The organism is Mesorhizobium sp. BAC0120 (assembly GCF_033542235.1).
Classification (GTDB): domain Bacteria; phylum Pseudomonadota; class Alphaproteobacteria; order Rhizobiales; family Rhizobiaceae; genus JAWRCU01.
This window is the reverse complement of record NZ_JAWRCU010000002.1, coordinates 54,695-110,225: the sequence shown is the minus strand read 5'-3', so window position 1 is coordinate 110,225 and position 55,531 is coordinate 54,695. Positions and strand designations below refer to the sequence as shown.

56 protein-coding genes, 1 tRNA gene and 2 pseudogenes (1 of these 59 only partly in view) are annotated in these 55,531 nt (G+C 62.4%); 25 read left to right on the top strand and 34 right to left on the bottom strand.

Annotated elements, in window-relative coordinates; translation table 11 throughout:
- The 4 genes from SAZ10_RS04095 to galE form a co-directional block, all read left to right on the top strand.
- A protein-coding gene (locus tag SAZ10_RS04095) for a VOC family protein (protein ID WP_318608454.1) crosses the window boundary here: on the top strand, positions 1-145 show its final stretch. 200 nt of this gene lie to the left of the window's left edge; 145 of the gene's 345 nt are visible here — the last part of the coding sequence; its start codon lies beyond the left edge, outside the window; its stop codon occupies positions 143-145.
- A gap of 175 nt (positions 146-320) precedes the next feature.
- A tRNA-Gln gene (locus SAZ10_RS04090) sits at positions 321-395 on the top strand.
- A 359-nt stretch (positions 396-754) separates the two neighbouring features.
- Entirely contained in the window at positions 755-2,041 is a 1,287-nt protein-coding gene (locus SAZ10_RS04085; protein WP_318607901.1) for an O-antigen ligase family protein, read from the top strand.
- An 84-nt stretch (positions 2,042-2,125) separates the two neighbouring features.
- Positions 2,126-3,118 (top strand): UDP-glucose 4-epimerase GalE, encoded by a 993-nt coding sequence (gene galE, locus SAZ10_RS04080; RefSeq protein WP_318607900.1) that lies wholly within the window; start codon positions 2,126-2,128, stop codon positions 3,116-3,118.
- A gap of 7 nt (positions 3,119-3,125) precedes the next feature.
- Here the strand turns inward: galE and smc are convergent, their stop codons facing one another.
- The 3 genes from smc to SAZ10_RS04065 all read right to left on the bottom strand — a co-directional run bounded on the left by smc (position 3,126) and on the right by SAZ10_RS04065 (position 8,161).
- Complete coding sequence (gene smc, locus SAZ10_RS04075) at positions 3,126-6,584, bottom strand: chromosome segregation protein SMC (protein ID WP_318607899.1); 3,459 nt, start codon at positions 6,582-6,584, stop codon at positions 3,126-3,128.
- Positions 6,585-6,635: 51 nt separating this feature from the next.
- A complete protein-coding gene (locus tag SAZ10_RS04070; protein ID WP_318607898.1) occupies positions 6,636-7,367 on the bottom strand; it encodes a DsbA family protein in 732 nt (243 codons plus the stop codon).
- 296 nt (positions 7,368-7,663) lie between these two features.
- Positions 7,664-8,161, bottom strand: coding sequence for a DUF721 domain-containing protein (locus tag SAZ10_RS04065; protein ID WP_318607897.1), 498 nt, complete (start codon positions 8,159-8,161; stop codon positions 7,664-7,666).
- Between the two features lie 52 nt (positions 8,162-8,213).
- Between SAZ10_RS04065 and mutY the strand changes: the two genes are divergently transcribed.
- Both mutY and SAZ10_RS04055 read left to right on the top strand, forming a co-directional pair.
- Positions 8,214-9,329, top strand: a complete 1,116-nt coding sequence (mutY, locus tag SAZ10_RS04060) for an A/G-specific adenine glycosylase (RefSeq protein WP_318607896.1) — start codon at positions 8,214-8,216, stop codon at positions 9,327-9,329.
- A 12-nt stretch (positions 9,330-9,341) separates the two neighbouring features.
- Entirely contained in the window at positions 9,342-9,974 is a 633-nt protein-coding gene (locus SAZ10_RS04055) for an HAD family phosphatase (RefSeq protein WP_318607895.1), read from the top strand.
- Positions 9,975-9,993: 19 nt separating this feature from the next.
- Here SAZ10_RS04055 and SAZ10_RS04050 read toward each other — a convergent pair whose 3' ends face one another.
- Positions 9,994-11,127 carry a site-specific DNA-methyltransferase gene (locus SAZ10_RS04050; protein ID WP_318607894.1) on the bottom strand — a complete coding sequence of 378 codons (1,134 nt, stop codon included), beginning with the start codon at positions 11,125-11,127 and terminating at the stop codon, positions 9,994-9,996.
- 161 nt (positions 11,128-11,288) lie between these two features.
- On the opposite strand from SAZ10_RS04050, the gene SAZ10_RS04045 reads away from it, so the two are divergent.
- A complete protein-coding gene (locus SAZ10_RS04045) occupies positions 11,289-11,978 on the top strand; it encodes an HAD family hydrolase (protein ID WP_318607893.1) in 690 nt (229 codons plus the stop codon).
- A gap of 105 nt (positions 11,979-12,083) precedes the next feature.
- Here SAZ10_RS04045 and SAZ10_RS04040 read toward each other — a convergent pair whose 3' ends face one another.
- On the bottom strand, positions 12,084-12,725 hold the full coding sequence (locus tag SAZ10_RS04040) for a hypothetical protein (RefSeq protein WP_318607892.1): 642 nt from the start codon (positions 12,723-12,725) through the stop codon (positions 12,084-12,086).
- Positions 12,726-12,868: 143 nt separating this feature from the next.
- Between SAZ10_RS04040 and thrC the strand changes: the two genes are divergently transcribed.
- Genes thrC through SAZ10_RS04020 form a run of 4 tightly spaced genes read left to right on the top strand, consistent with a single transcriptional unit; the run spans position 12,869 to position 19,082 of the window.
- Positions 12,869-14,266 (top strand): threonine synthase, encoded by a 1,398-nt coding sequence (gene thrC, locus SAZ10_RS04035; protein WP_318608453.1) that lies wholly within the window; start codon positions 12,869-12,871, stop codon positions 14,264-14,266.
- Positions 14,267-14,280: 14 nt separating this feature from the next.
- Positions 14,281-15,573, top strand: a complete 1,293-nt coding sequence (locus tag SAZ10_RS04030) for a pitrilysin family protein (RefSeq protein WP_318607891.1) — start codon at positions 14,281-14,283, stop codon at positions 15,571-15,573.
- Between the two features lie 18 nt (positions 15,574-15,591).
- On the top strand, positions 15,592-16,188 hold the full coding sequence (locus tag SAZ10_RS04025; protein ID WP_318607890.1) for a GNAT family protein: 597 nt from the start codon (positions 15,592-15,594) through the stop codon (positions 16,186-16,188).
- 5 nt (positions 16,189-16,193) lie between these two features.
- Positions 16,194-19,082: an EAL domain-containing protein gene (locus SAZ10_RS04020; RefSeq protein WP_318607889.1), complete on the top strand. Its 2,889-nt coding sequence runs from the start codon at positions 16,194-16,196 to the stop codon at positions 19,080-19,082.
- On the opposite strand, the gene SAZ10_RS04015 is transcribed toward SAZ10_RS04020, so the two are convergent.
- On the bottom strand, positions 19,073-19,681 hold the full coding sequence (locus tag SAZ10_RS04015) for a YqgE/AlgH family protein (RefSeq protein ID WP_318607888.1): 609 nt from the start codon (positions 19,679-19,681) through the stop codon (positions 19,073-19,075). The two genes, SAZ10_RS04020 and SAZ10_RS04015, sit on opposite strands and share 10 nt — an antisense overlap.
- 149 nt (positions 19,682-19,830) lie before the next feature.
- Between SAZ10_RS04015 and SAZ10_RS04010 the strand changes: the two genes are divergently transcribed.
- Entirely contained in the window at positions 19,831-20,646 is an 816-nt protein-coding gene (locus SAZ10_RS04010) for a protein-disulfide reductase DsbD domain-containing protein (protein WP_318607887.1), read from the top strand.
- 100 nt (positions 20,647-20,746) lie between these two features.
- Positions 20,747-21,226 carry a peroxiredoxin gene (locus SAZ10_RS04005; protein ID WP_318607886.1) on the top strand — a complete coding sequence of 160 codons (480 nt, stop codon included), beginning with the start codon at positions 20,747-20,749 and terminating at the stop codon, positions 21,224-21,226.
- Positions 21,227-21,319: 93 nt separating this feature from the next.
- On the opposite strand, the gene rnhA is transcribed toward SAZ10_RS04005, so the two are convergent.
- From rnhA to coxB, 11 genes are all read right to left on the bottom strand, one after another.
- On the bottom strand, positions 21,320-21,784 hold the full coding sequence (gene rnhA, locus SAZ10_RS04000; RefSeq protein WP_318607885.1) for a ribonuclease HI: 465 nt from the start codon (positions 21,782-21,784) through the stop codon (positions 21,320-21,322).
- Entirely contained in the window at positions 21,781-22,746 is a 966-nt protein-coding gene (locus tag SAZ10_RS03995) for a homoserine kinase (protein WP_318607883.1), read from the bottom strand. Before SAZ10_RS03995 ends, rnhA begins: the two co-directional genes overlap by 4 nt.
- Before the next feature lie 3 nt (positions 22,747-22,749).
- Positions 22,750-23,760: a 4-hydroxy-3-methylbut-2-enyl diphosphate reductase gene (ispH, locus tag SAZ10_RS03990; RefSeq protein WP_318607882.1), complete on the bottom strand. Its 1,011-nt coding sequence runs from the start codon at positions 23,758-23,760 to the stop codon at positions 22,750-22,752.
- 52 nt (positions 23,761-23,812) lie between these two features.
- Complete coding sequence (locus SAZ10_RS03985; protein WP_318607881.1) at positions 23,813-24,565, bottom strand: SURF1 family protein; 753 nt, start codon at positions 24,563-24,565, stop codon at positions 23,813-23,815.
- On the bottom strand, positions 24,562-24,948 hold the full coding sequence (locus SAZ10_RS03980; protein ID WP_318607880.1) for a DUF983 domain-containing protein: 387 nt from the start codon (positions 24,946-24,948) through the stop codon (positions 24,562-24,564). Before SAZ10_RS03980 ends, SAZ10_RS03985 begins: the two co-directional genes overlap by 4 nt.
- Positions 24,949-25,082: 134 nt before the next feature.
- Positions 25,083-25,967 carry a cytochrome c oxidase subunit 3 gene (locus SAZ10_RS03975; RefSeq protein WP_318607879.1) on the bottom strand — a complete coding sequence of 295 codons (885 nt, stop codon included), beginning with the start codon at positions 25,965-25,967 and terminating at the stop codon, positions 25,083-25,085.
- Position 25,968: 1 nt separating this feature from the next.
- The gene (locus tag SAZ10_RS03970; protein WP_318607877.1) at positions 25,969-26,601 is read right to left on the bottom strand and encodes a cytochrome c oxidase assembly protein; all 633 of its coding nucleotides are present in this window, start codon (positions 26,599-26,601) and stop codon (positions 25,969-25,971) included.
- A complete protein-coding gene (locus SAZ10_RS03965; RefSeq protein WP_318607876.1) occupies positions 26,598-26,732 on the bottom strand; it encodes a hypothetical protein in 135 nt (44 codons plus the stop codon). Before SAZ10_RS03965 ends, SAZ10_RS03970 begins: the two co-directional genes overlap by 4 nt.
- A gap of 2 nt (positions 26,733-26,734) precedes the next feature.
- Positions 26,735-27,679, bottom strand: a complete 945-nt coding sequence (gene cyoE, locus SAZ10_RS03960; protein ID WP_318607875.1) for a heme o synthase — start codon at positions 27,677-27,679, stop codon at positions 26,735-26,737.
- Between the two features lie 76 nt (positions 27,680-27,755).
- Positions 27,756-29,414, bottom strand: a complete 1,659-nt coding sequence (gene ctaD, locus SAZ10_RS03955; protein WP_318607874.1) for a cytochrome c oxidase subunit I — start codon at positions 29,412-29,414, stop codon at positions 27,756-27,758.
- Between the two features lie 38 nt (positions 29,415-29,452).
- The gene (coxB, locus tag SAZ10_RS03950; protein WP_318607873.1) at positions 29,453-30,319 is read right to left on the bottom strand and encodes a cytochrome c oxidase subunit II; all 867 of its coding nucleotides are present in this window, start codon (positions 30,317-30,319) and stop codon (positions 29,453-29,455) included.
- Between the two features lie 329 nt (positions 30,320-30,648).
- Between coxB and SAZ10_RS03945 the strand changes: the two genes are divergently transcribed.
- On the top strand, positions 30,649-31,161 hold the full coding sequence (locus SAZ10_RS03945; RefSeq protein WP_318607872.1) for an invasion associated locus B family protein: 513 nt from the start codon (positions 30,649-30,651) through the stop codon (positions 31,159-31,161).
- 238 nt (positions 31,162-31,399) lie between these two features.
- On the top strand, positions 31,400-32,812 hold the full coding sequence (gene tldD, locus SAZ10_RS03940; protein ID WP_318607871.1) for a metalloprotease TldD: 1,413 nt from the start codon (positions 31,400-31,402) through the stop codon (positions 32,810-32,812).
- A 138-nt stretch (positions 32,813-32,950) separates the two neighbouring features.
- On the opposite strand, the pseudogene SAZ10_RS03935 reads toward tldD, so the two are convergent.
- Positions 32,951-33,105: pseudogene (locus SAZ10_RS03935) on the bottom strand (DUF2384 domain-containing protein); the annotation flags it as partial.
- A 146-nt stretch (positions 33,106-33,251) separates the two neighbouring features.
- Here SAZ10_RS03935 and SAZ10_RS03930 point away from each other — a divergent pair.
- Positions 33,252-33,740 (top strand): YybH family protein, encoded by a 489-nt coding sequence (locus SAZ10_RS03930; protein WP_318607870.1) that lies wholly within the window; start codon positions 33,252-33,254, stop codon positions 33,738-33,740.
- Positions 33,741-33,785: 45 nt separating this feature from the next.
- Positions 33,786-34,496 (top strand): NAD-dependent deacylase, encoded by a 711-nt coding sequence (locus tag SAZ10_RS03925; protein ID WP_318607869.1) that lies wholly within the window; start codon positions 33,786-33,788, stop codon positions 34,494-34,496.
- Positions 34,497-34,557: 61 nt separating this feature from the next.
- Here SAZ10_RS03925 and SAZ10_RS03920 read toward each other — a convergent pair whose 3' ends face one another.
- From SAZ10_RS03920 to SAZ10_RS03880, 9 genes and pseudogenes are all read right to left on the bottom strand, one after another.
- Positions 34,558-35,799: a class I SAM-dependent RNA methyltransferase gene (locus SAZ10_RS03920; protein ID WP_318607868.1), complete on the bottom strand. Its 1,242-nt coding sequence runs from the start codon at positions 35,797-35,799 to the stop codon at positions 34,558-34,560.
- Positions 35,796-36,560, bottom strand: a complete 765-nt coding sequence (locus tag SAZ10_RS03915) for a TlyA family RNA methyltransferase (protein WP_318607867.1) — start codon at positions 36,558-36,560, stop codon at positions 35,796-35,798. Before SAZ10_RS03915 ends, SAZ10_RS03920 begins: the two co-directional genes overlap by 4 nt.
- 46 nt (positions 36,561-36,606) lie before the next feature.
- Positions 36,607-36,888, bottom strand: coding sequence for a hypothetical protein (locus SAZ10_RS03910; protein WP_318607866.1), 282 nt, complete (start codon positions 36,886-36,888; stop codon positions 36,607-36,609).
- A gap of 266 nt (positions 36,889-37,154) precedes the next feature.
- Positions 37,155-39,068 carry a 1-deoxy-D-xylulose-5-phosphate synthase gene (gene dxs, locus SAZ10_RS03905; protein ID WP_318607865.1) on the bottom strand — a complete coding sequence of 638 codons (1,914 nt, stop codon included), beginning with the start codon at positions 39,066-39,068 and terminating at the stop codon, positions 37,155-37,157.
- 80 nt (positions 39,069-39,148) lie between these two features.
- Positions 39,149-40,069: a pirin family protein gene (locus tag SAZ10_RS03900; protein WP_318607864.1), complete on the bottom strand. Its 921-nt coding sequence runs from the start codon at positions 40,067-40,069 to the stop codon at positions 39,149-39,151.
- A 6-nt stretch (positions 40,070-40,075) separates the two neighbouring features.
- Positions 40,076-40,342 (bottom strand): DUF2277 domain-containing protein, encoded by a 267-nt coding sequence (locus tag SAZ10_RS03895; RefSeq protein WP_318607863.1) that lies wholly within the window; start codon positions 40,340-40,342, stop codon positions 40,076-40,078.
- Positions 40,343-40,369: 27 nt separating this feature from the next.
- Positions 40,370-40,624, bottom strand: coding sequence for an exodeoxyribonuclease VII small subunit (locus SAZ10_RS03890; RefSeq protein ID WP_318607862.1), 255 nt, complete (start codon positions 40,622-40,624; stop codon positions 40,370-40,372).
- Between the two features lie 3 nt (positions 40,625-40,627).
- On the bottom strand, positions 40,628-41,554 hold the full coding sequence (locus SAZ10_RS03885; RefSeq protein WP_318607861.1) for a histone deacetylase family protein: 927 nt from the start codon (positions 41,552-41,554) through the stop codon (positions 40,628-40,630).
- A gap of 81 nt (positions 41,555-41,635) precedes the next feature.
- Positions 41,636-42,623: pseudogene (locus SAZ10_RS03880) on the bottom strand (hypothetical protein).
- A 299-nt stretch (positions 42,624-42,922) separates the two neighbouring features.
- Between SAZ10_RS03880 and SAZ10_RS03875 the strand changes: the two are divergent.
- Complete coding sequence (locus SAZ10_RS03875) at positions 42,923-44,191, top strand: S41 family peptidase (RefSeq protein ID WP_318607860.1); 1,269 nt, start codon at positions 42,923-42,925, stop codon at positions 44,189-44,191.
- Here SAZ10_RS03875 and SAZ10_RS03870 read toward each other — a convergent pair.
- Positions 44,179-44,778, bottom strand: a complete 600-nt coding sequence (locus SAZ10_RS03870) for a TetR/AcrR family transcriptional regulator (RefSeq protein WP_318607859.1) — start codon at positions 44,776-44,778, stop codon at positions 44,179-44,181. The genes SAZ10_RS03875 and SAZ10_RS03870 overlap by 13 nt on opposite strands.
- A gap of 134 nt (positions 44,779-44,912) precedes the next feature.
- Between SAZ10_RS03870 and SAZ10_RS03865 the strand changes: the two genes are divergently transcribed.
- On the top strand, positions 44,913-46,133 hold the full coding sequence (locus tag SAZ10_RS03865; protein WP_318607858.1) for an MFS transporter: 1,221 nt from the start codon (positions 44,913-44,915) through the stop codon (positions 46,131-46,133).
- Positions 46,134-46,329: 196 nt separating this feature from the next.
- Here SAZ10_RS03865 and ribB read toward each other — a convergent pair whose 3' ends face one another.
- Entirely contained in the window at positions 46,330-47,424 is a 1,095-nt protein-coding gene (ribB, locus tag SAZ10_RS03860) for a 3,4-dihydroxy-2-butanone-4-phosphate synthase (RefSeq protein ID WP_318607857.1), read from the bottom strand.
- A gap of 140 nt (positions 47,425-47,564) precedes the next feature.
- Positions 47,565-48,668, bottom strand: a complete 1,104-nt coding sequence (gene aroC / locus SAZ10_RS03855; RefSeq protein WP_318607856.1) for a chorismate synthase — start codon at positions 48,666-48,668, stop codon at positions 47,565-47,567.
- Positions 48,669-48,791: 123 nt separating this feature from the next.
- On the opposite strand from aroC, the gene SAZ10_RS03850 reads away from it, so the two are divergent.
- The 4 genes from SAZ10_RS03850 (at position 48,792) to SAZ10_RS03835 (ending at position 50,909) form a co-directional block, all read left to right on the top strand.
- Positions 48,792-49,121 (top strand): MoaF-related domain-containing protein, encoded by a 330-nt coding sequence (locus tag SAZ10_RS03850; RefSeq protein WP_318607855.1) that lies wholly within the window; start codon positions 48,792-48,794, stop codon positions 49,119-49,121.
- A gap of 221 nt (positions 49,122-49,342) precedes the next feature.
- On the top strand, positions 49,343-49,834 hold the full coding sequence (locus SAZ10_RS03845; RefSeq protein WP_318607854.1) for a MarR family winged helix-turn-helix transcriptional regulator: 492 nt from the start codon (positions 49,343-49,345) through the stop codon (positions 49,832-49,834).
- Positions 49,831-50,526 carry a GNAT family N-acetyltransferase gene (locus tag SAZ10_RS03840; RefSeq protein ID WP_318607853.1) on the top strand — a complete coding sequence of 232 codons (696 nt, stop codon included), beginning with the start codon at positions 49,831-49,833 and terminating at the stop codon, positions 50,524-50,526. The genes SAZ10_RS03845 and SAZ10_RS03840 overlap by 4 nt, the downstream gene beginning before the upstream one ends.
- A gap of 134 nt (positions 50,527-50,660) precedes the next feature.
- On the top strand, positions 50,661-50,909 hold the full coding sequence (locus tag SAZ10_RS03835) for a DUF1344 domain-containing protein (RefSeq protein WP_318607852.1): 249 nt from the start codon (positions 50,661-50,663) through the stop codon (positions 50,907-50,909).
- A 137-nt stretch (positions 50,910-51,046) separates the two neighbouring features.
- Here SAZ10_RS03835 and SAZ10_RS03830 read toward each other — a convergent pair whose 3' ends face one another.
- The 4 genes from SAZ10_RS03830 to SAZ10_RS03815 form a co-directional block, all read right to left on the bottom strand.
- The gene (locus tag SAZ10_RS03830) at positions 51,047-51,634 is read right to left on the bottom strand and encodes a histidine phosphatase family protein (protein WP_318607851.1); all 588 of its coding nucleotides are present in this window, start codon (positions 51,632-51,634) and stop codon (positions 51,047-51,049) included.
- Positions 51,635-51,669: 35 nt separating this feature from the next.
- Positions 51,670-52,488, bottom strand: coding sequence for an enoyl-ACP reductase FabI (fabI, locus tag SAZ10_RS03825; protein WP_318607850.1), 819 nt, complete (start codon positions 52,486-52,488; stop codon positions 51,670-51,672).
- Between the two features lie 241 nt (positions 52,489-52,729).
- On the bottom strand, positions 52,730-53,653 hold the full coding sequence (locus SAZ10_RS03820; protein ID WP_318607849.1) for a J domain-containing protein: 924 nt from the start codon (positions 53,651-53,653) through the stop codon (positions 52,730-52,732).
- 111 nt (positions 53,654-53,764) lie between these two features.
- On the bottom strand, positions 53,765-54,220 hold the full coding sequence (locus tag SAZ10_RS03815; protein ID WP_318607848.1) for an RT0821/Lpp0805 family surface protein: 456 nt from the start codon (positions 54,218-54,220) through the stop codon (positions 53,765-53,767).
- A gap of 42 nt (positions 54,221-54,262) precedes the next feature.
- Between SAZ10_RS03815 and pdxH the strand changes: the two genes are divergently transcribed.
- Together pdxH and SAZ10_RS03805 are read left to right on the top strand one after the other, a co-directional pair.
- The gene (gene pdxH, locus SAZ10_RS03810; RefSeq protein ID WP_318607847.1) at positions 54,263-54,877 is read left to right on the top strand and encodes a pyridoxamine 5'-phosphate oxidase; all 615 of its coding nucleotides are present in this window, start codon (positions 54,263-54,265) and stop codon (positions 54,875-54,877) included.
- A gap of 150 nt (positions 54,878-55,027) precedes the next feature.
- Entirely contained in the window at positions 55,028-55,501 is a 474-nt protein-coding gene (locus tag SAZ10_RS03805; protein ID WP_318607846.1) for a VOC family protein, read from the top strand.
- Positions 55,502-55,531 lie beyond the last annotated feature (30 nt).

The window sequence follows — 55,531 nt, the reverse complement described above, 5'->3', positions numbered from 1 at the left end:
TTTTTCCGAGGAGCTGGAAGCGACGTTTGCTGCCGTTGAGGCTGCCGGCGGTGTGATCCTGAAGCCGATCTTCACCTTTCCGGGCGGTCGCCGCTTTCATTTCCGCGATCCCGCCGGCAATGAGCTCGCGGTGTGGGGAGCCTAGGAAGTCGACAGGCTGGCCGCCGGCCGCTCCGGAGGAAGCGAGAGGCGGTTCGCGACCTCACAAACCGGTGGGAGCATAGAAGCGAATTTTTCATTGCTCCACGCCCAATTGCCCCGATTGCCCTTCCCGCCAAGTCTGAATATAAGTCCGCTCGCTTCCGGCCACGCCGGATTGCTGGGGCGTCGCCAAGCGGTAAGGCAGCGGTTTTTGGTACCGCCATTCGCAGGTTCGAATCCTGCCGCCCCAGCCATAGCGAACCAGCGCGGAATCTCAGGGCAAGTAAGCGGGCGGGTTGTCCTCCGGAGCTTCAGCTAAGGCGACCGGTGCCAAAAGGACGCAGTTTGCCGCTCACCCAGAAACCCCTTTGCAGATGGAAACTCCTCTCGGTGAAGTTCATCGCTTCCCTCCCAAGCTATTTTTGAATTTGCTAATGCAATACAGTCTCCCTTGATTGGGAAGGGGAATCTGCCGTTCAACTCCAGAGTGAGCAGGGCACGAGATGACATCTAGAGCGATGCCGTGCGCCCGATGTGAACGACAGGCTGTAGAAGCCGCGGCTGCGCGGCTGGACCTTGCAAATTCCGATCGTGTATCGGAGAGGCGATGCCAATGAACACTGCCTACCGCGAGCTGCGAGCCAACGGCGATATCTTTGTCGCTCTGGGTTTGGTAGGATGTCTAATTTTCTCCAGCTGGCCGCTGACGGCGCTGTCACTCTTTCTGTTTCTGATACTGGTCACTTCCAACTGCAGTTCAATCCTAGACTCCATAAATAGTTACAATTTTTCATTATTCAAAACTAATCGCGGCATCTATTACAATGCTAAAATACTTTGTACTGTTCTTCTTATGATACCTATTTATGTTCATAATGATGGTCTTTCCGGTCTTGAGACGCCAGCAAAAACTCTTCTCGTCGCTTATATCATCGTGATGAATATTGACAGATTTCGCTGGAAGGTCCTGTTATGCGGAACTTCGGCCGGAGCACTCCTTGCGCTTACCTTCGGCCTGTTTCAGGTCGGACTTTATGTGGCTGACAGGTCGGGCGGCGCTACCAATCCGATCCGATTCGGGATGATCGCACTTGCCCTGGGTTCGATCTGCGCGGTCGGACTGCTCTACTCGCACAACGACCGCAGGATGGCTGCTCTTTCGTTCGCTGGTTTTTGCGCAGGGATCGGCGGTGCTTTCCTGTCGGGCTCGCGCGGCGCCATGCTGGCATTGCCGTTCATGCTCCTGCTGTTGGCGCCGGTTCTCTGGCGGCGGTCGTCGCGGGCATTGCTCATGATCCCGGTGTTCATGTTGATCTTGGCCGGCGCGCTGCTCGTGGGCAATGTCGGCAAGATGTCGACACGCATTGCGACCGCCTATACCAATATTTCAATGGGCCTGACGGGCGGCGAAGCGGCGATGGACGATCGCTCCGTCGGCGACAGGACGAAGCTGCTTTTCATGGCCTTCAGGCTTTTCGAGCAACATCCGGCCTTCGGCGTTGGCGCAAACGGCTGGAACGACGAGTCGGCCAGGCTGGCCGCAGCCCCGGACCCGAATGACCGAATAACGTACTCCTACAACCAGGCTCACAACCAGTATGCGGATGATCTCGCCAAAGGTGGAATCTTCCGCTTTCTGCTTGGTTTCATAAACCTGTTCCTGCCGCTTTATCTGTTCCTCAAATGCGAGCCGTTTGCAGACAAGAAGGGCAGTGAGTTCGCGCTGGCGGGGGTCATCGTCTCGTTGAGTTTCATGATCTTCTCTCTCAGCGAATCATTGATGATTCTGAGCCTGCCGGCGATGGTGCATGCCATGCTCACTTTCTACCTGCTTGCCGCATGCGACGAGGCACGCCGAAAATCGGATCTCGATAAGGCAAGGGCTGTCGCAGCGACGTAGCGGCTTTCCACGGGCTTGTGGCAGGCGAGCCAGGCTGGCACAAAGCCGGCCGGGGCAACGGGATCGCAAGCTGAAAGGAACAAGATGACGGTTCTGGTCACCGGAGGAGCCGGCTACATCGGTAGTCACATGGTCTGGAAGCTGCTCGACGAAGGCGAAGAGGTTGTCGTCGTCGACCGTTTGAGCACCGGTTTCGACTGGGCGGTCCCCGCAGAAGCCGAACTGGTCGTGGCGGACATAGGCGACCAGAACCTCGTGGAAGAGACCATCCGCAGGCGCGGGGTCGATGCGATCATCCATTTCGCAGGCTCTATCATCGTCCCGGAATCAGTCGCGGACCCGCTTGCCTACTATCTCAATAACACGGCCAAATCGCGCGCCCTCATCGAAAGCGCAGTGCGGACGGGCGTAAAGCATTTCATCTTTTCCTCGACAGCGGCCGTCTACGGCACTCCGGAGAACAGCCCGGTGGCTGAAGATGCGAGGACGCTTCCGGAATCGCCCTATGGAACCTCGAAACTGATGACAGAGCTGATGTTGCGGGACGCAGCGGCGGCCCACGACATCCGGTACACTGCATTGCGGTATTTCAACGTCGCCGGCGCGGACCCGAAGAAGCGCACCGGCCAGTCGACGAAAGGAGCAACTCACCTCATCAAGGTCGCCTCGGAAACAGCGACCGGGAAACGTGATTTCATGGAGGTTTTCGGCACTGACTATTCAACGCCTGACGGCACTTGCGTGCGCGACTACATCCATGTGTCGGACCTCGCAGAGGCACATTATCTCGCCTTGCAGCGACTGCGGGCAGGCGGGGAAAGCATCGTTGCCAACTGCGGCTATGGCCGAGGCTATTCGGTCCTAGAGGTCATCGATGCGGTAAAGCGTGTCGTCGGCCATGATTTCGAGGTGCGCCGGCGCGGGCGCCGCCCCGGCGATGCCGTTGCGGTCGTGGCCGATTCCAGCCGCGCCCGGCGCGAGTTCGGCTGGTCGCCACGCTACGACGACCTCGAGCTGATTGTCACGCATGCCGTAGAGTGGGAAGAAGCCCTGAAGCGCCGGAACAGCGGAGCGTAACGCGAAATCAGCTCGCCTCGCGAAGCCGCTCGGCGGTCTGCAGGTCAACCGAGACGAGCTGGCTCACGCCCTGCTCGGCCATGGTGACGCCGAACAGCCGGTTCATACGCGCCATGGTGATCGGGTTGTGAGTGATGACGACGAAGCGGGTCTCGGTCGACGTCGCCATCTCATCCATCAGGTTGCAATAGCGTTCCACGTTGTGATCATCGAGCGGCGCGTCGACTTCGTCGAGCACGCAGATCGGCGCCGGATTCGTGAGGAAGACCGCAAAGATGAGCGCCATCGCGGTCAGCGCCTGCTCGCCGCCCGAAAGCAGCGTCATGGTCTGCGGTTTCTTGCCGGGCGGACGGGCGAGAATTTCAAGGCCTGCTTCCAGCGGGTCATCAGCCTCGATCAATTGCAGCTCCGCCGTGCCGCCGCCGAACAGATGCGCGAACAACCGCTGGAACTGGCTGTTCACCACGTCGAAGGCGGCAAGCAGCCGTTCGCGCCCTTCTCGGTTGAGGCTCTGGATCGCTTGTCTCAGCTTGCGGATGGCCTCGATGACATCTTCGCGCTCGGTGACGATGGTCTCGTGCCGCTCGGAAAGCTCCCTCTGCTCCTCCTCAGCCCGAAGGTTGACTGCGCCGAGCCGCTCGCGTTCGACCTTCAGCCGTTCCAGCCGGCGTTCCACGTCGGCAACATCGGGCAGCGGATCGTCCGGTCGCAGACCCGTATGGCTGATAACCAGATGCGGCGGAGAGTTCAGCGCCTCCTGAATGCGCGCTTCGACCTCGCGGCGACGCTCGTCGGCAGCGGCAAGCCGCTCCTCGGCACGGGCGCGGCCTTCCCTGGCTTCCGAAAGCGCCTGTATCGCAGCGACGGCAGCCTTGTCCAGCTCGGCCTGGCTGTTCTCTGCCTGCTGCAGCCGATCGGCCGCCGCCTTGCGCAGCGCCTCGGCTTCCGACAGTTGAGACATCAACGCCCGCCGGCGCGCCTCGATTTCCTCGGGCGCGCCTTCGAGCGCGTTGCGCTCGTTAAATGACTGACCGCGCCGCTCATTCAGGGCGGCGATCTGCCGCTCGGCATTCTCCGCGCGAGAGATCCAGTTGGCGCGGTCGGCAGCAATCCCCGAGAGGCGGCGGGAGCGCTGCTCGGTCTCGCGCCTCAGGCCATCATACCGCGAGCGGGCATCGGTCAACGCATTCCGGTCGCGCTGGGCTTCGGCCGCGGCGCGCTCGAACGATGCCTGCAATTCGGAAAGTTCCGGGGCTTCGGCAAGGCTCTGCTCGGCCTCGATCACAGCGGCGGCAGCTTCGGCATGCGCATCGTTCAGGCGCGCCTGGGATTCGGCAAGTGCGGCGCCGCGCGTCGAGAGCTCGCCCGCCGCCTTCTCGGCCTTCTGCAAGGCATCGCGCGCGGCATCCAGACGGTGCTGAGCATCGCGCCAACCCTGGCGCGCGTTCCGCTCGGCTTCAACACCCTCGCGCAGGGCACGTTCGGCCTCGCCAAGAGCCTGTTCGGCGGCGCGCAATTTCTTAGTCGCCTCGATAGCTTCGGCATCGAGCTCGGCGAGCCGGTTCTTCTGTGCCAGGCGCTGCGCCGCGGCCGTCGGTGCGTCGGCGCTTGCGACAAATCCGTCCCAGCGCCAGAGCGCCCCGTCACGGCTCACCAGCCGCTGGCCAGGCGCAAGCAGGCCTTGCAGCATTTCGCCGTCGGCACCGTCGACGATGCCGATCTGGGCAAGGCGACGCGCAAGCTCAGCAGGTGCCTGCACCACCGAAGACAAGGGCATGATGCCCGAAGGCAAGGTCGGATCGCCAGTCTGAGGCGCCGCGCCGCCCCAATAAGCGGGCGCGCTGCGGTCGAGCGGCGCGTCGAGATCCTCGCCAAGAGCTGCTCCGAGCGCCGTCTCGAAACCGCGGTCGACCTTTATCCCCTCGAGGACGGCGGGGAAAAGCCCTCCACCCGCTGCGTTGAGGATCTTTGCCAGCGTACGCGCCTCGGTCTCAACCTGGGCCAGCTCGGACTTGGCTTCCTGGACCGGGGCACGGAGCTGCACTTCCTGCTGACGCAGCGTGACGAGCGCTTTTTCAGCGGCGACAGCGGCCTGTTCTGCTGCCGTCACGGCGGCAGCGGCCTCCTCGACCAGCTCGCGCTTCTCAGCCGGGTCGGCGAGCCCGGCGATCTGGCGCGCGATGTCGTCTGCCTGCCGGCTGACATCCGCAACCTGCCGCGCCAAGCGGTCGCGGCGCTCCGCGCTTTCGCGCAGCAACCGCTCGAACTGATGACGGGCAGCGGTTGCCTCGGCTCGTTCTGCGGTCATCCTGGCCAGGGCAGCCTCACTGAGCTCGAGCTTGGCGGCTGCCTCCGCTACCGCCGCGGCGAGCTCGTCCTCGCTGCCCTGGGCTGCCGCATTTTCAGCCGCAAGCGTCGCCTCTTCGTCCCCGAGGCGCTGCAGCACGTCCGCATTATCGCGCAGCATCTGTTCTTCACGCGCGATATCGGCATCGAGCTCGGCGATGCGCTTGTCGAGGTCGGCCTGGCGTGTGCGGATGCGGCCCGCTTCCTCCTCGAGCTGCCCGCGGGCGATCGACAGGCGCTGATAGGCCGCTGCGGCGGAGGCTTCGGCATCACGCAGCTCCGGCAGACGATGCGCGCTGACGGCCTGGTCCTTGGCCGCATTCATCTGGGCCGAAGCGCGCTCGGCAACGAGTGCGGTGGATGTGGCAAGCGCAGACTTGGCCTCGGCTTCGTGCTCCTTAGCCTGGGTCCAGCGCAGGTGGAGCAAGGTGGCCTCGGCCTTGCGAATATCGGCGGAGAGGTTCTTGAAGCGGGAGGCCTGGCGGGCCTGGCGCTTCAGGTTGTCGATCTGGCTCTCCAACTCGCCGACGACATCGTCGAGCCTTTCCAGATTCTGCTCGGCCGCCCGCAACCTCAGTTCGGCCTCGTGGCGGCGGGTATGCAGCCCCGAGATGCCCGCCGCCTCCTCGAGCAATGCCCGACGTGCCTGCGGCTTCGCCTGGATCAGCTCGCCGATGCGGCCTTGCCCCACCATCGAAGGCGAGCGCGCGCCTGTCGACTGGTCGGCGAAGAGAAGCTGCACATCCTTGGCCCGCGCTTCCTTGCCGTTGATGCGATAGACCGAGCCGGCCTCACGCTCGATGCGCCTGGAAACCTGCAGTTCGTCCGAGTCATTGAAGGCGGGGGGCGCGGTTCGGTCGGTGTTGTCCAGGAACAGAGTTACTTCCGCGGTGTTGCGCGACGGCCGGGTCGCAGATCCCGAGAAGATCACGTCATCCATGCCGGAGGCGCGCATGTTCTTGTATGAGCTTTCGCCCATCACCCAGCGCAGGGCTTCGACGAGATTGGACTTGCCACAGCCATTCGGGCCGACGACACCCGTCAACCCGCGCTCTATCACGAACTCGGACGGTTCGACGAAAGATTTGAACCCGAGGAGGCGGAGGCGATTGAATTTCATCCGGGCGTGCGCGGGCGCACGAAAGTGCCCCCTCCCGTTGCCGGGCGGGTATCAGACCAGCGGGTCGAGGATCGCCGAGAATTCCTCAATCGACATCGCTCCAGGATACCGGCCGCCATTGATGAAGAAGGTCGGAGTGGAATCCACGCCGAACTCCTTGGCGCCACGGTCGCGTACAGCCCTGACATCGTCCAGAAGCTTCTGGTCCGTCAAGCAAGCCTCGAACTTCTCTTGTGTAAAACCGGCAAGCCTGGCGATCTGAAGCAGCGCGTCCTTGGCGTTCTCCACAGCGGCCCACTGCTCTTGCTGCTTGAATAACACCTCGACCATCGGAAAATAGTTGTCGCCGGAGCAGCGTGCCAGCATGAAGCCGGCCTCCGCACGCGGATCGAATGGGAACTCGCGGAGGATCAACCGCACCTTGCCGGTGTCGATATATTTTGCCTTCAGCTGAGGCAGCGTCGTCACCGCGAAATGCGCGCAGTGCGGGCAGGTCATCGAGGCATATTCGACAATGGTGACCTTGGCGTCGGCCTTGCCGAGGAACTTGTCCGGGAGCGCCCCGGGCTCCAGCAGCTTCGCCATGTCGACTGTGCCCGCCGGCTTCGGCGCTTCGCCCGGCTTGGCGGCCGCCATCGAATTGGCAGGTGCCGCCGGGTCCGCGGGAGTCGCGTTTTGGGCGTTGGCCTGGCCACCGGAATCGCTGCAGGCGGCGAGCCAGGCTGCGGACGGCAAGGCAACAAATGCTGCCAGGAGCTGTCTGCGCGGAATTGGACGATGCATGCGAATCACCTGATTTGCCTGATTGTGCCGCACCAAGGCACGCAAAAGCGAGAGTTGGCGCGAATTAAGGCATCCTCGCCCTTCTGCCAACGGCAAATTGCAGTTCTTCACGAAACTGTCAGGCGATTTCTTTGTCTGCCGCAGTTTCTTGCCGCAAGAATGCGGAAAGATTTTTGCGGAACCTGTTGATTTTGCCCCAGGTTCTTGCCGCAAAACCCGGATCACTTTTGCGGAACCTGCTCCTGTTTGCCCCAGGTTCTCGCCGCAAAACCGCGGGACACTTTTGCGGAACCTGCTTAGCGTCTGGAGCCAAGAATGGTTCGTCCGAGCTTCTCGAGCGAAGCCCGAAGGCCCTCGTCCTCAACGCCGCCGACGGTCGTGGCGATCTTTGCCTCCTCGGCTGCCGAAATCGGCTTCAGGCGCGGCTTTGGCCGTTCGGCGGCCTTGGGCATAGGTTTCTGGACGATCTTGATGCGGCCAATGGCGTTGAAACCGAGAAAAGCATTGACGCGCCCGATGATCTCGCCGGTCTCGTGCTGTACACCCAGGGCGGCGAAGCCTTCGCAGGCAATGATGAGTGTCGCCGGCTCGAAGGGATCGTCCTCCCGCATTCGGCGCGGCCAGGCAATCCTTTCCGGCCGCGTGTGGGCGGCAAGTCGCGGACCGGCGATTTCCTCCCAGCATTGGACGAGGCCGATCGAGATGCCGCTGCGCTTGCGCAGCACCGGGTCGAGAATGCCGCTCGTCAGGTCGCTGACGGGCATGGGGTTGCTGAAGGCGTTTTTGCCTGCCATGAGCCTTCACCAAAACGCCGTCGGATCAGCCGGACGGCACTTCCTGGGATCAATGTCACTTCGACAGCAAAGCCGCAAGACCATAGCAGGAGAGCAGAGCCCCGTCGCCGCCAAGCTGCTCACCTGGTACGATCGCCATCATCGCGAGCTGCCATGGCGCACAGGACCGGCAGCCCTGGCGAGGGGCGAGCGTCCGGACCCTTATCGCGTCTGGTTGTCGGAAATCATGCTTCAACAGACCACCGTCGAGGCGGTGAAGCCCTATTTCCGGGTTTTCGTCGAGCGCTGGCCCGACATTGCCGCGCTCGCCGCCGCGGACGCGGACGAGATCATGAAAGCGTGGGCGGGACTCGGCTACTATTCGCGAGCGCGAAACCTGAAGAAATGCGCCCAAATCGTTGTTAGCGAACACAGCGCTCGCTTCCCGGACACCATCGAAGACTTGTCGAAGCTCCCAGGCGTAGGGCCCTACACGGCAGCGGCGATCGCCGCGATCGCTTTCGACCGGCCTGCTGCCGTGGTCGACGGTAATGTCGAGCGGGTGATCTCGCGGCTTGATGCTGTGGAGACGCCGCTGCCCGCAGCCAAGCCTCTCATACGCGCAGCCGTCGAGAATCTGACGCCATCGGAGCGTCCGGGCGATTTCGCGCAGGCAATGATGGATCTCGGCGCAACGATCTGCACGCCCAAGCGGCCGTCCTGCATGATCTGCCCGCTCAACGACGACTGCATGGCATTGAGCCAAAGCGATCCCGAGCGGTTTCCCGCTCGGGAGGCGAAAGCGGCAAGGCCGCAACGTGTCGGCGCGGCATTCGTCGCGGTGCGAAACGACGGTGCGGTTCTGCTCAGGAAGCGGGTCGAAAATGGGCTGCTCGGCGGTATGGCCGAAGTTCCGGGCACGGACTGGACGGCACGCCGCGATGGGCAGACCGACGCCGCAGCCGCGCCCTTCCTTGCCGAATGGCGCTTCTCAGGGCGGATCCAGCATGTCTTCACGCATTTCGCCCTCGATCTCGCGGTTTTTCGCGCAGATGTGGGCGACTACAAGGCTCCGGCCGACTATTGGTGGGCTCCCTTGGATGCAATCCACAACGAAGCGTTGCCGACTGTCATGAAGAAGGCAATCGAAGCTGCCATACCCGGCATTACCAAACGCAGAAAGTTCTGAACGGGAATCCGCATGACCGAAATCCGTCACATCGTCTTCGACATCGGCAAGGTGCTGATCCACTACGATCCGCACATTCCTTTCAGCCGCCTGATCCCGGACGAAGAGGAGCGGCGCTGGTTTTTCCAGAACGTCTGCACGCATGACTGGAATGTTGAGCAGGACCGGGGCCGCACCTGGCAAGAGGCTGAAGCGAAGCTGATCGCGGAATACCCCGAGCATGAGGAGAATATCCGCGGCTTCCGCCGCCATTGGCACGAGATGGTGCCGCATGCTTACGAAGAGAGCGTCGCGCTGATGAGCGGTCTGATCGACAACGGACGCGATGTGACAATGCTCACCAATTTCGCCGCTGACACGTTCGCCGAGGCCAGGCAGCGTTTTGCGTTCCTCCAGCGCCCGCGCGGTGTGACGGTCTCCGGCGAGGTGGGTCTCATCAAGCCGCAGCGTGAGATCTACGAGCTGCACGCCTCGACTTTCGGGCTTGAACCGAAGGCGACGATCTTCATCGACGACAGCCCGGCCAATGTTGAAGGCGCCAGGCAAGCCGGCTGGCAAGCGGTGCTGTTCACGGATGCCAAAACGCTCGAGGCGGACCTCGAGCGTTTCGGGGTCACGCCGCGACTGGAAGAACGGCGGACCTAGTTCCGGATTTTCGGTGGCTTCAGGCGCCGGCGCGCTGCATGCCGACGCGCACGATGCGGCGCAGCTCGTCGATCGGGGTGAGCCCGCCATTGCGCTCGTAATGCCAGAACGTCCAGCCATTGCAGGCGTCGAGTCCCTGGACCTCAGCGCCAAGGCGATGGATCGAGCCGGCACTCTCGTTGTTGGCAAGCGTGCCGTCCGCGCGAACGACGGCAGACCAGCGCTTGCGCGCATCATAGAGCACGGTGCCGGGCTTCATGAGGCCCGCATCGATCAGATTTACGAATGCAACGCGCGGCTCGGCACGTTTCCCCGTAAGCAGCGCAAGCGCATCATCTGCAAGCGGTCGCACTGCGTCGATGCGCTGCTCGGCCGCGTCGATATAGCTCTGCTCGCGCTCTACACCCACGAAATGGCGGCCAAGCCGCTTGGCGACCGCGCCAGTCGTACCTGAGCCGAAGAACGGGTCGAGCACCACGTCGCCCGGCTTGGTCGAGGCGAGCATCACGCGGGCAAGCAGCATTTCCGGCTTCTGCGTCGGATGCAGCTTGTCGCCGCGCTCGTCCTTGAGCCGCTCCGCACCGGTGCAGATTGGAAACAGCCAGTCCGACCGCATCTGCACGTCGTCATTGGCAGCCTTCAGCGCGTCGTAGTTGAAGGTGTAGCCTTTCGCCTTCTGGTCGCGCGTCGCCCAGATCAGCGTCTCGTGAGCGTTCTGGAAGCGACGTCCGCGGAAATTCGGCATCGGATTGGTCTTGCGCCAGACGATGTCGTTGAGAATCCAGAAGCCGAGATCCTGCATCGTCGCGCCGACGCGGAAGATATTGTGATAGGAACCGATCACCCAGATCGTGCCGTTCGGCTTCAACACCCGGCGCGCGGCGAGCAGCCAGGCGCGGGTGAAGGCGTCATAGGCCGCGAAGCTCTCGAACTGGTCCCAATGATCGTCGACTGCGTCAACCTTGGACTGGTCGGGCCGGTGCAGTTCGCCCTCGAGCTGAAGATTGTAGGGAGGGTCGGCAAAGACCACGTCGACCGATTTTTCCGGGAGTCGTTCGAGCGCGGCGACGCAGTCGCCCTTCAGGATCGTGTCAAGCCAATCGGCAGAAGTCGCGGCAGTGGAAAGCTCGTCGGCAAAACGCACGGCAGGCATGATGGGAACCCCGAAAGATACGCGTACTCTTAACCCGTGGTTATGGTTACCCATTGGCGTAAACATCAAGTAAAAGGCCGTGATTTGCCGTCGGCGCCCCCATGGTGTAAGCCGCGCGGCTTCTGTTCATGGCCCGTGCGGCCTCAATTTCCCGGACTTCCATGACCGCTCCCGACCTTGTCATTTTCGATTGCGACGGCGTGCTCGTCGATTCAGAGATCATCGCATCGCGCGTCGAGGCGGAGCTCATCACGCGCGCCGGCTTCGAGATCTCTGCCGAAGAAATAGCGGAGAGCTATGCCGGCCTCACATTCAAGGACATACTGCTGCATATCGAGGAGAAGGCGCGGATCCCGTTCCAGGCGTCCCTCATCGACCAGGCCGAGGCTTTGACCGACAGGCGGCTGGCGGCAGAGGTGCGTGCCATCGACGGCGCGCGCGAGGCGGTGCTTTCCGTGCGGGGGCCACGTTGCATCTGCTCGAACTCACGCACCGAGCGCATCGACCTGATGCTCACCAAAGTCGGGCTGAAGACCTATTTCGAAGATCGTATCTTCTCGGCTCTGGAGACTCCGAGCGGCAAGCCGAAGCCCGCGCCGGATGTGTTCCTCTACGCAGCCGGCAAGATGAAGGCCGACCCGGCAAAGACCTTTGTCATCGAAGATTCCGTCCACGGAGTGGCGGGCGCCAAGGCGGCCGGAATGCGTGTGATCGGCTTTACCGGCGCATCCCATACCTATCCTGGCCATGCCGACGCCTTGACCGACGCAGGCGCCGAGACAGTGATGCGCCGCTGGGGCGAACTGAAGCCGGTGCTGGAAGCGCTCGCCGAGTGGTCGGAGAACGTCTAGAACGGCGTGCCTTCAAGAGGACTGCCACGCCGCTCTTTCCCTTGCCTTTTCCAAAAACCGCTGTGCAGTTATCGCTGACGCGGTCCTTCGGTTCGGTCCGATGCGCTAGTTGGCAAACATGCTCTGGGCTTCGGCCGATCGCTCGCCCTTGTCGCCCTTCTTGGAGGGACCTTCATCGTAGCCGGCGAAGACCTGCACCGTGCCTGGTTCCGGCGTCGGGAAGGTCACGTTCGCATCATTGTAGACGAACTGCGTCGCGCCCGCGGTCTTGTTCACCGTGACCTGGTATTTCGCCAGGTTCGAATACAGAACATCGCTACCGCGCATAACGACGACGCGGATCGGCATCGTCACCGTCCCGTCTTTGGCGGCCGGACCAGGCACGACCCTGCCCGCCACCGCGACATTCATCGTAATCGTCCCGGGGGCGTAAGAACATTGGCGGGTAACGGCGATGATCGAAGACTGGTAGACAAGCTTGGCCGGATCCTGCTCCTCGTCTCCCTTCTTCCTTTTCGTCTCGTAGGTGTTGAAGAAGGCCGTGCCCTCACGCAGCGTGACGGGTGGACAATAGGCACGAAGCTCGCTCTGCAGCACCTTGCCATCAGGCGCTTTCGCTGCCTGCCCCGTCGCCGGATCAACCACCGCGGCGCTGTCACCCGACTGGCAACCTGCGGCGGCAAGCATAAAGCCGAACAGGATGGTAACCGGCAAAAAACGATTGTTCCCCAAACTGACCCCCTTCACGTGCCCTCGCTCCTGCAAAACTCACTTCCCTCGCAAAAGGCGGCCGTCTATAGCAACCGCGCGGCAAAAATGCGACTGATGAACTTTGGTTTTTCGACGCCGTGCTGCCGGGCGGATTTTCCTACCGCCACGGAAAGAAGATGATGCGATATGTAAGCACCCGCGGCCAGGCGCCCGTCCTCGGCTTTTCCGACGCGCTACTCGCAGGCCTTGCCCGCGACGGCGGCCTTTACGTGCCGGAGGAGTGGCCGAGCTTTTCGGCATCCGAAATCCGCGCCATGCGCGGGCTCAGCTACTCGGACCTTGCGATCCGGGTCCTTTCTCCCTTTCTCGGCGCGGAGATCGATACCGCGACCTTTTCTCGGATCGTGAAAGAAGCCTACGGGACGTTCCGTCATCCCGCAGTCTGCCCGCTCGTCCAAGTCGAGGCGAACCGCTTCATCCTGGAACTTTTCCATGGTCCGACGCTCGCCTTCAAGGATGTAGCGATGCAGCTGCTGGCGCGGCTGATGGACCATGTGCTTGCCGAGCGCGGCGCGCGGACGACGATCGCCGGCGCGACCTCGGGCGATACCGGCGGCGCCGCGATCGAGGCCTTCGCCGGCCGCGCGCGGTGCGACATCTTCATCCTGTTCCCGCACGGACGCGTCTCGCCAGTGCAGCAGCGCCAGATGACGACATCGGCCGCCGCCAATGTTCACGCGCTGGCGATCGAAGGAAATTTCGACGATTGTCAGGCGCTCGTGAAGGAGATGTTTAACGACCATCGCTTCCGCGACGGCGTTTCGCTCTCGGGCGTCAACTCGATCAACTGGGCACGCATCATGGCCCAGATCGTCTACTATTTCTCTTCTGCGCTATCGCTGGGGGCCCCCGACCGGCCGGTCTCCTTCACCGTGCCGACCGGCAATTTCGGCGATATTTTCGCTGGCTATGCAGCCAAGCGCATGGGCCTGCCGATAGAGAAGCTGGTCATCGCCACCAACGACAACGACATCCTGGCGCGCGCGCTCGAGAACGGCGCCTACGAAACACGTGGCGTGATCGCTACGACCTCCCCTTCGATGGACATACAGGTCTCGTCGAATTTCGAGCGGCTGTTGTTCGAGGCCAGCGGGCGTGACGCGGCGACCGTGCGGCGCTATATGAGTGGACTGAAGCAATCTGGCGCCTTTACGATCGATCCTGGTCCGTTGGGCAGGATCCGCCAGGATTTCGAAGCCGGGCGGTCGTCCATGCGGGAGACCGGCAGCACGATCCGGCGCGAGCACGAGGCAAGCGGCTATCTGCTCGACCCGCATACGGCCACTGCGGTTCATGTTGCTGATTCCATAAAAGTTTCGGCAACTCCCATGGTGGTACTCGCGACCGCTCACCCGGCGAAGTTTCCGGCAGCAGTGAAGGAGGCGGTCGGCCTCGAGCCGCGACTTCCTGAGTGGCTCGGCGATCTTATGGAGCGCAACGAGAAATTTACGGTGCTTCCATCATCGATAAAAATGGTGGAAGAATATGTAAGCCGTCATACAAGGGCGGCGCGTTAGGGAGCCAAGCCTATATGGTTGTTGAGGTAAGCCGTTTGTCCAACGGCCTCACAGTCGCCACCGAAACTCTTCCCCACATTGAATCCGTCGCCCTTGGCATCTGGGTCAAATCGGGATCACGTAACGAATCCGACGAAGAACACGGCATCGCCCATCTTCTCGAGCATATGGCGTTCAAGGGAACCGAGCGCAGAAGCGCCTGGAAGATCGCCTCGGAAATCGAGGATGTTGGCGGCGAGATCAACGCCGCCACCAGCGTGGAAACCACGTCCTTCTACGCCCGCGTGCTCGCCGACGACGTTCCTCTGGCGGTCGACATACTTGCGGACATCCTTACGGAGTCAAAATTCGACGCAGACGAGCTGGTGCGTGAGCAGCACGTCATTCTGCAGGAAATCGGCGCCGCTCACGACACGCCCGACGACATCGTCTTCGACCGCTTCACCGAAACGGCCTTCCGCCATCAGACGATCGGCCGCTCCATCCTGGGCACGCCGGAGACGGTGAAATCGTTCAATTCGCAGCAGCTCCAGTCGTTCATGGAACGGCAGTACGGCGCGGAGCGCATGGTAGCTGTAGCGGCCGGCGCCATCAGGCACGATGATTTCGTACGGGAAGTCGAAGCCAAGCTCGGCAGGTTCCGCACACGTGCGACAGGCGCGCCGCCGCAATATGCACATTATGTCGGCGGCGATTTTCGCGAAGCACGCGATCTCATGGACGCGCAGATTATCCTCGGCTTCGAGGGGCGGGCGTATCACGTCCGCGATTTCTACGCCTCGCAGGTCCTGTCGATGATCCTTGGCGGAGGCATGTCTTCCAGGCTCTTCCAGGAAGTGCGCGAAAAGCGCGGCCTCTGCTATTCGGTCTATGCATTTCATTGGGGATTCTCGGACACCGGAATTTTCGGCGTGCATGCGGCGACCGGGCAAGGGGACATCTCCCAGCTCGTTCCGGTGATCGTCTCCGAATTGGAGCGGGCGGGCGAGGACATCACAGTCGAGGAGCTCAACCGCGCCCGGGCACAGTATCATGCCGGGCTCGTCATGTCGGCGGAAAGCGCCGCAAGCCGTGCGTCGCAGATCGCGCGACAGATCCTGCTGTTCGGCCGGCCGATCCCGAAGGAGGAACTGGTCGAGCGGCTGTCGGCGCTGACCATCGAGCGCCTCACAGACCTGTCATCCCGCCTGTTTTCCAGCCAGCCGACGGTGACTGCGGTGGGGCCGGTCGGCACCCTCGCGTCCTACGAAGCGATTCGCGACGCGCTGCCCCATCCGAGGCCCGCTGCCCGCAAGCTTGCGGTCTGAGCCTCGACACTGATCGGCATGATCTCGCTGCCCTTCCTCCGCCGAACTTCACCGGCGTTGAAGGGTGAGCGGGTGACATTGCGCCTGCCGCACGCATCCGACTACCGCGAATGGGCGGCGCTCAGAGGGGCAAGCCGCAGCTTCCTCGAGCCATGGGAGCCTCGTTGGGCGCCGGACGAGCTCGACCGCACAGCATGGCGCCAACGCTTGTCCCGCTATATTGAAGACTACGCCACGGGGTCGGCCGTTCCCTTCTTCATTTTTGAGAATGAAGAAGGTGCGCTTGTCGGGGGCATCACGCTTGGCAACATCCGCTACGGCGTCGCCCAGACCGGCCAGATCGGCTACTGGATCGGCGAACGCTATGCCGGACGCGGCCTGATGCTGGAGGCGTTGCGCCTGCTCATCAACTACACATTCGAGACGCTCAGGTTGCACCGGATCGAGGCAGCCTGTATCCCAGACAATCTTCGTTCTCTGCGTTTGCTTGAAAAAGCCGGATTCCGGCGCGAGGGACTTCTGCGATCCTACCTGCGAATCAATGGGGTGTGGCAGGATCATTACCTTTACGCACTGATCGCAGGCGATCCGTCGCGCGATTTCAAACGGGACTGAGTTTCTTGACATTGTTTTTGCGGAGCGGGACACTTCTGGCGCTTGCCGTGGCGGTACTGGCGTCGATATTCGCGTCCTCACGCGCGCTCGCCATCGAACCCATCAAGATCTCCCGTGACGACGTCGCGCTCAATCTTTCCGGCGCGGTCGAGATCTATCGGAACCAGGGCGAGAACTTCCAGGTCCAGACCGCGCCAGGTCCGGACGGCATCGTCAGGCGCATCGAGGTCGAGGCAAACGACAAGAGCTCGACGGGCGACTGGGGCGTCTTCGCGCTCGCCAATAGCAGCGACCAGCAGCTCGACCGGCTGATCGTGGCACCGCATTTTCGCCTGGTCGGATCAGGCGTGTTCTGGCCGGACCTCGGTTCCGCCAGAATCTCGGCAATCACCCCCAGCGAGGGCTTCGCCCTCGACCGGCAGGCGAGCCCCGATGCCGATGTTTTCCTGGTGACGCTCGACCCGGGCTCGGTCGTGACCTTCGTCGCGGAACTCGCCTCGCCGAAGCTGCCGCAGGTCTATTTGTGGGACCCCGACGCCTATAAGGACACCGTCAACTCATACACGCTGTTTCGCGGAATCGTGATCGGCATTGCCGGGCTGTTGGCGCTTTTTCTGACGATCCTGTTCGTCGTGAAGGGAACCTCGATGTTCCCTGCGACCGCGGCGCTCGCCTGGGCAGTGCTGGCCTATATCTGTGTCGACTTCGGCTTCCTCAACAAGATCGTCGAGATATCGCCAGGTAGCGAGCAGATATGGCGCGCCGGCACCGAGATATCGCTGGCCGCAACCTTCGTCGTCTTCCTATTCGCCTATCTCAATCTCAACCGCTGGCATGGCCATTTCAGCTACGGCGCCCTGGTCTGGATCGCCGGACTGATCCTGATCGCCGGCGTCGCGGTCATCGACCCGGCCGTCGCTGCGGGGATTGCGCGCCTCTCCTTCGCAAGCACAGCAGTCGTCGGCATCGGCCTCATCATTTATCTTGGCTTCCAGGGCTACGACCGGGCGATCATGCTTGTGCCCAGCTGGGTGATGGTGTTGGTCTGGCTTGCCGGTGCAGGGATGACGGTTACCGGCCACCTCGATAACGACATCGTGCAGCCGGCGCTCGGCGGCGGCCTTATCCTGATCATCCTCCTGATCGGCTTCACGGTCATGCAGCACGCCTTTGCCGGCGGCGCGCTCACGCAGGGCCTGTTCAGCGACATGGAGCGACAGGCGCTTGCCGTCACCGGCTCGGGCGATACGGTCTGGGACTGGGACGTGCTGCGTGACCGCGTGGTGACCAAGCCTGACGTCAGCCTGCCGCTCGGGCTCGCTCCCGGTACGCTCACCGGACCCGCACGCAACTGGCTGCCGATCCTCCACACGGACGATCGCGACACTTTCCGCACGACGCTCGACGTCGTGCTCGAGCACCGACGCGGCCGGGTCGCTCAGAATTTCCGCCTGCGCGGCGCCGACGGTCACTATCACTGGTTCTCGCTGCGGGCGCGGCCGGTGATCGGCTCGGACGGCGAGGTGATCCGCTGCGTCGGGACACTTGTCGACATAACGGAACAGAAGAAGGCTGAGGAGCGGCTGCTGCACGACGCCGTGCACGACAACCTTACCGGCCTCCCGAACCGCGAGCTGTTCATGAACCGGCTCGAAGGCATGATCGCGCTGGCCAAGGCCGAGGAGAAGATCAGGCCGACCGTCTTCGTCATCGATATCGACCGTTTCAAGCAGGTCAATGACGGGCTGGGCATCTCGGCAGGCGACACGATCCTTTTGACGATCGCGCGGCGGCTTCACCGCTTGCTCAAGCCGCGCGACGCGCTGTCGCGCTTCGCCGGCGACCAGTTTGCGCTCATGCTGCTTTCCGAACAGGATCCGGCGCGCATCGCCGCCGTTGCGGACGCCGTCAACCAGGCCATCAAGGCGCCGATCACTTTCGCCAAGCGCGAGATCGTGCTCACCGCTTCGATCGGGCTCATCACCTGGACCTCCGCACAAGCGACGGCGGAAGACATGGTGAAGGACGCGGAACTTGCGATGCACCAGGCGAAGCGTTTCGGCGGCGATCGCATCGAGCCATTCCGGCCTGCCTTCCGCTCGGTCGGCACCGACCGGCTGCAGATCGAATCCGATCTGCGCCGCGCGATCGAACGCAAGGAAATCGCACTCGCCTACCAGCCGATCGTGCGATTGGAAGATCGCTCGGTTGCCGGCTTCGAGGCGCTGCTCAGATGGGAACATCCGCGGCGCGGACCGATCCCGCCGTCTGACTTCATCCCTGTCGCCGAGAACTGCGGACTGATCGTCCAGCTTGGCCTGTTCGCCATGCAACAGGCGGCGGAGGATCTCGTCTCCTGGCAGCGCCAGCTCGGCGACATGCCGCTCTTCGTTTCGGTGAACCTTTCCAGCCGGCAGCTCATTCGCCGTGATCTCGTCAGCGACGTGCGCTCGGTGATTGCGCGCTCGCAGATCAGAGCGCGCTGCTTCAGGCTCGAGCTCACGGAATCCCTCGTCATGGACAATCCCGAGCAGTCTGCGCATGTGCTTTCCAAGCTCAAGCAGATCGGGATCGGCCTGTCGCTGGACGATTTCGGCACGGGTTATTCGTCGCTCGCCTATCTGACGCGCTTCCCGTTCGACACGATCAAGATCGACAAGAGCTTCGTCGACGACTCCACGCCGAAGAGGACGGTGTTGCTCAAATCCATGGTCAGCATGGCGCACGAGCTGGGGCTGTCCGTCGTGGCCGAGGGCATTTCGGACGAGAGCGACGCCCTGCAGCTCAGGCAGATGGGCTGCGAATACGTACAGAGCTTCATGTTCGGCGCACCGGTGAACGGCGACGCCGCGCTGAAGCTATTGAGGGAGCAGTATCCCGTCGTTCAGGCGTGACCGGCTGTCTGGCTGAGATGAGCCAGATCGACGCCGATCGAGGACAGGATGCGGTCGTATTTGCGGTCGATATCAGCGTCGAACAACAGGCCGGTGTCGGCCGGGCAGGTCAGCCAGCCATTCGCGGCGATTTCACTTTCGAGCTGGCCCGCGCCCCAGCCGGAATAACCGAGCGCCATCAGTGCCTGGCGCGGGCCGCGGCCGGCGGAAATCGCCCGCAGGATATCGACGGTCGCGGTGAGGCAAATCTCCTCCGACACGGGCATCGAGGACTCGACGGTGAAATCGTCGGAATGAAGCACAAAGCCACGGCTGCGGTCGACGGGACCGCCATTGCGGATCAGGAAGTCGCGTGTCTTGGAAGGAAGTCTGATCGCCTCCTGCTCGTCCAGAATGCCAAGCTGGACGAGGAGATCGGGGAAGCGCATCTGCTGTGCCTGATTGATGATCAGCCCCATCGCGCCCTCTTCGCTGTGGGCGCAGATATAGATCACAGCGCGAGCGAAGCGGTCGTCCTTCATGCCGGGCATGGCAATGAGGAAGTGGCCATCCAGGAAGCCGCGCGTCGGCTTCTGCCGCTTTCGCCGCACAAGGTCCATAGATGAAGGGTAATCCTTTTCCGGCACGCACGAAAGATGGCAGGAGGCCAAGATTTCCAGGATCGAAGTGACAATTTCACGCAGAAATGATGCTCGTGGCTCCTTTGTTCGGTTGAAACTACCCCTCGGAAACGGCCAGAGAATGTTTCATGCGTAAACAGATTCTTCCGATTGCGACGTCCTCTGTCCTGCTGATTGGTGCAATACCGGCACTGGCATCGTCGAGCGACTGGTACGATGCCGAAGGCGGCAGTGTAAGGCTGGTCACCACAGGTACGCCGGATGGGAGGGGCGTTCTCCGGGGCGCACTGCAGATCGACCTGAAGCCCGGCTGGAAGACCTACTGGACCGACCCCGGCGATGCCGGCGTACCGCCCAGCATCGATCTTTCGGAAAGCCGAAACATTGCTTCAGCGGATATGTCGTTTCCGGCGCCGCACCGTTTCGACGACGGCTTCGCGAAATGGGCAGGCTATAACGAGCCCGTGACATTCCCAGTCACCTTCACCGTCTCCGATCCCAAGCAGCCCGCCACGATCGAAGCCAAGGTCTTCCTGGGCATCTGCGAGACAATCTGCGTGCCGCTACAGGCGACGCTGAAGGTCGATGCAGCAAGCGATCCCGGCAATGCCGACGACGCGGCCGTGGTGCAGGCGGCGGTGGATGCTCTGCCTGGACCCGTCCAGCCGGATTTCGGCGTGACCCCTCTGCCGGGCGGCCAGGACGAGGTGCTCGTCGAAGCTGCTTTCGCAGGCGAGCCCGACAAGGTCGATTTTTTTCTGGCCGGCGCCGACGGGTACCAGTTCGGGCCGCCGAAGCGACGCGAGGAGGGTGAAAAACTGCTGTTCTCCGTGCCCATCCTCGAACGTCCGGACAAAGCGCCCGACAAAGGCGCGCTGCACTATACGCTGGTGGCCGCAGCAGGCGCCGTATCCGGTACCCTGCCCTACCCTCCCGCGCCATGACCACTGCTTCGTTCGAGGCTGGACAAATCCAGCCACCGCGATAAATCGTTGGCGCGCTATCAACCAAGCACGCGCTATCAAACCCAGCAAAGGCGATCCCATGATTTCAGCCGGAGAGAAGCTTCCCGAGGCTACCTTCAAGACCATGACGCCTGAAGGCGCCAAGGATCTCACGACCAGCGATATCTTTTCGGGAAAACGTGTCGTGCTTTTCGGTGTGCCGGGCGCCTTTACGCCGGGCTGCAGCAATACCCACCTGCCCGGCTACTTGGAAAACCACGAAGCGATCCTGGCCAAGGGCGTAGATGCGATCGCGGTGGTCGCGGTCAACGACCATTACGTCATGGGCGCCTGGGCTAAAGCAACCGGCGGCGAAGGCAAGATCCTGTTCCTCGCCGACGGCAGCGGCGACTTCGCCAAGGCCACCGGCCTGGACGGCGATATGTCCCAGTTCGGCATGGGGCTCCGTTTGAAGCGCTTCTCCATGATCGTCGACGACGGCAAGGTGACCGTGCTCAATGTCGAGCCGAAGCCGGGCGTGGTCGAGTCGGCGGCAGCGAAGATTCTGGAACAGCTCTGAGCCCCCGAGCCTGGCACTGACCTTCACAACAGAGCTTTAAGATCAGAGCCTGGACTTCCGCCCAGTCTTGACGGCGGTATCCTACCCCGCCGCTTAAGGCGGTGGTACCTGCCTGTTGCGTTTCAACTTGAACGGGGCCATCGCCAGCCGCGCCAGCTCGTCGGCACGCTCGTTCTCGGGATGGCCGGCATGGCCCTTCACCCAGTGCCAGGTGACCTTGTGCCGCCGCCGCGCCTCATCGAGCGCCTGCCAGAGCTCGGCGTTCTTCACCGGCTGCTTGGCTGCAGTCTTCCAGCCATTGCGTTTCCAGCCCTCGATCCAGCCATTGATGCCGTCGCGGACATAGTTGCTGTCGGTGTAGAGTTCGACGGCAACGGGTTCCTTCAGCGCATTCAGTGCCTCGATCGCTGCCATCAATTCCATGCGGTTGTTGGTGGTGAGCTGCTCGCCGCCCGAGAGCTCCTTGACCGTAGTTCCGTAGCGCAGGATCGCGCCCCATCCCCCCGGTCCCGGATTGCCCGAGCACGCCCCGTCCGTGAAGATCTCGACGCTCTTCATGGGGCCAGCCCGTATTCCGACGCGGACGCGATCTGGCGATGGAAGCGCAGCTTGCGGATATATTCGTTCGGGTCGCGCTTCAGCACCAGCCCGCCATTCGGGACGGTCAGCCAGTCGTAGAGCCTGGTCAGCATGAAGCGGAGCGCCGAACCGCGCGAAAGAATGGGCAGAGCGTCCCGCTCCGCATCGGACAGCGGCCTTACCGACTGGTAGCCGGCAATCAGTGCTGCGCCCTTCGTGAGATTGAAGGCGTGGTCCTTCTCGAAGCACCATGCGTTGAGGCAGGTGGCGAGATCGTATGCGTAGAAGTCGTTGCAGGCGAAGTAGAAATCGATCAGCCCCGAAAGTTTGGCACCCAGGAAGAAAACATTGTCCGGGAAAAGGTCGGCATGGATGATGCCCGCCGGAAGCGAGGTCGGCCAATCGCGCGCCAGCGCCACGAAATCCGCGTCCACCTCGCGTGCGAGACCTTGCTCGACCTCGTCAGCCCGGTCACGAGCCCCGGCCCAGAGCTTCCGCCAGCCGTCGATCGCCAGCGCGTTCGGCCGTGACAAAGGGAAGTCCGCACCGGCGAGATGCATCGCGGCCAGCGCCTTGCCGACCTCGCGGCAGTGCGCCACCGTCGGACGGCGCATCCACATGCCTTCGAGAAAGGTGATGAGGGCAGCAGGGCGTCCGGCGAGCTCGCCGATCACCGCACCATCGCTCCGGTGGACCGGCAGAGGGCAGCTTATCCCCCTCTTCGCCAGATGCTCCATCAGCCCGAGGAAGAACGGCAGGTCGGAACGATCGACCCGCTTCTCGTAGAGCGTCAATATGTAGGCACCGGCCGAAGTATGCAGCAGGAAATTCGAGTTCTCGGTCCCTTCGGCGATGCCCTTGTAGGAGAGCAATTCGCCAACCGGATACTGCTTGAGGAAAGCGCCGAGCTCGCCCTCCGTGATATCGGTATAGACAGCCATGGTCTAGCCTGCACCATTGACGAAAGCCATGTCGGCGGCGGTCAGCTCGACATCGCGCAGGTCGCGCATCACAGGAAAATCTGCCGTCTCGGTCGCCGTCACGGCGAGATCGACCGTGACGTGATAGCGATGGCGGAAGGCATCGATGATCTCATCCACGATCACCTCAGGAGCAGAGGCCCCGGCAGAGAGGCCAAGTGTGGAAAGATCGCCGAGGTCGTCCCACGGGATTTCGGCGGCGCGCTGAACGAGAAGCGACATTTTCGCCCCCGCCCGCTCTGCCACCTCGACGAGCCTGCGCGAGTTGGAGGAATTCGGCGCGCCGACAACCAGGAAAAGATCGGCGCCCGAAGCGGTGGCCTTGACTGCGTCCTGTCGATTGGTCGTCGCGTAGCAGATCGATTCCGCCGCCGGCGCCTTGATCTCCGGGAATTTCGTCTCGAGCGCGCGGACGATGCCGGCCGTGTCCTCGACCGAAAGAGTGGTCTGTGTGACAAAGCCGAGCGCAGAGGCATCGTTGGGCTCGAACGCCGCGACGTCGGCTTCTGTCTCGATCAGCGTCACCGCGCCCCCGGGCAATTGCCCCATTGTGCCGATGACTTCGGGATGCCCGGCGTGTCCGATCAAGAGCACATGCCGGCCGAGCCGCTGGTGGCGCATGGCCTGTTTGTGCACCTTGGAGACGAGCGGGCATGTCGCATCCAAATAAAAAAGGCTGCGCGCCTGAGCGTCGGCCGGCACGGACTTGGGCACACCGTGCGCCGAAAAAACGACTGGGCAATGCCTGTGCTCGGCCGGGATTTCATCTAGCTCCTCGATGAAAACGGCGCCTTTGCGCTGCAGGCCTTCAACCACATAGCGATTGTGCACGATTTCATGGCGCACATAGACAGGGGCGCCGTATTTCTTCAGCGCTAGCACGACGATCTGGATGGCGCGGTCAACCCCCGCACAGAAGCCGCGCGGTTGGCAGAGCCGGATCGTGAGGGGTGGCTTTTGAAGCGTGTTAAGCATTCTGGTCAGGATGTCAGATCAAGGCCGACATGCGGGTTGGGCCCTATTGCTGTCAAGCCCGCCTCTCATTTCGAGTGCGCCAGAGCCAAGCCCCGAGCACCGCTGCGAGGGCCGCCGCCAGCCCGTACCAGGTGACGGCATATTGCAGATGATTGTTGGGCATATCGACGATGGTAACGCCGCCGACCGGTAGCCCACCGGGATTGGGCGCCTTGTCGGCGTCAATAAAGAAGGGCAGCAAACGGGCGGTATCGAGCCCGGCCGAGCGCGCCATCGTGTCGCGATCCTTCCAGTAGAAGATGTTCTTGTCCGGTTCATTCTCCGGGATCAGGAAGGACGGTTTTGCAGCGAGCGGGTTGCGAGCGAGCCCCTTGAGTGTGACGGTTCCCTCGACCTGACCTTGCAGCCGCGTCGAGACATCCTTGCGATCGTAGGGAACGAAGCCGCGATTGATGAGGATGAATCGCCCGTCTGCAAGCTTCAGAGGCGTATAGACGTAAAAGCCGGGCTGGCCCTCATAGGTCGCGAAGAAATGCCGCTCCTTGGCATGGTCGAAAGTGCCTTCAACCTCTACCGGCCAGTAGTCGACGTCTCCGGTCTCGGCGAACTGCCGCTCGACTGCCGAGAGCGGCCGCGGCTCCGAGTGAGTGCGCTGATCGATGGAAGCGATCAGCGCTTCCTTCCAGGCCAACCGCTGCAGCTGCCAGGTGCCGAGCGACAGGAGAATCGCTATGCCGATCACCCCCAGGACCAGGGCAGTCCACGGGAAGCCGCGTGCGGCCTCCGGCTTGCCAAGAACACTCATTTACCCGCGTCCAGACGTCCTTCCGCAGCCTTGTTGCGGTACTGCAGCGTGATCAGCACGCCTTTGATGAGGCGCAAAGCCGTCAGGCAGAGCACCAGCGCCAGCGGAATCCACAGGACAAGGTGCAGCCAGAACGGCGGGTTGAACGTCACCTCCATCCAGAGCGCCAGTCCGACGACCACGAAGCCGATGATCAGGATGACGAACACCGCCGGCCCATCGCCGGCATCTGCGAAGGAATAATCGAGCCCGCAATTGACGCAGCGGTTGCCGACGCTCAGGAAGCCAGGGAAGAGCTTGCCCTCACCACAGCGCGGGCAGCGGCCCTTCAAGCCTGCCGAGATCGGATCGACCTCCGGCCATATCGCCTTGTCTTCGCTCACCGGTCCGCCTTTCTCACTTCCGTAAGCATAGCCGAATTTCGCTGCGGCGCCCGCGATCAATGTGATGCCCCCCAACGCTAACGACAAACGGCCGCGCAAGCGCGGCCGTTCGCAACGAGGAAGTCACTTGACTGTCAGCCGGCGTGCGCTATCGGCGCTCCGAAGCCGCCCCACACGTAGATGCAGGCGAACAGGAACAGCCACACCACGTCGACGAAGTGCCAGTACCAGGCCGCCGCCTCGAAGCCGAAATGCTGCTTCGGTGTAAAATCTCCGCCGATCGCTCTCAGCAGGCAGACCAGCAGGAAGATGGTTCCAATCAGCACGTGGAAGCCATGGAAGCCGGTCGCCATGAAGAAAGTCGCGCCGTAGATCGAATCGCGGAAGGCGAATGGCGCATGCATATATTCATAGGCCTGGACACAGGAGAACAGCACGCCGAGCGCCACGGTCAGCGCCAGGCCCCAGACCAGGCCCTTGCGGTCATTGTGGAGGAGCGAATGGTGCGCCCAGGTCACCGCCGTGCCCGACAAGAGCAGAATGATGGTGTTGTAGAGCGGCAAATGGAATGGATCGAGCACCTCGATCCCTTTCGGCGGCCACACACCTCCTGTGAACTGGTCACGAGCGACCTGTATCGCCTCGCCCGGAAACAGGCTGGCGTCGAAGAAGGCCCAGAACCACGCAACGAAGAACATCACCTCGGAGGCGATGAACATGATCATCCCGTAGCGCAGGTGCAGGGACACGACGCGCGTATGATGACCCTCATGGGCTTCCTTGATCGTGTCGGACCACCAGCCGAACATGGTGTAGAGCACGATCAGGAGACCAATGACGAACAGCCACGGATTGGCGATGTTGTGACCGAAGATCGGGAAGTCGCCGCCCTTCAGATACTGCATCAGGCAAACGCCGCCGATCGCCATGACCAGCGCGCCCACGGAGCCGAGAAACGGCCACGGGCTCGGGTTGACGAGATGATAGTCGTGTTGCGGTTTGGCGTGCGCGTCTGCCATCTCAGCCCCCGTTGCTGTCCGAGTTCTTGTTGATGCCCGTGCCGGCCGGCTTCTGTGTCGCCGCAACGGGCTTTTCCCCTTCCCGCGGGAAGAAGGTGTAGGAAAGCGTGATCGTCCTGATGTCCTTCAACTCAGGCACGTCGACGATCGCCGGATCGACATAGAAGACGACCGGCATGTCGAGTGTCTCGCCGCCCTTCAACGTCGTGTCGTTGAAGCAGAAGCACTCGACCTTGTTGAAGTAGGAGCCGGCGAGCTCGGGCGTCACGTTGAAGCTGGCATGGCCCGAAGTCGGCGTGTCGAAGAGGTTGGTGGCGCGGAAATCGGACTGGACGGTCTCGCCGATCTTCATCGTTATGTCGCGCTTCACCGGCGCGAAATCCCATGGCAGACCGCCGGATGTATTTGCGTCGAACCGCACAGTGATCGTGCGGTCAAGGATCTTGTCCGAATATTGGTGGTCGACGCGCTGCGTCGTGCCGCCGTAACCGGTGACTTGGCAAAACAGCCTGTAAAGAGGCACGGACGCATAAGCGGCGCCGATCATGCCGGCGAAGAATGCAAGGCAGACACCTGCCACGATGCGGTTCGACCGCTGCATCTTCCCATCGATCGTGCGGACATCGTCGCTCATGTGCTCATCCTGACGATGCTCGCGACATAGACGACGATCACGAAGGCAAAAAGCGCCAGACCGATTGCAATCGAACGGTTGCGACGGGCCTTCAACTCGGCCTGGGTAGGCTTGATGGTCTCGATCTGCATAGTCATGCTCCCGGCAGCGCCAAGGCGCGCCCCACAACCACATCGGCGAGGTAGGCCGTGAAGATCGCGAAGAGATAGAGCAGCGAGTAACCGAACAATGCCTTGGCGGGCTTCATCTTACGGTCCCCTTCAGGCATCTTCAAAACCGACCAGCCGTACCAGACGAATGCGGCGCCAAGTCCTGCGGCGACAATGCCGTAGCCGAATGAAACGTAGCCGAGTAGTGCCGGCAGCACGCCGACCGGAAAGATGATCAGCGTGTAAGCGAAGATCTGCCGCTTCGTCGACGCGATACCGGCGACGTTCGGCATCATGGGAATACCCGCGCGGCCGTACTCGTCCTTCTTGAAGAGCGCCAGCGCCCAGAAATGCGGCGGCGTCCACAGGAAGATGATGAGGAAGAGGAGAAGACTTTCCAGGCTCACGGAACCGGTCGCCGCCGCCCATCCGATCACCGGCGGGAAGGCGCCAGCCGCGCCGCCGATCACGATGTTCTGCGGGGTCCAGCGCTTCAGCCACATCGTGTAGATCACGGCGTAGAAGAAGATGGTGAAGGCGAGCAGTGCCGCTGCCAGCCAGTTGACCAGCACCCCGAGCATCATCACGGCGAACGCCGACAGGATCAGGCCGAAGACGAGTGCTTCACTCGGCTTTATGCGACCTGCCGGGATCGGCCGGGACACAGTGCGCGTCATGACGGCATCGACATCAGCGTCGTACCACATGTTCAGCGCGCCGGACGCACCTGCACCGATCGCAATCGCAAGCACCGCGATGACGGCAAGGAACGGATGGATATGGACCGGCGCCGCGATCAGCCCTACGAAAGCGGTGAATACGACCAGCGACATCACGCGCGGCTTCAGAAGCGCGAAGAAGTCGGCAGCCGTCGCCTCCGAGAGGCGAAGGCCGGCATCTTCCATGGCGTTCTTTTCGACCAGCGACATTCTTGGTCCATTACCTTCCTTGAAACCGGGGCCGCCGGACGAGCCGGCGGCGTCGGCATGCGTTCTGGTGCTCTGCCTATTTGATCTTCGGCAGCTGCTCCCACTGGTGGAACGGCGGCGGCGAAGGCAGCTGCCATTCCAGCGTCGTCGCACCCTCGCCCCATGGGTTGGCGCCCGCGATACGCTTCTTCGAGAAGGCTTCGAACACGCCATAGAGGAAGATCAGCACACCGAACCCGGAGATATAGGAGCCGATGGACGAAACATGGTTCCAGCCGGCGAACGCATCCGGATAGTCGATATAGCGGCGCGGCATGCCCGAGAGGCCGAGGAAGTGCTGCGGGAAGAAGACGAGGTTCACGCCGATGAAGGTGACCCAGAAGTGGGTGCGGGCGATCAGCGGCGAATACATGTAGCCGGTCATCTTCGGGAACCAGTAGTACCAGGCCGCGAAGATCGCGAAGACTGCACCGAGCGACAGCACGTAGTGGAAGTGCGCCACCACGTAGTAGGTATCCTGCAGCGAGCGGTCGAGGCCGGCATTGGCGAGCTGCACGCCAGTGACGCCGCCGACCGTGAACAGGAAGATGAAGCCGATCGCCCACAGCATGGGAGCACGGAAGGAGATCGAGCCGCCCCACATCGTCGCGATCCAGGAGAAAATCTTTACACCGGTCGGCACTGCGATCACCATCGTCGCGAAGACGAAGTAGCGCTGCGTGTCGAGCGAAAGACCCGTCGTGTACATGTGGTGCGCCCACACGACGAAGCCCACCGCGCCGATTGCCACCATCGCATAGGCCATCCCGAGATAACCGAATATCGGCTTCCTCGAGAAGGTCGAGATGATGTGGCTGACGATGCCGAAGCCCGGCAGGATCAGGATGTACACCTCAGGATGACCGAAGAACCAGAACAGGTGCTGGAACAGGATCGGATCGCCGCCGCCCTCGGGCACGAAGAAAGCGGTGCCGAAGTTGCGGTCGGTGAGGAGCATCGTGATGGCGCCCGCGAGCACCGGCAACGAGAGCAGCAGGAGGAAAGCAGTGATCAGCACGGCCCAGGCAAACAGCGGCATCTTGTGCAGAGTCATGCCCGGTGCGCGCATATTGAAGATCGTGGTGATGAAGTTGATGGCGCCAAGGATCGACGAAGCACCGGCAATGTGTATCGCCAGAATGGCAAGATCCATCGCCGGGCCAGGCTGACCCGAGGTCGAGAGCGGCGGATAGATCGTCCAGCCGCCGCCGACACCCCAGCCACCGGCCGGGCCGGGCACGAACATCGACATGATCAGCAGGATAAAGGCTGGCGGCAAGAGCCAGAACGAGACGTTGTTCATGCGAGGGAACGCCATGTCCGGCGCGCCGATCATCAGCGGCACCATCCAGTTCCCGAAGCCGCCGATCATCGCGGGCATCACCATGAAGAAGATCATGATGAGGCCGTGCCCGGTCGTGAACACATTGTACATGTGCTTGCCCGCGTCGAGCGCCGCATCGCCTTCGACGCCGTAGACCATCGAAGCGAGGCCGTGGAATACCTGGATGCCGGGCTCCGCGAGCTCCCAGCGCATCATCACCGACAGAAAGCCGCCGACGCAGCCGGCCATGATCGCGAAAATCAGATAAAGCGTGCCGATGTCCTTATGGTTGGTCGAATAGACCCAACGGACCCAGCCGCGATAGGGCGCGTGATCGTGCGCGTGGTCGTCGTGAGCTGCAGCGCCTGACATGTTCTGCTCCGTTCCCTGTTCTCAAACCCGTCCGGGCGTCAGTGCGCCGCAGACGCTACATTCCGCTGCGCGTCGATCTCTGCCATCAACGCCTTGTTGGCGCCGCCGAGGTCCGTCCTGGCCGCCGCCAGCCACGTGTTGTACTGGGCCTCGGACACGACGCGGACCGCAATTGGCATGTAGGCGTGATCCTTGCCGCAAAGCTCGGAGCACTGACCATAGTAGAGGCCTTCCTTGTCTGCCTTGAACCAGGTCTCGTTCATGCGCCCGGGCACGGCATCGATCTTGATGCCGAAGGCCGGAACGGCGAAGGAATGGATGACATCGTTGCCAGTCACCAAAACGCGCGTGGTGGTGTTGACCGGCACAACCATCTCATTGTCGACGGTAAGCAGCCGCGGATAGACGGCAAGGTCGCTCTTGCCGGCGGCCTGTCGATCCTTGTCGGCCAGAATCGCCGAATTGAAGGTGAGCGGCTGGTCGACCTGGTACTCGTAGTCCCAGTTCCACTGGTTGCCGGTTGCCTTCACGGTCAGCTTCGGCTCTTCCGGCGGATTGTATTGCGCCGTGAGCAGCTGGAAGGACGGGATAGCCAGGAATAGAAGGACAACAACCGGGCCGACAGTCCAGATCACCTCAATGACCGTGTTGTGGCTGGTGCGCGACGGCGTCGGATTGGCGCTCGCGCGGAATCTCAGGATGCAATACGCCAGGAGGAAGAGCACGAGCAGTGTGATCGGCACGATGAACCACAGCGTGTAGTGCATGAACCAGGTGATCTGCCCCATGATGCCCGTAGCGGCGGGCTGGAACGTCACCTCCCACGGCCGCGGCTGATCGGCAAAGGCAGCGCCTGCCATCAGAAGGACGGGGAGCGCCCCGAGGCTGCCAACGATCCTCTTCATCACCCTCTTCTTCTCCACTCAAGAAGCGCCTTAGACAGAACCGCCCCAGGGCGGAATCCGTGCGCAATCGGGCAGGTTCAAATCACACTCTGATGTCGACCGCAAGAAAGGAGGCCCCCAACTCATGCGGCATTTTTGCACTTCGGCGACACTGCTGCGGCGCTATCGCACGAGCCCGGGCGGCGCACCGCGTGGTCCACTATGGACACTATGCCGCAAGGGGTCCGCGCAAGCCGCAATTCAGGCGAAATTGGCGTTGAATGTCGTGAAAACCCTATATTTGAAAGCATCACGCGATATAAAGTGACGTGATTCGCAATGGAGCGAGAATGTTTTTCCGATTGGTTCGCCCCCTGATCGCGATTCTGCTGCTAGCGGCAGCGCAAGGTCCCGCGGTCGCGGCGGCCCAGCAGAACGGTACGGTCAAGTCAACGCATGGCGCGTGGTCGATCATCTGCGACACGCCTGCCGGCGCAAGCTCTGAACAGTGCGCGATGATGCAGAACGTCGTCGCAGAGGACCGGCCCGAGATTGGTCTCTCCGTCGTGGTGCTTCGCACAGCCGACAACAAGGCCGAGATCCTGCGTGTGCTCGCACCGCTCGGCGTGCTGTTGCCGAATGGCCTGGGGCTCAATGTCGACGGCAAGGATATCGGCCGCGCCTATTTCGTGCGCTGTTTCCAGGACGGCTGCTACGCTGAGGTGATCCTCGAGAAGCAACTCCTCGACACGCTGAAGAGCGGCACCTCGGCAACCTTCATCGTCTTCCAGACGCCGGAGGAGGGTATCGGCATCCCTGTCGACCTCAAGGGGTTCGCGGAAGGCTTCGCGGCGCTGCCATAACGGTCGACCGCCGGGCTCCCGCGGTCGAGCTTCTCATAGCTTAACGGCATTCGCGTTCGACGACGGTCACAACCGTGCCCGTGACGGTTTTTCGTCTACACGATGGTTGAGCCTGTAGCCGGGCTGTCGCGACTCGCCCCCTGTTCCTCGGCCTCGCAAGAGGCCGCGCATTGCCGAAGCGGGCCTAAACCCCTACATCGTCGCGAGACCATTCCCGGACAAGATGAGCGGTGGTGCTATGAAAAGCCTCCTCACCCAATTCGACATTTCGGACGATCGCATACGCCGCATCGTTGCCGACACGATCAGCGGCGCCGACGACGGCGAGCTCTATCTCGAATACAGCGAGAACGAATCGCTGATGTTCGACAATGGCCGGCTGAAGACTGCGAACTTCAATACCGACCAGGGCTTCGGACTTCGGGCCGTCGCAGGCGAGGCTACCGGATATGCGCATTCGAGCGAGCTGTCGGAAGCGTCGCTGCTGCGCGCCTCCGATGCGGTATCCACTGTGAAGAGCGGCTATTCCGGCACGCTCGCCGATGCACCGGCACGCACCAATCGGCACCTCTACGGTGACGAGAACCCGATCGCCGCGCCCTCCTTCGGCGAGAAGGCCAAGCTGCTCCAGGAGATCGACGCCTATCTGCGTGCTCGGGATCCGCGCGTGCGCCAGGTAACGGCCTCGCTCGCGGCCTCCTGGCAACATGTCGAGATTCTGCGCGCCGACGGCCAGGTCGTGAGCGACATCCGCCCGCTGGTTCGCGTGAACTTTTCCGTAGTCGTCGGCGAAGGCGACCGCCAGGAGAGCGGCTCCTACGGCATGGGCGGCCGCAAGTCCTTCTCGGAGTTCATAGCTGAGGACAGCTGGAAATTCGGCGCAGATGAGGCGCTGAGGCAGGCTCTCGTCAATCTCGCGGCGGTTCCCGCTCCGGCCGGAACCTTCGATATCGTGCTCGCCAGCGGCTGGCCGGGCGTCATGCTGCATGAGGCCGTCGGCCACGGGCTGGAAGGCGACTTCAACCGGAAGAAGACTTCGGCCTTCGCAGGCCTGATGGGCCAGCAGGTCGCAGCCAAGGGGGTCACGGTGGTCGACGACGGGACGATCGCCGAGCGGCGCGGTTCGCTTACCGTCGATGACGAAGGCACGCCGACCAATCGCACAGTGCTCATCGAGGACGGCAAGCTGGTCGGCTATATGCAGGACCGGCAGAATGCCCGCCTGATGGGCATGAAGCCCACGGGCAACGGCCGTCGCGAATCCTATGCCCACCAGCCGATGCCCCGCATGACCAACACCTTCATGACGGCCGGCGACATGACGCCTGACGACATCCTCGCTTCCGTGAAGAATGGCATCTATGCCGTCTCCTTCGGTGGCGGCCAGGTCGACATCACTTCCGGCAAATTCGTGTTCGGCTGCACCGAGGCCTACATGATCGAGAACGGCAAGGTGACGCAGCCGATCAAAGGGGCGATGCTGATCGGCAACGGCCCGGATGCCATGCACCGCGTCACCATGGTGGGCAACGACCTGAAGCTCGATACCGGCATCGGCATGTGCGGCAAGGCCGGCCAAGGCGTGCCGGTCGGTGTCGGGCAGCCGCATCTCAGGATGAATCAGATGACGGTCGGCGGCACGAGGGTGTGAGGCTACGGCCCTACAGCCAGGAAGCAGGTATCTTCGGCAGCAGATCTTCGGGATCGACGACCCGGAACTGAGGCGGCACGTATGCCCGTCGGCGAACAAAGGCGCGCCAGGGTGCAAAGCTGGATCGGGGCGGCGCTTTCAGGCATAGACGCCCGAGCGAACTGCCTCCAAATAGGCAAGTACCTTGTCCGGTTGTCCGTCACGGATCAGATCATAGGCGGTCTTGCCGGCCCAGCCCGGGATTGACTGATGCTTGAATCAGATTGCGCACGGTCGTCGCCGCCAGCCATTTCCGGCTGCGGACGTATCAGGGGGCGTAGGCCCCATCTCTTTCTACCGCTATTTGACAAGCTTCAGACAAAAGTGTGCTCATTCTTGCATGAAGCAAGCTCAACACGCGCACAGTCGATGGCACGCATGTATAGTCTGGTGGCAGCAAATGCCGCTACGAACGCGATGCGGAGACGGTGGGTCTACGCGCCTGCGTATCCTGGCGGTTCCCATATTGCTGTTGGCCTGCTTTCCGAGCCCATCGCTGGCCGATGATGCTGCCGACATCCGGACAAGAATCGAGGACTGGGCGCGAGATTTCAATGACGGCCGTGCGGAAGCCTCCTGCGGCCTCTTTTCGAAGGGACTGATCTCGGACACGCAGGGTAAGGGTGAAGCCGATTACCAGGCAAGATGTGAGACAATTTCGAAGGTGCTCGCGACTCCGGGGCACGGGCTCCGCTATTCGCCCGACATCAAGGAGATCATCGTCGAAGGGAATCTTGCGATTGTACGTCTGAACTGGACGTTGTCAGTGTTGCCTGGCGAGGATGTTTCGTCGGAGTCGGGGCTCGACGTGTTTCGGAAGGAGGCCGACGGCGTCTGGCGCATCATCCGCTTCATGGCCTTTTCGAACGAGCAGGCGCCTCCTCAATGACATTGGATCGGGTTTAGATACGTCACCTTCTGATCGGTGAACCACATGACAGTCCCCTCCTCCATCGTCGTGCTGACCGGTGCCGGGGTTTCTGCCGAATCCGGCCTATCCACATTCCGTGACAAGGATGGGATCTGGGCTCAGGTCGACTATCGCGAGGTGGCGACGCCGCAAGGCTTTGCGCGCAATCCCGCCAAGGTGCACGATTTCTACAATTGGCGCCGGCGCAACATGGCGAACGTACATCCGAACGCCGCGCATTTCGCCCTGGCCCGGCTGGAGCGAGAATTTCGAGGCAATTTCCTGCTGGTCACCCAGAACATCGACGAACTTCACGAACGCGCCGGGTCGCAAAAGCTGATCCATATGCATGGCGAGCACGCGAAGGCGCTCTGCGCGTCATGCAAGGCGCGCCGCCCCTGGCGCGAAGACCTTTCGATCGAGCTCGCCTGCCCGGATTGCGGAGCCGTCGGCTCGATGCGGCCGGACGTGGTCTGGTTTGGCGAGATGCCTTATCGCATGGACGAGATCTACGTCGCGCTGTCGGGCTGCAACCTATTCGTTTCGATTGGCACAAGCGGAACCGTCTATCCTGCTGCGGGCTTTGTATCGGAGGCGCGGGCCACGGGCGCACATACGGTCGAACTTAATCTCGAGCCCTCTAATGGCTGCAGCCTGTTCTCCGAAGCGCGGCATGGACCGGCGACCAAGATGGTGCCCGAGTTCGTCGACGAGCTGCTGTCCGCAACGTTCTAGCTCTCGTTTTCCAGCATGATCTTATCCAAAAAGTCTGCAACTTTTTGGGATTATGCTCGGTTCACCGCCGTCTTTTCGGCTTCTCCAGAAGCGCAACCGCCTCTACATGTGGCGACCAGAGGAACTGATCGATCGGCGTGACAGATTTCAGGCGGTAGCCGCCGTCGATCAATATCCGGAGGTCTCGCGCCAGCGTCGCAGGGTTGCAGGAAACCGCCGCGACGAATGGCACCTCGGAGCGCGCGATCTGCTTCGACTGATCTTCCGCCCCGGCGCGCGGCGGATCGAATACCAACCCGTCGAAGCCGGCGAGCTCTTTGAAGGTAAGCGGCCGGCGAAACAGGTCGCGACGCTCGGTGGTCACGCGTCTCAAGCCGCTCGCGCCGCGAAAGGCCTTGTCGAGCGCAGCCAAGGCCGCTGCGTTTCCCTCCACGGCATGCACTTCGCCCTTGTGAGCGAGCCTCAGCGCAAAGGTGCCGCTGCCCGAAAAAAGGTCGGCGATTTTTCTGGCGCGCGCGAGATGCCCGCCTATCAGTGCAGCCATTGCCTGCTCCGCCTTTTCCGTCGCCTGCAGGAAGCCGCCGGGCGGAGGTGAGACCGCGATGTCACCGAACATCACTACCGGCTTCTTCGGCTCGACGATGATTTCACCATCGACGGAAAGTCGGGCCAGGCCTTGCTCTATCGCAAAACGCACCGATGCGCGGCGCGCCTCATCGCCGAGCCTGCCGCTATCGCTCACTGCGACATCGAGCCCGGATGCCGTCACCGTCACGCCGACGTGGAAGGGGAGTGGCGTAGCACAGACGAGGCCAGCCAGCGCCTTCAGCCGGGCGAGCGCAGATACGATGGCCGGAAGCGATACGGGACATTCCTCGACCGGCACGATCTGGCTTGAGGACGCCTGGTTGTAGCCAAGCAGCATCCCGGCTTCCGTCCGCCTTGCCGTAAAGACCGCCCGCCGTCGCGAATGCGGCTCGCAAGGCACCAGCGCTTCGACGCCCGACTCTATGCCGCGGCTGCGCAGTGCCTGCACGACGATGTCGCGCTTCCAGGCCTTGTAGGCTCCGGCTTCGAGATGCTGGATCGCACAGCCGCCGCACGTGCCGAAATGCCGGCAAGCCGGGTCGGCCCGCAGCGGCGAAGGGTTTTCGACCGCAACCAGCCGGCCGCGTCCGCGCTCGACCTCAGCCACAACCTCCTCGCCAGGCAGCGCATAAGGCACGAACACAGAGCCATGCTCCGCGTCCGCCACGCCGTCGCCCTGCGCGCCCAGCCGCACTATGGTCAGCTTCTCGCTCAACTGTCTTTCAATCCTCCCAACAGGAATTCACGATTGCCGTCACCACCTTCGATCGGCGACGGACACAAGCCGACAGCATGCCAAGCTGGGAACGCGTCAAGCCATGCCCGAAGGTCCTCCGCGATGCGTTCTGCCAAGGCGGGATCGCGAAGTACGCCGCCCTTGCCGATCGCCTCGCGGCCGGCTTCGAATTGCGGCTTCACAAGGAAAACGGCTGCCGCGCCAGGCGCTGCTATTTCGAGCGCTGGCGGCATGGCGAGCTTCAGTGAGATGAAGCTCACGTCGGAGACGAGAAAATCGGGGCGCTGGCCGCCGAGATGTGCCGTGGTCAAATCCCGCGCGTTCAACCCTTCGATGAGCGTGACGCGCGGATCTCCAACGAGCGAAGAATCGATCTGCCCGTGGCCGACATCGAGCGCGATCACATGGGCTGCGCCGCGCTCCAGAAGTACCTGGGTGAAGCCACCTGTCGAAGCACCGATGTCGAGCGCAACTGCACCCTTGGGGTCGAGGCGGAAATGGTCGAGCCCGGCGATCAGCTTCAAGGCGGCACGCGAGACGTAGCGGCGGGCCGGATCGTCAACCTCTATCACAGCTTCGTTTGCGACCAGCAATCCGGCCTTTGTCGCGACGGCGCCGCCAACCCGAACGGCACCACGCGCGATCGCGTCGCGCGCCCGAGAGCGCGAGGCGAACTCGCCGCGCAAGACGAGCAGCTCGTCAAGCCGGATACGGCCTGGCAGTGAGGGGACTGCGTTCATTCGCCTTCCTTGGCGAATACGCACCCCTCTGGCAAGCAGCGTGACGCTAAAACAATTGCAGGGTCATGCGGTCGACGGCGAAAGCAGCAGGGCCACCCTGCCGAGCACCTGTCGCGTTGCCTGTTGTGTTCAGGTCGGCCGCCGGAATTTCGGGCGCCAGGACAGAAGCCAGCTTCGCATTGAAGGAGAAGCCGCCACGAATCTCGCCGATCCTGGCGGCGACGATCCCGGCCGCGGCCTTATCGATGCTGGCATCGTACTCAGGCCCGGCAAAGGCCGACATCGGCAGAATGCCGATTGCAACCGCGCCCGCCCACAGCGCTTTCATCTCACCAGTCTCCCCTGCCCCGTTGGCCGGCGTTCTAGCTGGCGGGCGGCTAAGAATCGGCCAAAAGACAGGGTTACGGGAACGTCAAATGTCAGCGTAAACAGCAGGTTACGTGACTATGCGCCGGTTTTAGTGCAACCGGAAGTTTGCGACGTTCGAGATTTGCGGCAAGCCAGACTCCTCCCCTTCTGCCCCCGTGCAAGGTGGATCGGCGCGCAGCGCCGAGACGGATGAGGGGTACTCCAGTAGGTGAGTCGGACAGCTGCCTAAGCGAGCGCGGCTCGCGCCTGGTTGCCTAGCGCGGCAAACACGGTGCGCACGATGCCAGCCGAGTCGAGCCCCGCGTCAGCATACATTTTCTCCGGCTTGGCGTGGTCGACGAACGCATCAGGCAGGACGAGCGGACGGACCTTGAGCCCCGTATCGAGCAGGCCGTCATGGGAGAGGAGTTGCAGCACATGGCTGGCAAAGCCGCCGACCGCGCCTTCCTCGACCGTCACCAGCACCTCATGCTCGCGGGCGAGCCGGCGGACCAGGTCCTGGTCAAGCGGCTTGGCGAAGCGCGCATCGGCAACCGTCGTCGACAGCCCGGCAGCGTCGAGCTCTTCCGCCGCGGCGACGCAATCCTGCAGGCGCGTTCCAAAGGAGAGCAGTGCGACCTTGGTCCCTTCCTTGATGACGCGCCCCTTGCCGATCGCCAGGATCTGGCCGCGCTCGGGCATATCGACGCCGACCCCATTGCCCCGAGGGTAGCGGAACGAGATCGGGCCTTCGTCATAGGCCGCGGCCGTACGGACCATATGGCGCAACTCCGCCTCGTCGGATGCGGCCATGACCACGAAGCCGGGCAGCGTGGCGAGGAAAGTCGTATCGAAGGCGCCGCAATGCGTCGGGCCGTCGGCGCCGACGAAGCCCGCGCGGTCGATCGGAAAACGCACCGGCAGCTTCTGGATCGCGACGTCATGCACGACCTGGTCGTAAGCACGCTGAAGGAAGGTCGAATAGATCGCCGCGAAAGGCTTGAATCCTTCTGCCGCCAATCCTGCGGCGAAAGTCACCGCATGCTGCTCGGCGATGCCTACGTCGAAGGTGCGCTTGGGAAAGGCTTCGCCGAAAAGGTCGAGCCCTGTACCCGAAGGCATTGCCGCAGTGATGGCAACCACGCGATCATCATGACGTGCCTCCTCGATCAGGCTCTCCGCGAAGACTTTCGTGTAGGCAGGCGCGTTTGCCGGTGGCTTGGCCTGAGCCCCGGTGATCACGTCGAACTTGTTGACCCCGTGATACTTGTCGCTCGCAGCCTCCGCTGGCGCATAACCCTTTCCCTTTTGCGTGATCACATGGATCAGAACCGGGCCGTTGACATTGTCGCGCACGTTTCTCAGCAGCGGGACCAGGTGCTCGAGATTGTGTCCATCGATCGGGCCGATGTGGTAGAAGCCCATCTCCTCGAACAGCGTGCCGCCGGTAACGTAGCCGCGCGCATGCTCGACTGCGCGGGTGATGGCGCGGTCGGCTCGCTGTCCCAGATATGAAGTCACCTTCTTGCCGAAGTCACGCAGGCCGAGATAGGTGCGCCCTACGGCGAGGCGAGCAAGATAGGCGCTCATCGCGCCGGTCGGTGGAGCGATCGACATGTCGTTGTCGTTGAGCACGACGATGAGGCGTGCATTGTGCGCCCCGGCATTGTTCATCGCCTCATAAGCCATGCCGGCCGACATCGCGCCGTCGCCGATCACGGCGATCACATTGTTCTTGCCGCCCTTGAGGTCGCGCGCCACCGCCATGCCGAGACCGGCTGAGATGGAGGTCGAGGAATGGGCCGCGCCGAACGGATCGTAATCGCTCTCGGTACGCTTGGTGAAGCCGGAGAGCCCACCTTCCTGCCTCAGCGTACGGATGCGGTCACGCCGTCCGGTGATGATCTTGTGCGGATAGGCCTGATGACCGACATCCCAAATCAGGCGGTCGCTAGGCGTATCGAAAACGTAATGCAATGCGACGGTGAGTTCGACCACGCCGAGCCCGGCGCCGAGATGACCGCCCGTGATCGAAACTGCGTCGATCAGTTCGGCACGTAACTCTGCCGCGAGCTGCGACAGATCGGACTCCGGCAGTTTGCGCAGATCGGCCGGCACCCGGATGGTGTCCAGCAGAGGTGTTTCAAGGGATGGTTGCAATTTGGTTGGCCTTTAGGGCTATCGAATAGGCTCCCGCAACGAGAAAGTAAATGTACCATCGTTCGCGGGCAGAATTCAGGCTAACCCTCTGGCAGAGGTATAAATTCTTCCGCATCTCCGGGCACGATGTCGAAACGGCCGGTCTTCCACTCCTGTTTCGCCTGCTCTATGCGCTCGCGCGAGGACGAGACGAAATTCCACCAGATGTAGCGGTTGGAGCCCAGCGAGGCGCCGCCGAACAGCATGAAATGCGCGCCCTGGTCGGCCTCCACGACGATCTCGTCGCCTGGTCTGAAGACCAACAGCCGGTCGGAGGGGAAGCGGTCGCCGGCGATGGTGACGCTGCCGTCGAGCACATAGATAGCGCGCTCCTCGGCGTCAGCCGGGATGCGCACGCGCGAGCCTGGAGAGAGCGCCAAGTCGACATAGAGCGTGTCGGAATATGCACGGACCGGGGAGCGTAGCCCCTCGAAAGAACCGATCACCACCCTCCCCTTCACGCCGTCCGCATCGATTCCGGGGAGCTGTTGACGCACCGTGTGGTCGAAAACCGGCGCAATCTCCTCCTTGCCGTCAGGCAGTGCGAGCCATGTCTGAAGGCCGGATATCGACAAGGGGTGACCGCGCAGCTCTTCGGGCGAGCGCTCGGAATGGACGATGCCGCGGCCGGCCGTCATCAAATTCACGTCGCCCGGCTCGATCACCATCTCGGTGCCGAGCGAATCGCGGTGCCTGATCTTGCCGTCGAAGAGATAAGTGACGGTCGCGAGACCGATATGCGGATGAGGCCGCACGTCGAGCCCCTGGTCTGCACGTAGGATCGCCGGACCCATTCGGTCGAAGAAGATGAACGGCCCGACCAGTCTTCGCTTCGCGGTCGGCAGCGCGCGGCGCACCTCGAAACCGCCGATGTCCTTGGCGTTGGGGATGACCATCAACTCGATGGCGTCGCAGGAGAAAGCATCGCCGGGCTCGGGATCATTACCAGGAAAGAAGCTCATCTATGTTCACGCAAACCGGACTGCCGCTCTCGCTCGGGCCTTGGCCGCCTCTTCCTCCCGGTTACGGGGATGCGAAGTCGTCTCCAGGGAATCGAGCAGTTCGCGGGCGGCAGCGGCAATGTGCTCGACCGCATGTTCGAATGCATGCTCGTTCTTGGCGGAAGGCCGCGTGAAGCCGCTCACCTTGCGCACGAACTGAAGCGCGGCATTGCGGATCTCGTCATCCGTCGCAGGGGGATCGAAGTTGAAAAGCGGCTTGATGTTTCGGCACATAATTCCCGTTCCCTTCCAAGATCGATTCTAATCTCCGTCCAGCGGCTCTATGCCCACCGGCTTGCCTTCGCGCGAGAGCCTGATCTTCTCGACCCGATCCTCGGCAGCTTTCAGCAGGCGGTCGCAATGCGCTTTGAGGGCCTCGCCGCGCTCGTAGATCCTTATCGACTGGTCGAGAGGCACGTCGCCACGTTCGAGATCGTCGACGATCTTCTCAAGCGCGTCCAGCGCCTGCTCGAAGCTCATCTCCTTGATATCGCTGTTAGTATCAGCTTCGGCCATCCCTCAACCCTTCATCATGCGGCCGACATGAGCGGCCACCGAAAATGCCAGTCCCTGCAGATCGTAGCCGCCTTCGAGCAGGCTGACGAGGCGTCCATCGGCAAAGCGCCCGGCGCGTTCCATCAACTGCCCGGTCGCCCAGTCGAAATCGTCCTCGACGAGGTTGATCTCGGCCAGCGGATCGCGCTGATGCGCGTCGAAGCCGGCGGAAATGACGATCAGGTCGGGCTGGAAGCGATCGATTGCCGGCAGCACCCGACTGTTGAATGCCTCGCGGAAAAGCTCGCCGCCGCTGCCCGGCGGGAGCGGTGCGTTGACGATATTGCCGACGCCCGTCTCGCTCACGGCGCCGGTGCCGGGATAAAGCGGCATCTGATGGGTCGAGGCATAGAGCACTGACGGATCGGACCAGAAGATGTCCTGCGTCCCGTTGCCGTGATGGACGTCCCAGTCGACGATGGCGACCTTCTCAGCGCCATGAGCCTTCTGGGCATGGCGGGCAGCGATCGCGGCATTGTTGAAGAGGCAGAAGCCCATGGCGGTGTCGCGCTCAGCGTGATGGCCCGGCGGGCGGACGGCAGCGAAAACATTGCCGGCCACGCCCGAATAGACATCGTCGACCGCAGCCATAGCGGCACCGACCGCGGTCAGCGCCGCCTCGAAGCTCTTCGGGCTCATCGAGGTGTCGGCGTCTATGCGCACGATCCCCGCCTCGGGTACCGCGCCTTCGATACGCTCGACGTAGTCGGAGGGATGGGCAAGCCGCACGGCGGAGACGTCGGCTCTCGGCGCCTCCCTGCGATCGAGCGCCCCGAAGCCGTCATTCTCGAGCACGCGCGCGATTGCCTTCAGCCTGTCGGGACGTTCAGGATGGCCGGGCGGCGTGATGTGCTCCAGATAGATGGGGTGGGTGTAGAGCCGCGTGGTCATAGCCCGATATAGGCGCGGGTCGCGGCAAAGCCAACCTCCGTTCGCCCTCGCGATTGGCGCTCAACAGCTTTGCCGTGGGCCTCAAGCGGGCTGGCTCGGCTGCGCATCCGGTTGCCAGCGCGTGCCGCCGAACGAGGCAAGCGCCTTGTCCTTCAGCTCGCGGAAGTGCTTCGAAGCTTCAGCCAGCCGACGGTCCCAATCGGGATTGGGGGCCTGGCCCTCGATCGCCTTGAAATAGACCTGCATGAGTGCGGCGATGGCGAAGGGCTCGAGCAGCGCTGCCTTCACGGCCCAGGCGAGGATGATTGCCAGGACGAAGCTCCAACCCGCAAGCACACCCGGCATGACGTAGAGGATGGCTGCCGCCGGCGCGAGCATGAAGAGGAAGACCACGAACGCCAGCACCCACATGATGACGGAAAGCCACAGCGCATTCTTCACCATGGTTGTGCCGTTCTGGGCATAAAGCACTACGCCCTGCCGCGCCGTCTCGAAAGGGTTGCGGCTGTCGATCCGGATATTGTGGCCGAGAATGAGCTCGTCGACATAGGTGAGCGAGAGGCGGATCACCGTGTTGACGAAGCGCACGATGCCTTCGAGGCCGGGAATGGGCAGCAGTGCTGCGACGCCGCCGAGCAGTCCGGTGATTGCGCGGATCGCGCCCTTCACAAGCTGGTCGAGCGCGAAAAGCACGTTTGCCTCGGCGAAGCGTTGGGTCACGACCTGTCGCGCATAGGCGATCTGGCCCTGCCCGCCGGGGACCTCATGGCCGTCGATCAGATGAACCATCACGGCGATGTGGCCGGCTTTGACGATGTAGAGAATGTATTCGCGCAGCCAGTAGAACACCACCGAGACGAGGCCGAATCCGAGGATGCCGCCCCAGAACGCCACTCCCTCCGGGCCGCCATCGGCGAAGATGTGGCCGACCCCATAGCCGATGCCCGCGCCGGTGCCGGTCGCCACGACATAGGCGAGCGTGATGCCGATAGACGATAAGCCGAAGCACGATAAAGGGCCAGGTGCCGGCCATGATGGCGAGCGTCCTGCCGATGCTGAAATCCCACATTGCCAGTTCCCCCCGAATGCGAGACGCGCAGCATCGCCAACGGCGCGGCATTGTCAATCCGGCGGAGCCCCCGCCGCTTTGGCCGTCATGTTTCGACGGCCATGCTGGCGATCGCCCGCCCGGACTCGCTCGCGTCTCGACAGAATGACCGCGTGTTTTCTTTCCGGCGGAGCGACAGGATCTGTCGCCGCGGAAGCTGCGTGAAGCGCACCGCCGGTCACGCAATATTGCGAGCCGCAGGCCTCGATCCTGCCGATTGCCCAGACGATATTGCTGCGGCGTAAAGGATCAAGGATCCCATGCAGATCGGAACGCTCCGGCGCCTTTCGGCGCTCTTCCTTATCGTGCTCGTGGGCGGGACGGCTCGCGCGGCCGAACCGCCAAAGTCGGGCAATCCGGTATTCGACAAAGCCGTGCAGCTGGTGCTCGACAAGTTCTACGACGTCTCGGCGCTCGATCGTTTCAAGGAGGCGGTGCGACGCGAAGTCGAAGATCCAAAGTCGCCGTTGACCGTCACGAGCCCCGATGAACGGGTCCACCAGGCAATCGACACTGTCCTTGCCAGCCTGCAGGCGTCTCATACCGGCCACTTCAGCAAAGACACGATCGACTATTTCGAGCTTGCCGATATCTTCCGCTATGCGATCCGCGACGACATCAAGCGGCTGTTCCCTCCGGATGGCGATGTCACCTACCCCGGGATCGGCATGATCGCGAAGCCGGGCAACGGGCTCTGGTACGTCAGCGACGTCTATGACGGCTCGCCGGCTGCTCGGGCCGGAATCCTGGTCGGCGACGAGATCGTGACGGTCGACGGCGCGCCCTACTACGAAATCGCTTCATTCAAGGACAAGGTCGGCAGGGCCGTCGACATGCAGCTTCGCCGCCGGCCCGGGGCAGAGCTCACGAACGTCAAAGTACAGGTCGAGTCGCTGAAACCCTTGCCGACATTCGAGAAGGCGATCGCAGAGAGCGCCAGGATCGTCGAGCGCGGCGGCCGCAAGATCGGCTACATGCACTTGTGGACCCTTGCCGCGCCGCATTCCATGGGCGCCGTTGCCGAAGCTCTCGCCGAAGGTCCGCTCAAGGACGCTGACGGACTGGTGCTCGATCTGCGCGGCCGCTGGGGCGGCGGCAGCGCGGACGCGGCGGAGCTGTTCGTCGGCAACACGCCGCCGTTCCGGCTGATCCCGCGCAGTGGCGAGCAAGAGCTCGCCAATGTGCGCTGGCACAGGCCGGTGGTCGGCATCATCGACGAAGGCACCAGGAGCGGGCTCGAGGTCTTTGCCTATGCGCTGAAGGCGAACCACATTCCGCTGGTCGGCTCGCGCACCGCCGGCGCGCTGCTTGCCGGCCGGGCCTACCTGCTCCCGGACGACAGCCTGCTGGAACTCGCGGTGGCAAATGCGATCATCGGCGACAATGTGCGCCTCGAAGGAAGCGGCGTGCAGCCGGACGTGCCGGTTGAGTTCAGCCTGCCCTATGCGGCTGGAGAAGATCCGCAGCGCGACGCCGCAATCGACGAGATGCAGCGTATCCTGGCGCGCGGCGAGGCTCAGCGGGGCTGAGGGTTCGTCAGAAGTCCTTGCAGGAGGACTTTGAACGCCCTCACTGCCTTCTTCGACGTCGTCTCGGGGTCATCGGCATTGGCGATCCACTGCGCCGCATAGAGTGAAGCGCCGCTCACCAGGCGCGCGGCGGCCTCCGGGTCGATGTCGCCGACGAGGCCTTCTTCCTTGAGCATCGTAAGGCTCTTCGTCATGGACGAGACGCAGGCATTGGCGTTGGGCCATTGTGAAGGGTCGCCGAGCACGGCCGGCCCGTCGCGCAGCACGATTCGCTGGATCTCGGGCTCCAGCGCCATTTCGATATAGGCGACGGACTCGTCGACGAAGCCTTGCCAGCGGTTGGGCGCCTTTGAGGAAATCGCACACAGCCGTTCGTTCATCTCGGTGTCAATTTGAGCGATTACCGCTTCGAGCAGGCCCTTCTTGTCGCCGAAATGATGATAGAGCGCGCCGCGCGTCAGACCTGCGGCGGCCGTGAAATCGTCCATCGACGCTTCCGCAAACCCGACTGTGCCGAAGGCATGGCGCGCGGCCGCGATCAGCTTGGCGCGGGTCTCGGCGATCATTTTCTTGCGCGGTTTGTGCACGGCTTCTGGCCTCATTTACATACGTGGCGTATGCCAATTGACATACGTCACGTATGTAATTATCTCCATTCGCATACGCGTCGTATGTCTTCCGATATCTATGCGGCGCTGGTCAGAATGTCGAGGAGCTCGCCATGGCCAATCCATACAGAGAGATCTTCAGGGCTTCCGGCACCAAAGGCTTTGCCGCCGCTGCGTTTGCTGCCCGGATGCCGATCGCCATGGCGCCGATCGGCATCGTCGCAATGTTGTCGCAGACCCATGGCGAATACTGGCTGGCGGGTGCCGTTTCGGCGACTTTCGCCTTCACCAACGCGATCGTATCACCGCTGCTGTCGCGCTCTATCGACCGCCTTGGACAGACGCGTGTCGCGGTGCCGACCACCACGCTTGCGGTGATCGCTTTCGCATTCCTCCTGGTGGCAACGAATCGGCATTGGCCGATCTGGACACTGTTTGCGTCGGCATTCCTGGCTGCGCTGATGCCAAGCATTCCGGCGATGGTGCGTGCACGCTGGACCGAGATCTTCCGAGATCGACCGGAACTCAACACGGCTTTCGCATTCGAGTCGGCCGCCGACGAACTGGTGTACATCCTTGGCGCCTCGGTTTCAGTGGGCTTGAGCGTCTCCCTCTTTCCGGAAGCCGGCGTGCTTGCCTCTACCGCATTGCTTGCTTTGGGGACTGCTACATTTCTTGTCCAGCGATCGACCGAACCGTCCGTGCGGCCGGCCGAGACAGGAGCGGCAAGTTCGGCCATCCGCCTGAGGCCCGTGCAGATCATCACCTTCGCGCTGATCGCCGTCGGTGCGATGTTCGCCACGGCCGAGGTCGTTGTCGTTGCGCTAACGAAGTCGTTCGGCCAGCCGGGTGCGGCCACTGTCGTCATCGGCGTCTATGCCGCAGGCTCGTTCGTGGTCGGGCTGATCGTCGGCGCTCTCAAGCCGAAAATGCTGCTGGAGCGACAATTGCTGCTCGCCCTTGGGGTGATCGCCGCAACCGCTCTTCCGCTACTTGCAGCGAATGGAGTGATCTCGCTCGCGCTGGCGGTATTCGCGAGCGGCATCGCCATTGCGCCTACCTTCATTACATCTTTTGCGCTGATCGAGCGTCGCGTGCCGCCCTCGATGTTCACCGAGGGCATCACATGGGTGATGACCGGCATCGGCATCGGCATGGCGATTGGCTCAGCGGCTGCCGGCTGGATGGTCGACCGCTACGGCGCTGACAGCGGCTTCTGGGTCTCGGTAATCGCCGGCGCGATCGCGTTTCTGACGATCCTGCTCGGACAAAGTGCGCTTGCGGAGCGGCGCGGCAAGGGAGTCGCGGGCCTTGCGACATCGGCTGCCGACTGACTGAAGGTGCGCAATTCATCCGATTCTAGAATAGAGTCTTCTTTCAGGTTGACGGCGCCCCTCACCCTCTCGCCGTGAACAACGGGAAGAGGGGATTGTGAGAGGTTGCCGCCCCCTCTCTCCGTTCTTTAGAGTCCTTTACGGGGAGAGGTAAGGGTGAGGGGCGGCGCCGGCGTCAATCGCGTTGCAAAACGCTTTAGAGGATTTCCGTCTTCGCGATTCTGATGCCGAAGCCCTGCAGGCCTACATAGTGGCGTTCGCGTGAGGCGATGAGGTTGATCGAGGAAATGCCCAGGTCCTTCAGGATCTGCGCGCCGAGGCCGATCTCGCGCCATTCGCTTTCGCGGCGGCGGGCTTCGTCGTGATCCTCGCTCGAGGAGGGACGGGTGCGCGCCTGATGGGCGACGCCCACCGAGCCCTCGCGCAAATAGACGATCACGCCACGCTGGCGCTCGCCCATCACTTTCATGATTCCTTCGAGCTTGTGGGTGGTGCCGAACACGTCGGCTACCACGTTCTCGGGATAGAGGCGCACGGGTACCTCCTCGCCGTCGCGGATGTCGCCATAGACGATCGCCAGATGGTTCATGACATCCCAGGGCAGGCTGTATTCGAAAGCCTGAGCCTTTCCTCCCGGCGTCTCGATCTCGGTGCAGCCGACGCGCTCGATGAGCGTCTCCTGGCGCTGCCGGTAGGCAATCAAGTCGGCAACCGAGACCTGCTTCAAACCGTGCTTATCGGCGAAATCGGCAACCTGAGGCCCGCGCTTCACGGTTCCGTCGTCATTGACCAGCTCGCAGATCACGCCGATCGGCGGCAAGCCGGCGAGCTTGCAGAGATCCACGGCAGCTTCGGTATGGCCCGAACGCATCAGCACGCCGCCCTCCCGGGCGACCAGGGGAAAGATGTGCCCCGGCCGCGCGAAGTCCGACGCCCCGGCATTGGGATTGGCGAGATTGCGCACGGTGAGCGTGCGGTCGTCGGCCGAAATGCCCGTGGTCGTGCCATGCTTGAAATCAACGCTGACGGTAAAGGCGGTCGTATGCGCCGATTCATTGTCGGCCACCATTGGCGCGAGATTCAGGCGCTTCGCCTCCTCGCGCGGCATCGGCGTGCAGACGATGCCGGAGGTATGGCGCACGATGAAGGCCATCTTCTCCGACGTGCAGTGGACTGCGGCGACGATCAGATCGCCCTCGTTCTCACGGCCATCATCGTCGGTGACGACGACAACCTCGCCGCGCTCGAAGGCGCGGATGGCTTCGACGACTTTCTTCTGGTCGTATGGCATTAGTGCTCGCTTTGCTCGCAGGGCAATAAGGCAATAGGGCAATAGGGCAGTAGGGCAAAAAGCAATCGGCCGCGACTATGGCGCGCAATAATCGTGCAGTGAGTCTGTCGAAGCATCTCTTTGCCTACTGCCCTACTGCCCTACTGCCCTATTCTACCCGTCTGCCCTCTATGCCGCAGATAGTGATCCGCGATTGCGCAGGCCACCATTGCTTCGCCGATCGGCACAGCGCGGATGCCGACACATGGGTCGTGACGGCCTTTGGTCTTGATCTCGACATTGTTGCCGTCGCGGTCGATGGACTGGCGCGGCGTCAGAATCGACGAGGTCGGCTTCACGGCAAAGCGCGCGACGACCGGCTGGCCGGTCGAGATGCCGCCGAGAATGCCGCCGGCATTGTTGGAGAGAAATATCGGCTTGCCGTCATTGCCCATGCGCATCTCGTCGGCATTCTGCTCGCCGGTTATGTGCGCGGCTTCGAAGCCGTTGCCGATCTCAACGCCCTTCACGGCATTGATCGACATCAGGGAGGCGGCAATATCCTGGTCGAGCTTGCCGTAGATCGGCGCGCCGAGGCCTGCCGGCACGCCTTCGGCGACGATCTCGATCACCGCGCCGACTGATGAGCCAGCTTTGCGGATTGCGTCGAGATATTCGGCAAAGATTGGGACCGACTGCGGATCCGGCGTGAAGAACGGATTGTCGGGATGGCCCACGAAATCCCAATCCCAGCGGCTCCGGTCGATCGATTTCTGGCCCATGGACACAAGCGCTCCACGGACCTTCAGACCGGGAACCACCTTGCGCGCGAGCGCGCCGGCTGCAACGCGCGAGGCCGTCTCCCGGGCCGATGAACGGCCGCCGCCGCGATAATCGCGCAGGCCGTATTTCACATCGTAGGTGTAGTCTGCGTGGCCAGGCCGATACTGTCGGGCAATATCGCCATAGTCCTTGGAGCGCTGATCGACATTCTCGATGAGCATCGATATCGGCGTGCCGGTTGAAACCAGCGTCTCGCCCTCTTCCTCGAGGAAGCCCGACAGCAGCTTCACCTCGTCCGGCTCGCGGCGCTGCGTGACGAAGCGCGACTGGCCCGGCCGGCGGCGATCGAGCTCGGCCTGGATGTCGCCCCGCGTGAAGCGAATGCCGGGCGGCATTCCGTCGACCACGCAGCCAAGGGCAGGCCCATGGCTCTCGCCCCAGGTGGTGACCCGGAAAAGATGGCCGAACGTGTTGTGCGACATCGACAGATCCTCGCGCGGGCCTCGCCCGGCGTTGCCAGCCTTCTATTGGCGTTTTTGGCGGCGGTCAAACAGGGATGAAGCCGTGCGTTTCAGTCCTAGTTAAGAGCACCAAAGGAGCTTCAAATGATTGCGTTCGGAACATCGCCATTTCGTGCGGGCCAAGTACTGGAGATAGCCTTCGCTGCCTTCAGGCCGAGGATAACGTTCCATTCCGATCAAGAGCTGACGATGGAAATCATCGCCGGCGACAACGCCGGGTTCAAGGACACGGTGCAGTATGAAGCGACGCCCATGCGCGACGGGCTCGTGGTGCTTTCGTGGCAGGAGCATATCGGCAGCACCGTGGTGCATGTGCTCGATATCGAGGCCAGTCAGACTTACACTCTGATCACTCCCGCAAAGGGCGGCTTCATTCGGTTGGTCGGCCGAATCGATCGGAGCGTGACATTGTAGGCTCTGACCAGTCAGACATCGGCTCGAACCAGACGATTCTCGGGCAAGCGCATCCGACGCCGAAGCACCCCCGGGCACTGACTCCGCACCGCAGCCTCAATTGACTTTCTGCCGTTAAGCACGGTGGCATCCGATTTCCATAACCGACAGCGGGCAAAGCCGAGAATGGACAAATCCATACATCGTTATATAAGCTCTTATAGTTAGCGATGCGCAGTGGCATGATCGAAGACGTCGTTCGAGAGCTGGGGTTTCTCTGTCTGGGCAGCCGCTTCAAGCGAATCGGCGAGCGTCTGCAGTCCGATGTGCAGCGCATCCTCAACGAGCAGCAGATGCCGATCCAAGCTAGCCAATTCCCAGCGCTTGCCGCCGTCGACCGGCTCGGGCCCATCACGATCGGCGACCTGGCAGAAGCGATCGGAATCACGCAGCCCGGCGCGACGCGTATCGCAGCGCAGCTCGCAGATGCAGGCCTGCTACAGATTCAGCAGGCGCGCGACGATCAGCGACGCAGGCTTGTCAGCCTGACCGGCGATGGGCAGCGCCTGGTCGACGCATCGAAACGCCAGCTTTGGCCCGAGATCGACAAGGCAGTCGCCGCGATCTGCGGCCACCTGACAGGTCCGCTTCTCGAGCAACTCGCCTCGATCGAAAGAGACCTGGAGGCCACGCCTCTCAATCGCCGGATCGCCGGTGGAAAGGCAGAAAAATGAGCAAGCATCCGCTCGACCGGCCGGTCTGGAGCGCCCTCACCACGCGACATGCGCGACACTCTCAAGGCGACGCGATGGCGCGGCGCTACGTACCGTCGATCTGGCCGTTCATCGCTGCGCGAGACGATAGCCCGGAAAGCCTGCAAGCGCTCGCGCATCTCGTTCAAGCGGGCGAAAGCCTCGTGCTGCTGCAGGCCGACGAAATTATCCTGCCGCCCGGAGTGGCGGTTGTGGCGACGGCCGCTGCGGTTCAGATGATTGCGGAGCGGCCTTCAGTCATCGAGCGCGATAGCCGCATCGAGCAGCTCCAGGAGGCAGATGCGCCTGCGATGCTGGCGCTGGCGGAGCTCACCAAGCCTGGACCGTTCTCACAACGCGCTCTCGAGCTGGGGGAGTTCTGGGGCTTGAAGGAGAACGGAGCGCTCGTGGCCATGGCAGGCGAACGACTGAAGCAGCAGGGGTTCACAGAACTCAGCGGCGTCTGTTGCCACCCGGACGTGCGCGGCCGCGGCTACGCCAGGCTTCTGTCGATGTTCGTGGCCGGCCGCATCCTGCGGCGTGGCGAGACGCCGTACCTCCACGCCTATGCTACGAACGAGGCTGCCATCGCCCTCTATCAGTCGATCGGCTTTACGTTGCGGTCAGCCATGAATGTTGCGGTGGTCGAACGCCTCTGGCGACAGCTTCCCTGACGAGACTGCGGGGTCTTCCTCCTTGTTGAGATGGCGACTTAGGTTTGACACATTCGCGGTGTTTCTGCAGTCTCGATCGATCCACCTCAGATCAAGCCTGCTTAGTGCGGGGGACAACTAAAAAGAGGCACAGCATGCGAACCCTGATTGCAGCAATTTTCGCCACATTCGCTCTCAGCGCTGTCGCCCTCGCGGCCGAGGCCGAAGGCCATATCAAGAAGATCGATGCCGACAACCAGACCATCACCCTGGACAACGGCAAATCCTACAAGCTGCCGGGCGAGTTCGACATGTCGTCGATCAAGGAAGGGATGGAGATTCTGATCGCCTACGACAAGATCGGCGGCGAAAACCTCATCACAGATATGGAAGTGCCGGAGTAAGGCAATACGGCATTAAGGCAATAGGGCAATAGGGATTCGGCGAGGTTAAGCGAAAAGGATTTCGAGGGCGTTTAGCGCCTCTGCAATTCTATACTTCCCTATTGCCTTACTGCCCTATTGCCTTATTGCCCTAAAATTCAAAGCCACTCCAGCCTGTCTTCTTCGACACGCAACACACGATCCTGGGCTATGTCCAGGGCGGCGGCCTCTTTCTTCGGCTTCTTGCCGGCGATCTTGAAGAGCACGCGGAAAATACCCCCATGGGTCACACAGACCGTGGGTCGTTTCAGCCCGTCGAACCACGAGATCGAGCGCTGATAGAGCATTTCATAGCTCTCGCCATGCTCTCCCGGCGGGACGAAATTCCATTTGTCGACGGCGCGCGCGGCGGTCGTGCCGGGGCTCATCCGATCAAGCTCGGCAAGTGTGTGTCCTTGCCAGTCGCCGAAATGCACCTCGATGAGTCGCGTGTCGGTGCGATAGTCGTCTGGCGGCAGGCCTATCGCGGCGCGCACCAACTCCATGGTCTCGCGGGTACGGCGCAAGGGGCTGGCGACGAAGTCGAATTCACTGGGATCGGCGATCAGCTCGGCGAGCTTGCGGCCGTTGCGCACGGCCTGCGACCGGCCGACAGCGTTGAGGTCGATATCGGCCTGGCCCTGCAACCGGTGCTCGACATTCCAATCGGTCTGGCCGTGGCGGATGAAGTAAACGAGCGGAAACATGCCTCTTGGCTTGACAGCATTCCGGGAACGGGCGGTCAGTCTTTGATCGTCGCAATATCCGGCGCGTCGACCGCCTTCATGCCCACAACGTGATAGCCGGAATCGACGTGGTGGACCTCACCGGTGACGGCACGCCCCATGTCGGAAAGCAGATAGAGACCGGAAGCGCCGACCTCCTCCGGCGTCACGGTCCGTTTCAGCGGTGAGTTGTATTCGTTCCACTTGAGGATGTAGCGGAAGTCGCCGATGCCGGAAGCGGCAAGCGTCTTGATCGGCCCGGCCGAGATCGCGTTGACGCGGATGCCCTTGCCGCCGAGATCTACCGCGAGATAGCGCACACTCGCTTCGAGGGCCGCCTTGGCAACGCCCATGACGTTGTAGTGCGGCATCACCTTCTCGGCGCCGTAGTAGGTCAGAGTCAGAATCGAGCCGCCGTCCTTCATCAGCGGCTCGGCGCGCTTGGCCATCGCTGTGAGCGAATAGACGGAGATGTCCATGGTGCGCAGGAAATTGTCGCGGGTCGTCTCGACATAGCGGCCGTCGAGCTCCTCCTTGTCCGAGAAAGCGACGGCGTGAACGAGAAAATCGAGCTTGCCCCAGGACTTGTCCACGAAGGCGAAGACCGCATCGAGGCTGGCTATGTCGGTCACGTCGCAATGGCCGGCAACCAGCGCCCCGAGTTCGGCAGCGAGCGGCTCGACCCGCTTCTTGAAGGCATCACCCTGATAGGTGAGCGCAATCTGGGCACCCTGGTCGGCGCAGGCTTTCGCGATGCCCCAGGCGATCGACCGATTGTTCGCGACACCGACAATCAGTCCCCGCTTGCCCGCCATCAGGCCGTTCGCACCCGCCATTCGACCGTTCTCCGCGCTCTTGAGGCTCAGGCGATCGAAAGCCGAGATCAGGCCTCGATCAGCCGCCGGCCGTCGTCGGCCAGCCTCTGCCTATCGCACAGGCACTTGCCGCCTTCAAGCATTCAAAACCGGGATAGACGCGAGGCGCACCGGGGACAGTTTACTTTGTTCCGCAGTAGGGCTGCGGCACTCGCAGAGTTTGCATGAGCGGAAAAAAGTAAACTGTCCCCAACACTTACGCTCAAGACTTACTACGCTTCGCGAGCGCCTCGAGCTCAGGGTCGCGCTGCTCGGGCAGCATCACGCGGACATGGACATAGAGATCACCATGGCCACCGGCCTTCAGCGGCAGGCCCCGACCCTTGAGGCGCAACACCTTGTCTGAGCTCGACCATGCCGGGACAGTAACCGCCAGCTTACCCGTCGGCGTTTCGACGGCAACCTTCTCACCGAGCACGGCGTCGGCGAGCGGTACCGGAAGATCGGCATGCAGGTCACGGCCCTCGACGCGATAGCGCGGATGATCGCGGAACTTGATCTTGACCAGCGCATCGCCCGGCCCGCCGAAGCCCGGTTCTCCCTGACCCCTCAGGCGGATCGTCTGGCCGTCCTCGACATAGTTGGGAAGCTTCACCGAGATCGTCTTTCCATTGGGAAACACGGCTGCGACCTTAGCCGCGGTGGCCGCTTCCTCGACCGATATCTCAAGCGTCACATTGACATCGGCGCCGGGCTGCGCGCGGCGGGCGCCTCCACCGGCGCGCTGCGAGAAACCCTGCCCGAATATCTCGCTGAAGATGTCGCCGGCATCGCCGCTGAACGGGTCGCCGCCCGACGCGGAGCTACGGAACTCGAAGCGCGTTCCGCCGGGCCCCTGCCTGGAGGCCCGGAAACCGGCAAATGGATCACCGCCGGCCGCGCCCTCGAAACCGTGGAAACGCGGCTTACCCTCGGCGTCAATCTCGCCGCGGTCGAAGGCGGCACGCTTCTTCTCGTCGCCGACGATCTCATAGGCCTGGTTGACCTCGGCAAAACGCTCCTTGGCCTTCGGATCGTCCGGATTCTGGTCCGGATGATGCTTCTTTGCGAGCTTGCGGAAAGCCGCCTTTATGTCCTTGGCCGAGGCGTTTTTAGGGACGCCCAGCGCGTCATAGGGATTCTGCATGCGAGGCCCTGGTCCTGCCGGAGAAAACTTCTGGAAACCCGGCCATTATATGCGCTCGCCTAGGAAGAAATTCCAGAGCGGGCCGATAAGCGAGCCTTCGGCGCTTCGAGCTCAGAGCGGGTTGAAATTCCGCAGGTACCAGACGCCACGCTCGCCCTTGCAGGCATTGCCGGAGTAGAGGGCGACACCGTCGAAGCTCTCGCGGGAGGCGGTGAACTGGCGGCAGAGCGTGCTGCCTTCCTTGGTCTCGATCAGATTGCTGATTGCGCCGCGCGATCCGGTATCGGCATTCGCCCAGGCAAGCGGCTGTACCTGTGCAGCTTCAGGATCGGCGGCCGAGACGGCATTGCGGATCGTGGTCTCGTCGGAGCTGCGAACAGGATCGGCCGGCTTACCCGAGGCCGGCAGCGAACCGGTATGGGCGAGCTGGTCGACACCGGCCTTGGAAAGGTTGAAGCCGGACGAGCAGGCCGAAAGCGAAAGGATCGGGACGGCCAGCAGGGCTGCCGTCCGACACGTTTTTCTGATAGCCCCAGGGAAACGGGACGCTTGCGCTATGACCGACAATCGGCAATCTCCCGGCACGCACACCCATCGCCGGGAGCGACTATGGACAACGCAGAGTTAACAACAAGTGACTTCACCGAGGCTGACGAGCCGCTCAAGCTGTTCTCTTCATGGCTGGAAGACGCCACGAAAAGCGAGCCGAACGATCCGAACGGGGTCGCGCTCGCGACTGTCGATGCGGATGGCATGCCGAACGTCAGAATGGTTCTCCTCAAAGGATTTGATGAGGCCGGATTCGTCTTCTACACCAATTTCGAGAGTGCGAAAGGGAAAGAAATTCTCACCAGCATGAAAGCGGCCATGTGCTTTCACTGGAAGACGTTGCGCCGGCAGGTGCGGCTGCGCGGTCCGGTCGAGATCGTGAGCGATGACGAGGCTGATCATTATTTCGCGACACGGCCGCGCGGCAGCCGCATCGGCGCCTGGGCTTCCAAGCAGTCTCGGCCTTTGGAGAGCCGCTTCGCGCTGGAAAAGTCAGTGGCCGAATACACGGCGCGCTACGCGGTCGGCAACATCCCCCGTCCGCCTTACTGGTCAGGCTTCCGCATCGTGCCTCAGACCATCGAGTTCTGGCACAATCGGCAGTTCCGCCTGCATGACCGTATCGTCTTCACGCGCAGGGAAGGCGGCTGGGAGACGACGCGGCTTTATCCCTAGAGCAGAATAGAATTCGAGCGGGGCATGCATGCTGCTCCAGCTCTTTGTTTGTCGCATGATCTGTCCGAAAGCTCTGCAGCTTTCTTTTGCACGCTGATCTCGGTTCCGGATCAAGCTCTTGGCGGCAATCATCTTGAAGCGGGGAACACGATGGACGATCCCTTCAGCCACGCGACCTTGGGGTCAGGTGTGTTCTACAAGAACCCGCTTGCGGCGCTCGGCTGGCTTAGCCAAGCCTTTGGCTTCGAGCGCAGCATGCTCGTTACAGATGCCGACGGGAAGCTGGTGCATGCAGAGATGCGCTTCGGCGATGGCTACATCGTGGTTGACAGCGAGTGGGCGAGTTACATCGCGAGCCCTGCTTCCGTCGGCGGCAAGAACACCCAGTCGCTCTATGTTCGCCTGACCAGCGGCATCGAGGGCCATTTCGAACGTGCGAAATCGGCAGGAGCCGTCATCCTGCAGCCGCTTGCCGATCAGTTCTACGGCGAGCGTACCTACAAGGCCGTCGATCCCGAAGGCCATGTCTGGACGTTCAGCCAGACTGTCGGGCATGTTTCTCAGGACGAAGCCGAAAAACTAAGCGGAATGAAGATCGACGGCTGGCACTATCCGAGCCAATAATGCGATCGATAGTTCGAGGCGGACCGTGAC

What these genes read in the sequence shown, in the direction of transcription:
- SAZ10_RS03805 (WP_318607846.1), top strand. Translation starts at nt 55,028, where the DNA reads ATGGACGATCCCTTCAGCCACGCGACCTTGGGGTCAGGTGTGTTCTAC.
- galE (WP_318607900.1), top strand. Translation starts at nt 2,126, where the DNA reads ATGACGGTTCTGGTCACCGGAGGAGCCGGCTACATCGGTAGTCACATG.
- SAZ10_RS03830 (WP_318607851.1), bottom strand. Translation starts at nt 51,634, where the DNA reads ATGTTTCCGCTCGTTTACTTCATCCGCCACGGCCAGACCGATTGGAAT.
- SAZ10_RS03820 (WP_318607849.1), bottom strand. Translation starts at nt 53,653, where the DNA reads ATGCAGAATCCCTATGACGCGCTGGGCGTCCCTAAAAACGCCTCGGCC.
- ispH (WP_318607882.1), bottom strand. Translation starts at nt 23,760, where the DNA reads ATGCTTAACACGCTTCAAAAGCCACCCCTCACGATCCGGCTCTGCCAA.
- SAZ10_RS03890 (WP_318607862.1), bottom strand. Translation starts at nt 40,624, where the DNA reads ATGGCCGAAGCTGATACTAACAGCGATATCAAGGAGATGAGCTTCGAG.
- SAZ10_RS04065 (WP_318607897.1), bottom strand. Translation starts at nt 8,161, where the DNA reads ATGGCAGGCAAAAACGCCTTCAGCAACCCCATGCCCGTCAGCGACCTG.
- fabI (WP_318607850.1), bottom strand. Translation starts at nt 52,488, where the DNA reads ATGGCGGGTGCGAACGGCCTGATGGCGGGCAAGCGGGGACTGATTGTC.
- SAZ10_RS03835 (WP_318607852.1), top strand. Translation starts at nt 50,661, where the DNA reads ATGCGAACCCTGATTGCAGCAATTTTCGCCACATTCGCTCTCAGCGCT.
- smc (WP_318607899.1), bottom strand. Translation starts at nt 6,584, where the DNA reads ATGAAATTCAATCGCCTCCGCCTCCTCGGGTTCAAATCTTTCGTCGAA.
- mutY (WP_318607896.1), top strand. Translation starts at nt 8,214, where the DNA reads ATGTCACTTCGACAGCAAAGCCGCAAGACCATAGCAGGAGAGCAGAGC.
- SAZ10_RS03910 (WP_318607866.1), bottom strand. Translation starts at nt 36,888, where the DNA reads ATGAAAGCGCTGTGGGCGGGCGCGGTTGCAATCGGCATTCTGCCGATG.
- SAZ10_RS04025 (WP_318607890.1), top strand. Translation starts at nt 15,592, where the DNA reads ATGATCTCGCTGCCCTTCCTCCGCCGAACTTCACCGGCGTTGAAGGGT.
- SAZ10_RS03875 (WP_318607860.1), top strand. Translation starts at nt 42,923, where the DNA reads ATGCAGATCGGAACGCTCCGGCGCCTTTCGGCGCTCTTCCTTATCGTG.
- SAZ10_RS03915 (WP_318607867.1), bottom strand. Translation starts at nt 36,560, where the DNA reads ATGAACGCAGTCCCCTCACTGCCAGGCCGTATCCGGCTTGACGAGCTG.
- SAZ10_RS03900 (WP_318607864.1), bottom strand. Translation starts at nt 40,069, where the DNA reads ATGAGCTTCTTTCCTGGTAATGATCCCGAGCCCGGCGATGCTTTCTCC.
- SAZ10_RS03995 (WP_318607883.1), bottom strand. Translation starts at nt 22,746, where the DNA reads ATGGCTGTCTATACCGATATCACGGAGGGCGAGCTCGGCGCTTTCCTC.
- SAZ10_RS03885 (WP_318607861.1), bottom strand. Translation starts at nt 41,554, where the DNA reads ATGACCACGCGGCTCTACACCCACCCCATCTATCTGGAGCACATCACG.
- pdxH (WP_318607847.1), top strand. Translation starts at nt 54,263, where the DNA reads ATGGACAACGCAGAGTTAACAACAAGTGACTTCACCGAGGCTGACGAG.
- SAZ10_RS04030 (WP_318607891.1), top strand. Translation starts at nt 14,281, where the DNA reads ATGGTTGTTGAGGTAAGCCGTTTGTCCAACGGCCTCACAGTCGCCACC.
- SAZ10_RS03925 (WP_318607869.1), top strand. Translation starts at nt 33,786, where the DNA reads ATGACAGTCCCCTCCTCCATCGTCGTGCTGACCGGTGCCGGGGTTTCT.
- SAZ10_RS03895 (WP_318607863.1), bottom strand. Translation starts at nt 40,342, where the DNA reads ATGTGCCGAAACATCAAGCCGCTTTTCAACTTCGATCCCCCTGCGACG.
- SAZ10_RS04005 (WP_318607886.1), top strand. Translation starts at nt 20,747, where the DNA reads ATGATTTCAGCCGGAGAGAAGCTTCCCGAGGCTACCTTCAAGACCATG.
- rnhA (WP_318607885.1), bottom strand. Translation starts at nt 21,784, where the DNA reads ATGAAGAGCGTCGAGATCTTCACGGACGGGGCGTGCTCGGGCAATCCG.
- SAZ10_RS03865 (WP_318607858.1), top strand. Translation starts at nt 44,913, where the DNA reads ATGGCCAATCCATACAGAGAGATCTTCAGGGCTTCCGGCACCAAAGGC.
- SAZ10_RS03930 (WP_318607870.1), top strand. Translation starts at nt 33,252, where the DNA reads ATGCCGCTACGAACGCGATGCGGAGACGGTGGGTCTACGCGCCTGCGT.
- SAZ10_RS03965 (WP_318607876.1), bottom strand. Translation starts at nt 26,732, where the DNA reads ATGCAGATCGAGACCATCAAGCCTACCCAGGCCGAGTTGAAGGCCCGT.
- SAZ10_RS04010 (WP_318607887.1), top strand. Translation starts at nt 19,831, where the DNA reads ATGCGTAAACAGATTCTTCCGATTGCGACGTCCTCTGTCCTGCTGATT.
- SAZ10_RS03985 (WP_318607881.1), bottom strand. Translation starts at nt 24,565, where the DNA reads ATGAGTGTTCTTGGCAAGCCGGAGGCCGCACGCGGCTTCCCGTGGACT.
- SAZ10_RS04070 (WP_318607898.1), bottom strand. Translation starts at nt 7,367, where the DNA reads ATGCATCGTCCAATTCCGCGCAGACAGCTCCTGGCAGCATTTGTTGCC.
- ctaD (WP_318607874.1), bottom strand. Translation starts at nt 29,414, where the DNA reads ATGTCAGGCGCTGCAGCTCACGACGACCACGCGCACGATCACGCGCCC.
- SAZ10_RS04015 (WP_318607888.1), bottom strand. Translation starts at nt 19,681, where the DNA reads ATGGACCTTGTGCGGCGAAAGCGGCAGAAGCCGACGCGCGGCTTCCTG.
- SAZ10_RS03840 (WP_318607853.1), top strand. Translation starts at nt 49,831, where the DNA reads ATGAGCAAGCATCCGCTCGACCGGCCGGTCTGGAGCGCCCTCACCACG.
- SAZ10_RS03845 (WP_318607854.1), top strand. Translation starts at nt 49,343, where the DNA reads ATGATCGAAGACGTCGTTCGAGAGCTGGGGTTTCTCTGTCTGGGCAGC.
- SAZ10_RS04045 (WP_318607893.1), top strand. Translation starts at nt 11,289, where the DNA reads ATGACCGCTCCCGACCTTGTCATTTTCGATTGCGACGGCGTGCTCGTC.
- ribB (WP_318607857.1), bottom strand. Translation starts at nt 47,424, where the DNA reads ATGCCATACGACCAGAAGAAAGTCGTCGAAGCCATCCGCGCCTTCGAG.
- SAZ10_RS04055 (WP_318607895.1), top strand. Translation starts at nt 9,342, where the DNA reads ATGACCGAAATCCGTCACATCGTCTTCGACATCGGCAAGGTGCTGATC.
- SAZ10_RS04085 (WP_318607901.1), top strand. Translation starts at nt 755, where the DNA reads ATGAACACTGCCTACCGCGAGCTGCGAGCCAACGGCGATATCTTTGTC.
- aroC (WP_318607856.1), bottom strand. Translation starts at nt 48,668, where the DNA reads ATGTCGCACAACACGTTCGGCCATCTTTTCCGGGTCACCACCTGGGGC.
- SAZ10_RS03945 (WP_318607872.1), top strand. Translation starts at nt 30,649, where the DNA reads ATGTTTTTCCGATTGGTTCGCCCCCTGATCGCGATTCTGCTGCTAGCG.
- SAZ10_RS03970 (WP_318607877.1), bottom strand. Translation starts at nt 26,601, where the DNA reads ATGAGCGACGATGTCCGCACGATCGATGGGAAGATGCAGCGGTCGAAC.
- SAZ10_RS03975 (WP_318607879.1), bottom strand. Translation starts at nt 25,967, where the DNA reads ATGGCAGACGCGCACGCCAAACCGCAACACGACTATCATCTCGTCAAC.
- coxB (WP_318607873.1), bottom strand. Translation starts at nt 30,319, where the DNA reads ATGAAGAGGATCGTTGGCAGCCTCGGGGCGCTCCCCGTCCTTCTGATG.
- tldD (WP_318607871.1), top strand. Translation starts at nt 31,400, where the DNA reads ATGAAAAGCCTCCTCACCCAATTCGACATTTCGGACGATCGCATACGC.
- thrC (WP_318608453.1), top strand. Translation starts at nt 12,869, where the DNA reads ATGCGATATGTAAGCACCCGCGGCCAGGCGCCCGTCCTCGGCTTTTCC.
- SAZ10_RS04050 (WP_318607894.1), bottom strand. Translation starts at nt 11,127, where the DNA reads ATGCCTGCCGTGCGTTTTGCCGACGAGCTTTCCACTGCCGCGACTTCT.
- cyoE (WP_318607875.1), bottom strand. Translation starts at nt 27,679, where the DNA reads ATGTCGCTGGTCGAAAAGAACGCCATGGAAGATGCCGGCCTTCGCCTC.
- SAZ10_RS03850 (WP_318607855.1), top strand. Translation starts at nt 48,792, where the DNA reads ATGATTGCGTTCGGAACATCGCCATTTCGTGCGGGCCAAGTACTGGAG.